Origin of the sequence: Lysobacter changpingensis, assembly GCF_017308985.1 — a bacterium.
Lineage (GTDB): Bacteria > Pseudomonadota > Gammaproteobacteria > Xanthomonadales > Xanthomonadaceae > Lysobacter_J > Lysobacter_J changpingensis.
Genome location: NZ_JADWPE010000001.1, coordinates 1 through 56038, shown reverse-complemented (window position 1 = coordinate 56038; position 56038 = coordinate 1). Strand labels below are relative to the sequence as shown.

Sequence of the window (56038 nt, the reverse complement as noted above, 5' to 3'; positions counted from 1 at the left end):
AAGTGGCTGATCGCGACCGCGAAGGCGGTGGCGCGCAGCGGCGACCAGGTGCTCGCGCAACAGCTGCGGCGCGTCGCCGACTTCCTCGTGTCGCGGCAGGACGAAAGCGGCTATCTGGGCAATTACGCCCCGGACCGTCGCTTCATGCACAAGCAGCCGCCCAAGCCGGTGAGCTGGGACGGCGCGCCGACGCTGCGCACGTGGGACATCTGGACGCACAGCTACCTCGTGCTGGGATTGCTGGAGACCTGGCGCTGCTTCGGCGATGCGCGGTATCTCGACGCCGCCCGGCGCATCGGCGACCTGTGCCTGCACGTGCTGCGCGACACCGACGTCGACATCACCGATCTGGGAAACCACTTCGGCATGTCGGCGACGGTGCTGATGGATCCGGCGGTCGAGCTGTACGTCGCCACCGGCGAAGCGCGTTACCTGGAACTCGCGGAACTCATCGCCGCGCAGGCCGATGGCCATCCGCAGCTGGCGCTGCTGCGTCGTGCGCTGGAAGGCGTCGATGCATCGGAGATCGCGACCGGCAAGGCGTACCAGCTGTGCTGGAACCTGGTCGGCCTCGCGAAGTTGTATCGCGCCACGGGCGATTCGCGCTTCCTCGCCGCCGTGGAGTCGCTGTGGCGCAGCATCCGCGAGCATCACCTGACCCTCGGCGGCGGCCCGTGGGGCGGCGTCGCGCACCGTTCGCGCGAGGTGTTCAATCCGCCGCACGTGTTCAGCCCGCACGGTTACGTGGAAACCTGTTCGGTGCTGTCGTGGCTGCAACTCAATGGCGAGTTGCTGCGCATCACCGGGCAGGCGCGGTTCGCCGAGGAAATCGAGCGCACCGCGTACAACGACCTGCTCGGCGCGGCCGATCCCAATGGCGAGGACTGGTGCTACTACTCCTTCCCGAACGGGCAGCGCGTGCACACCACGTACTGGCGCTGCTGCAAGTCCAGCGGCGCGATGGCATGGGAGGAACTGCCGGGCCTTGCCTATGGGGCGGACGGGCAGGGCGTGTTCGTGAACCTGCTCGGCCCGGGCGCCGCACGCGTGCGGCTGGACGGCGCGGGCGAGGTGGCGCTGACGCAGTCCACGCGGTATCCGTTCGGCGATCGCGTGGAGATCCGCGTCGATCCGCCGCAGGCATCGCGTTTCGAACTGCGCGTGCGCATTCCGCAATGGGCGAAGGACGTTCGCGTCGAAGTGAACGGTGCGGGCGTCGAGGCTGCGGTCGAAGCCGGCGAATGGCTGCGCATCGACCGCCAATGGACCGCCGGCGACACCGTCGCGCTGCACCTGCCGATGGCGCCGCAGCTGCATCGCCGGAGCATGCGCAACGTGCAGGAATTCCGCGCGCCGGACGGAAGCCCCGTCGCCCAGCAGGTGCTGCGCTTCGACTACGCGGCGCTGACGCGCGGGCCGCTGGTCTACGCGACGGGGCTGATCGACGGCTTCAAGATCGAGGAGAGCATGCGGCTTCCCGGGACGCCCGCATCCGAATGGATAACGGAAATCGCCGCGGAAGACGCCGACGGCATGGAGCTGGACGTGCGCCTGGGCTATCGCGCGCCGCTGCGGTTCGTTCCGTATTACCGTGCCGGTGGCCGCGTCGATGGCGCATGGCGACTGGCGTGGATGTCGCTCGCTCCGCAGACGGATGCGGGCGCAACAAATTCTGGTAATTGAACATACGGTTCGCGGCTGTTCGGCGTCCCGGCGTTTGCACAGACTGGGCGCGTTGCAGGCCCACGTAATGCAGGAGTCACCCGTTCCATGGAATCTTCCTCGCCTTTCGATCTGATCCGGCGTGAGGGCGGCGGCCCGCTCAGCGGGGTCAAGGTGCTGGACCTGAGCGCCTACATCGCCGGCCCCTACGGTTGCACGCTGCTGGCGGACCAGGGCGCGCGGGTGATCAAGGTCGAGCCGCCCGATGGCGACAACCTGCGCCAGTATCCCTCGACCTTGCAGGACGAAAGCCGCGCGTTCATGGGCGTCAACCGCAGCAAGCTCGGCATCGCGCTGAACCTGAAAAGCGCCGAGGGACTGAACGCGCTGCTGCGCATGGTGCGCGAGGCGGACGTGCTGGTGCACAACTTCAGGCCCTCCGTTCCCAAACGGCTGGGCATCGATTTCGATCGCCTCAGCGTGATCAATCCGCGCCTGATCTACTGCGCCGTGAGCGGTTACGGCGACTCCGGCCCGATGAAGGACATGGCCGGCTACGACCAGGTGCTGCAGACGATGACCGGCATCTGCTCGCTGCAGGGCAAGCGCGGCGGGCCGCCGGAAATCGTGTACGGCTCGGTCGTGGACTACTACGCGGCGGCGCTGCTCGCGGCGGGCGTGTCGTCGGCGCTGTACGAGCGCGAACGAAGCGGACTCGGCCAGTACGTCGGCATCTCGCTGCTGCGCAGCGCGCTGACGATGCAGTCGGCCCGGTTGATCTACGTCGAAGGCGAATCGCTCGACATCGGGCGCGACATGCGTTCGGGCGGCGTGACCGGCATCCATCCGGCGCGCGAGGGGCACCTGTACATCTCGGCGAACACGCCGCGGTTCTGGCGCGCCCTGTGCGAGAAAACCGGCCTGCACGCGCTGGCCGACGATCCGCGCTACGACTCCGTGCGCAAGCGGGCCGAGCACGCGGCCGAAATCGTGCCGCTGCTGCACGACGCGCTGGCCTCGCGCACCGCGGCCGAGTGGGAGGCGTTGCTCGCCGACCACGTGCCGTGCGCGGCGGCGCGCAAGGTCGAGGACATGTTCGACCATCCGCAGGTGCTGGCCGAGAGCATCATGACCAGCATCGAGCATCCCGTGGTCGGTCGCTATCGCGGCGTCGCCGAGCCGATCTGCTTCGGCCGCACGCCTGGCCCGGCGCCATTCGCCGCGCCGGTGCTCGGACAGGACACGGATGCGGTGCTGGCGTCGGCTACCCGCGACACCGCGCCCTTGTAGCCTTCGTAGCCCGGGTAAGCGAAGCGCATCCGGGATCGGGTGACCATGCGCACGATCCACCCGGGCGCGGTCACCGCATCGATCACCAGATCAGATCGTCCGGCACCTTGAACTGCGCGTAGTACGCATCGTCCTCGGACGTGGGGACGTCGGCGTCGGTGCCGGCGTCCGCGCCGTGATCGAGCACGATCATGGTCGCGTCGCGCTCACGCACCTTGTCGGCAGCCGCGCGCGGGATCAGCTCATGGCGATCGTCGATGCGGGCGATCGCCAGGGCACCGGACGCCAGTTTCCCGCGCAGGTCCTCGTTGAGCAGCAGCGTGCGGATCGCGCCGTTTTCGGTGAAGCGGTATTCGCTCTCGCCGGTGCGCGGGACCTTGCGGTCCTCGACGATCTGCCGCGCCTGCGCACGAAGCTCCGCCGCGTGCGCCTGCGCCTTGCGCTGCGCCTGCAACGCGCGATCGCGCTCGGCCTTCTCCGCGCGTGCGCGCTGGGCGTCGAGCTGGATGTCGGACGGCGACTTGGCGTGCCGGGCCTTGTTCTGCTCGCGCGCGACCTCGGCCACCTTGGATTTCTTGACCAGGCCCGCCTTGAGCAACTGTTCCTGGAGGGGATTCGCCTTCGCCATGTCGCGGTTTCGTGCCGTTGGATTCGGGGCCATGATACTGCCGTTGCCGCCACTTGCCCGCCGATGGACACGCTGAAATACCTTTCCGGCTACCCCGAACACCTGCTGGCGCGGGTGCGCCGGCTGATCGACGAGGACCGGCTGGGCGCGATGCTCGCGAACAGGTACGACCAGCCCAATACCGTCCGCAACGACGCGCAGCTGTACGACTACGTGCAGGCGCTGAAGGACCGTCACCTTCGCAAATCCGTACCGCTGGGGAAGGTGGTCTACGACAGCAGGCTGCAGGTGATGAAGCATGCGCTCGGCACGCATACGGCCATCTCGCGCGTGCATGGCGGACGACTCAGGGCCAGCCGCGAGATCCGCATCGCCACGGTGTTCCGCGATGCGCCTGCGGACTTTCTGAAGATGATCGTCGTGCACGAGCTTGCGCACATGCGCGAACCCGAGCACAACAAGGCCTTCTACCAGCTGTGCACGCACATGGAGGCGGACTACCACCAGCTCGAGTTCGATCTGCGTCTGTACCTGACGCATCTGGACCTGGTGCGACGCTGATCCGTTCGCCGCATGCGGTGCATCCAACGAAAACGCCCGCGGGGATGAACCGCGGGCGTTGCGTTTCGATCGGTGCAGCGGGGCGAACAGCCGCCGCGCCTCAGCTCTTGTAGTTCATCGCCCGGTTGATGCCCAGCGCGGCCAGCGTGCCGATGGCGCCGGAGAGCAGGTACGCGCCCAGCCAGGCCAGGCCGAACTGCGAGCACAGGCCCAGCGCGACGAGCGGGGCGAAGGCGGCGCCGATCAGCCAGGCGAGGTCGGAGGTGAGCGCCGCGCCGGTGTAGCGGTAGCGACGGCCGAAGTTCGCCGTCACCGCGCCGGCTGCCTGGCCGTACGAGAGGCCGAGCAGCGCGAAGCCGATCAGCACGAACGCCGCCTGGCCGACGTCGCCGCCGCCCATCAGCGTGGGCGCGAAGCCGCTGAACATCGCGATGCCCATGGCGAGGCCGCCCAGCGTGCGCGCACGGCCCACGCGGTCGGCGATCAGGCCCGAGGCCACGACGCCACCGCAGGCGATGAACGCGCCGAGGATCTGGACCAGCAGGAAGTCCACGATCGACTTCTGCGAATACAGCAGGATCCACGACAGCGGGAAGATCGTGACGATGTGGAACAGCGCGTAGCTGGCGAGCGCGGCGAAAGCGCCGATCACCACGTGGCGGCCCTTGGCGCGGAAGAGTTCGCGGATCGGCGTCGGTTCGAGCTCGAGTTCGCTCATCTTCTTCTGGTATTCGTCGGCCACCACGATGCGCAGTCGCGCGAACAGCGCAACGACGTTGATCGCAAAGGCGACGAAGAACGGATAGCGCCAGCCCCACGACAGCAGGTCGGCCTCGCCCAGGCTGGCGTACAGGAACGCGAACACGCTGGCGGCGACGATGAAGCCCACCGGCGCGGCGAGCTGGCCGAGCATCGAGTACCAGCCGCGGCGTTCCTTCGGCGCGTTCATCGCCAGCAGCGAGGGCAGGCCGTCCCACGAGCCGCCGAGCGCCACGCCCTGCAGCATGCGGAAGCCGGCCAGCAGCGCGATCGAGGCGCCGCCGAGCGTGGCGTAGCTGGGCAGGAAGGCGATGCCGGCGGTGGCGGTGCCCAGCATGAACAGGGACAGCGTCAGCTTGATGCCGCGGCCCCAGCGTTCCTGCACCGACATGAACAGGATCGTGCCCAGCGGGCGCGCGATGAAGGCCAGCGCGAACACCGCGAAGGACCACAGCGCGCCTTCCAGCCGGCCCGTGAACGGGAAGAACACCGACGGGAAGATCAGCGCGGCGGCGATGCCGAAGACGAAGAAGTCGAAGTATTCGGACGCGCGCCCGATGACCACGCCGACGGCGATTTCGCCCGGCGCGACGTCGGTGTGCGCCTTGGTGCCGTGGTCGTGGGTCGAAACGGTGGAGTTTGCGGCGGTGGGGCTGGCGGATGACATCGCGCGGGACACTCGGAATACCGGCCCGGAACGTCCGAAGCCGGTTGGACAAAGGAGGATGCGACGATAGCCTGACAGAGACAACCGGCCTGGACGATAGGACAAAACGTCCAATTCTCCCCGCGCGACGGCCGGAATACATTGATCCTGCTCAATCCGTAAGCCCCCATCCCACATGTCCATCGCGCGCAGATTCCTGCAGGCCGCCGTGTTGCTTCTCGCCACGGTCGCGCTGTCGGGATGCAACCTGCTGGTTCTCAATCCCGCCGGCGACATCGCCGCCCGCCAGGGGCAGCTGATCGTCGTGGCGACCGTGCTCATGCTGATCGTGATCGTCCCGGTGATCGCGCTCACGCTGCTGTTCGCCTGGCGTTACCGCGCCTCCAACCGCAGCGCCACCTACAAGCCGGACTGGGATCATTCGACCCAGCTCGAGCTCGTCATCTGGGGCGTTCCGCTGCTGATCATCATCGCGCTCGGCGCGATCACCTGGATCAGCACGCACCTGCTCGATCCGTTCCGTCCGCTCGACCGCCTCTCCGAGGGGCGCCCGGTGCCGGCGGACGTGAAGCCGGTGGAAATCCAGGTCGTCGCGCTCGACTGGAAGTGGCTGTTCGTCTATCCCGAAGAGGGCGTGGCGACGGTGAACGAAGTCGTCGTGCCGGTCGATCGCCCGGTGCATTTCCGCATCACGGCCTCCTCGGTGATGAACACCTTCTACGTGCCCGCGCTGGCCGGAATGATCTACGGCATGCCGGGCATGGAGAGCGAGTTGAACGCGGTGATCAATGCGCCCGGCGTGTACGACGGCTTCTCGGCCAACTACAGCGGCGCGGGTTTCTCGCACATGCGCTTCAAGTTCCATGGCCGGTCCGAAGCCGAGTACCAGCGCTGGCTCAACGACGTGCGCGGCAGCGAACTGTCGCTTACGCGCGCGGCGTATCTGGAGCTGGAGAAGCCGTCCGAGCGCGAGCCCGTGCGCCACTTCGCCAGCGTGGACAGCGGCCTGTTCGATGCGGTGCTCAACCGCTGCGTCGACCTGGACCGGTTGTGCATGAACCAGATGATGGCGATCGACGCCGCCGGCGGCCTGGGCCTGGACGGCCTGAAGCCGCTCGCCACGCCGCGCCGCGGCGACCCGCGCCTGGGCGCGTACGTGTCGGCCGAAGTCTGTTCGATCGACGATGCCGCGCCCCGCTCGCTGACCGGTGCGGTGGGTGGCATGAAGGCGCCCTGATCGCGCCCGACCGCCTCCCGACCGGCCAGACCTCATTCCGGAATTCCCTGCGATGTCCCTCGAAAGCAGCACCCTCCCGACCTCACCGATCTTCGGACGCATGTCATGGGATGCCATTCCCATGTTCCATGAGCCGATCCTGCTGGTGACCTTCATCGGCACCGTGATCGCCGGCCTCGCGCTGATGGCGGTGATCACGAAGCAGAAGCTGTGGGGCTACCTCTGGAACGAGTGGTTCACCAGCATCGACCACAAGAAGATCGGCATCATGTACATCGTGCTCGGTCTGGTGATGCTGCTTCGCGGCTTCGCCGACGCGCTGATGATGCGTCTGCAGCAGGCGATCGCGTTCGGCGACAGCGTCGGTTACCTGCCGCCGCACCACTACGACCAGATCTTCACCGCGCACGGCGTGATCATGATCTTCTTCGTGGCGATGCCGCTGGTCACGGGCCTGATGAACTACCTCGTCCCGCTGCAGATCGGCGCGCGCGACGTCGCGTTCCCGTTCCTCAACAACTTCAGCTTCTGGATGACCGTCTCCGGCGCCGTGCTGGTGATGATGTCGCTGTTCTTCGGTGAATTCGCCGCGACCGGCTGGCTGGCGTATCCGCCGCTGTCGGGCCTGGCGTTCAGTCCGGGCGTGGGCGTCGACTATTACCTGTGGGCGCTGCAGATAGCCGGCGTGGGCACATTGCTATCGGGCGTGAACCTGCTGGTGACCATCATCAAGATGCGCGCGCCCGGCATGACCATGATGAAGATGCCGGTCTTCACCTGGACCTCGCTGTGCACCAACGTGCTGATCGTGGTGTCGTTCCCGGTGCTGACCGCCGTGCTGGCGCTGCTGGCGCTGGACCGCTACGTCGGCACGAACTTCTTCACCAGCGACCTTGGCGGCAACGCCATGATGTACGTGAACCTGATCTGGATCTGGGGCCATCCGGAGGTCTACATCCTGATCCTGCCGCTGTTCGGCGTGTACTCGGAAATTGTGTCCACGTACTCGGGCAAGCGCCTGTTCGGCTACTCGTCGATGGTCTACGCGACGGTGTGCATCACGGTGCTGTCGTACCTGGTGTGGCTGCACCACTTCTTCACGATGGGGTCGGGCGCGAGCGTCAACTCGTTCTTCGGCATCACCACGATGATCATCTCGATCCCGACGGGCGCGAAGATCTTCAACTGGCTGTTCACCATGTACCGCGGCCGGATCCGGTTCGAGGTGCCGATGCTGTGGACGATCGGCTTCATGATCACCTTCGTCGTGGGCGGCATGACCGGCGTGCTGCTGGCCGTTCCGCCGGCGGACTTCGTGCTGCACAACAGCCTGTTCCTGATCGCGCACTTCCATAACGTGATCATCGGCGGCGTGGTGTTCGGCCTGTTCGCGGCGATGACGCACTGGTTCCCGAAGGCCTTCGGCTTCAAGCTCGACGACTTCTGGGGCAAGGTCTCGTTCTGGTTCTGGCTCGCCGGCTACTGGTTCGCCTTCACCCCGCTGTACGTGCTGGGCCTGATGGGCGTGACCCGCCGCATGAGCCACTTCGAGGATCCGTCGCTGCAGATCTGGTTCCAGATCGCCGCGTTCGGCGCAGTGCTCATCGCCATCGGCATCGCCGCGTTCCTGATCTGCATCTACGTCAGCTTCCGCAAGCGCGAGCAGCTGCGCGACGTCACCGGCGATCCTTGGGACGGCCGCACGCTGGAGTGGTCCACGTCCTCGCCGCCGCCGGCGTACAACTTCGCCTTCACGCCGGTCGTGCACGACACCGACGCGTGGTGGGACATGAAGCAGCGCGGGTTCACGCGCATGCGGTCGGGCTTCCTGCCCGTGCACATGCCGAAGAACACGCCGGCCGGCCTGGTGCTGGCGGTGCTGAGCACCATCGGCGGTTTCGCGATGATCTGGCACGTGTGGTGGCTGGCGATCGCCTCGCTGGTCGGCGTGGTGGGTTACGCGATCTGGCACACGTTCAACTACGACCGCGACTATCACATCCCCGCCAATGAGGTGGCTGCGACCGAACACGCGCGCACCCTGCAGCTGGAGACCTTCCGTGGCTGATTCCATCGCTATGACCCGTGAGGACGGCGCGCCGGTGTTCCTCGACACGCAGGGCCATCATCATCCGCAGAACGGCACGCTGCTGGGCTTCTGGATCTACCTGCTCAGCGACCTGATGATCTTCGCGTGCCTGTTCGCCACCTTCGGCGTGCTGGGCCGCAGCTACGCGGCCGGCCCGTCGGGCGCGGACCTGTTCGACCTGAAACTGGTCGCGGTGAACACCGCGGTGCTGCTGCTGTCGTCGATCACCTACGGCTTCGCGATGCTGTCGATGCAGGCCCGCCGCAAGGCCGGCGTGATCGGCTGGCTGGTGGTGACGGGCCTGCTGGGTGCGGCGTTCCTCGGCATCGAGCTGTACGAGTTCCACCACATGATCCACCTGGGCGCGGGCCCGCAGCGCAGCGCGTTCCTGTCCGCGTTCTTCGCGCTGGTGGGTACACACGGCCTGCACGTGTTCTTCGGTGTGATCTGGCTGGTGGTGCTGTGCCTGCAGGTGCGCAAGCACGGCCTGACGCGCGCCAACACGCGCCGGGTGGCCTGCCTTTCGATGTTCTGGCATTTCCTCGACGTCGTCTGGATCGGCGTCTTCACCTTCGTCTACCTGATGGGCTCGCTGCGATGAGTGACCACGCACACCACGACCACGACGACGACTTCCTCGAGGACGGCATCCCGCACGTCTCGAAGAAGGAGTACCTGACCGGCTTCGTGCTGTCGGTCATCCTGACGGCCATTCCGTTCGCGCTGGTGATGGGCAAGTCCAATGCCGTCGCCACGCCTTTGCTGGTGATCATCCTGATGGCGTTCGCCGCCGTGCAGGTGGTCGTCCACATGGTGTACTTCCTGCACATGAACGCGAAGTCCGAAGGCGGCTGGAACGCGCTCGCGCTGATCTTCACGCTGGTGCTGGTGGTGATCGTGCTGACCGGCTCGCTGTGGGTCATGCACCACCTCAACACCAACATGATGCCGGGCGCGCACGAGATGCTGGAGATGCTGAAGACCGCGCCATGACCGGTCCCGTCGCCGACGCGCGCTCCGTTCCCCGGCCGCGACGTGCCGGCGTGCTGGTGACGTTCGTGGCGCTGCTGGCGGTCGCGTTCCTCGGATTCCTCGCGCTGGGTGTGTGGCAGGTCCAGCGCATGGCGTGGAAGCACGACCTCATCGCACGCGTGGATGCGCGCGTGCACGCCGAACCGGTTCCCGCGCCGTCTCGCGCGCAGTGGCCACGGGTCACCGACGCGTCCGACGGTTATCGGCGCGTGTCGGTCGCCGGTGAATTCGTACCCGGCAAGGAAACGCGCACACAGGCCGTCACCGCATACGGTGCGGGCAGCTGGGTGCTGGCGCCATTGAAGACCGATGCAGGCGATTACGTGCTGGTCAACCGTGGCTTCGTGCCGATGGGCCAGACCGCCGGCGAGCCGCCGCAGGGCAGGGTGGTCGTGACCGGATTGCTGCGCATCAGCGAACCGGGCGGCGGTTTCCTTCGACGCAACGATCCGGCGCAGGGGCGCTGGTATTCGCGCGACGTCGCGGCGATCGCGCAGGCACATGGACTTCCGGCCGATCGCGTGGCGCCGTTCTTCATGGACGAAGGTCTGGCGGATGAAGCCGGCGCCGCTTCCGACGCGTGGCCGCGCGGCGGCCTTACCGTGGTGAAGTTCCGCGATTCGCACCTGTCCTACGCCGTGACCTGGTTCGGCATGGCCCTGCTGGCGCTGGCGGCCGGGGTGTTCCTGATCGCGTCCGAACGCAGGTTGCGCCATGATCGACGCCGGTAACCACCGCGCCCCGATCATGCCCGCACCGTCGCTGCAAGCCGATCTGTCCACCGACCCGTCCGTCGACGCGGAACGCAGGATCTCCGCCGCGACCGGCCCGCGCGGCACTGCCGGCCTCCGCAACATGCAGCAGCTGATCCAGCTGCGCTGGATCGCGGTGATCGGGCAGGTCGCCACGATCCTCGTCGTGCATTACGGGCTCGGCATCGCCCTGCCGCTGACCTCGATGTTCGCGGTGATCGCCGCGCTGGCGCTGTTCAATATCGCCAGCCATTTCTGGTGGCGCCGGCGCGAGCATGCATCGAGCAACGCGCTGCTCGTCGCGCTGCTGGTGGACGTCGCCTCGCTGACGATCCAGCTCTATCTTTCCGGCGGCATCACCAATCCGTTCGTGTTCCTGTACCTGTTGCAGGTGGTGCTCAGCACCGTCGTGCTGCGCTCGCCGTGGAGCTGGGTGATCGCCGTCGCCGCAGCCCTGTGCGTGACCGGCCTGGCGCTGGCGCGCACGCCCATCGTGCTGACGATGGAGCCCTCGCACGGACTGGCCGATTACTACGTCCAGGGCCTGCTGATCTGTTTCCTGCTGATCGCCGGGCTGCTGGTGGTGTTCCTCACCCGCATCAGCCGCATCCTGCGCGAACGCGACGCACGCCTGGCCGAGCTGCGCCAGCGTGCGGCGGAAGAGGAACACATCGTGCGCATGGGCCTGCTCGCGTCCGGCGCCGCGCACGAACTGGGCACGCCGCTGTCGACGCTGTCGGTGATCCTCGGCGACTGGCAGCACCTGCCGACCATCGCCTCCGATGGCGAGCTGCACCACGACGTGGTCGAGATGCAGGCGCAGGTGGCGCGCTGCAAATCGATCGTCACCAACATCCTGCTCGCCGCCGGCGGCCCGCGCGCGGAAGCGCCCACCGAAATGGGCCTGCACGCGATGCTCGACGGCCTGGCGCGCGAGTGGCGCGAAGCGCGCAATCCGGCGTCGTTCAGCTATGCCAATCGTTGCAGCGTGGACCCGCGCATCGTCTCCGACACGAGCCTGCGGCAGATGGTCTTCAACGTGCTCGACAACGCGCTGGAAGCCTCGCCGCAATGGGTCGCGCTGGACGCCGACTGCGACGACGATCAGCTCGTCATCGAAGTCAGCGATGCCGGAGGCGGCTTCGCGGGCGGCATCCTGCAGCGGCTGGGCTCGCCGTACAACACCAGCAAGGGGCGCCCGGGCGGCGGCCTGGGGCTGTTCCTCTCGGTGAACGTTGCGCGTACGCTGGGTGGCAGCCTCACGGCGAAGAACCGGCCGCAGGGCGGGGCGGTGGTCACGATGACGCTCCCGCTGTCGGCCCTTGCCATCGAGGACGAACACGATGACGACGAAGACTGACCGACGCCTGCTGATCGTCGAGGACGACGAGGCTTTCGCGCGCACCTTGGTGCGTTCGTTCGAACGCCGCGGCTACCAGGTGCGCCACCTCGCGGGCGAGGAGGGCATGCCCGCGCTGCTGGAGGACTTCGTGCCGACGCACGCGGTGGTCGACCTGAAACTCGCCGGCGGCGCGTCCGGACTGTCGAGCGTGAAGCGCCTGCACGCGTTCGATCCCGATCTCGTCATCGTCGTGCTGACCGGCTACGCGAGCATCGCCACCGCGGTGGAAGCGATCAAGCTCGGCGCGCGTCACTACCTCGCCAAGCCTTCGAACACCGACGACATCGAGGCGGCGTTCGATCGCGCCGCGGGCGACACCGAAGTGGAGCTCACGCAACGCACCACCTCGATCAAGACGCTGGAGTGGGAACACATCCACGAAGCGCTCGCCGCGAGCGATTTCAACATTTCCGAAGCCGCGCGCCGCCTCGGCCTGCATCGCCGCACGCTGGCGCGGAAGCTGGAGAAGCGGCGGATCAAGTAGGCGCGGTGCGGGGCACGGCTGGAACCAAGCCGCACCCTCGCGGGTTGACGCATCTTCACAATCCATCTACATATTCCGAAGCAAGCTGAAGCCGCTCTTGGCACCAACAAAAAGGCCGCGATTTCCGATATCCAAGACGAAGGAGGATTGGGATGTTTCTGACCAAGCAAAACCTGACGATGGCGCGTACGCTCGGCGTGGCGATCGTCGCCGCCCTGGGTCTCGGTGGTTGCGCCACCTATACCGACGAGTTTGCAACGATCAACTCACGCCTCGATCAGCTCGACACGAGGGTGCAGAGCGCAGCCCAGAGCGCCGAATCCGCCAACCAGTCGGCGCAGCAGGCCAACCAGCGACTGGATCAGATCGAAGGCCGCGTCCAGCAGCTCGAAGCGGCGCCGCGCCGCGTTCCGCGCGGTTGATCGCGCCGCAATTTGTGACGAACGTTGTAAAACCCGGGATCCGGTGGCCTTGCTGGCCACCGGTCTCTTATCTTTGCTGTTTCTAGTCGTCGTTCCAAGGAATTTCCCATCATTACGCGCCTACACCCTGCGATCCGCGCCGCTTCCGGCGTGCTAGCGCTGGCGCTGGCGTGCGCCAGTTTCGGCGTGGCCAGCGCCGAGGAAGCCGCCACCGAGCAACCGGTGGCCCCCATCGACCTGCTACCGCCAGGCCAGGAAGTGTCCGACACGGTGACCGAGCTCGCGGGCTGGGTTGTCGCATCCAGGGACAGCGAAGGCTATCCGTTCGCGATCATCGACAAGGCCGCCGCACAGATCCTGGTGTTCGGCGGCGACGGCCGGCTTCGCGGCGCGGCGCCCGGGCTGTTCGGCTCGGCGGTCGGCGATCATGCCGCCCCCGGCGTTGCCGGTCTCGCGCTTCGCGAAATTCCGGGCCGTGATCGCACCACGCCCGCCGGTCGCTTCGTCGGCGGTTTCGGCCCCTCCATCGACGCCGGGCGCGTCCTGTGGGTGGACTACGATTCCGCGGTCTCCATGCATCCCACGGCGACTGGCGTGCCGGCCGAGAAGCGCCCCGAACGCCTTGCATCGCCCTCGCCGGACGACAACCGCGTCACCCACGGCTGCATCAACGTCGCGCCGGAGTTTTACACGCAGATCATCGCGCCGACATTCGAACGGGGCGGGCTGTTCTACATCCTGCCGGACACGGCGTCGCTGGCGGAGACCTTTCCGGAGTTCGTGCAAAGTCGCGCCACCGCGCAGCACGACGACAGGAAACGAGGACGGTCCGCCCAGCAGTGATGGGCGCTGTGTCGTGTTGGCTCTGGTGTGGTCGAGCGCTTACGAATCCCGTTGCTGCAGGGTTTTTCCGGCCCCCACAAGCTCCGTTGTATCACCGGGCTTCCTCCTCATTGTCGAGCCATTGCGTCAGCGGACGATCCATGGAGTTCGCAAAGCGCTGTCACCTCATGGGTGACCGCTTCTGGCCGATAGCGGACATTCCGAAACGTCACCCACCCGATCACGAAGCCGGTCTGACCGCCGGCGGCGACCAAGTTCCGTCGAGGATCGCCTGCTCGGGCCAATAGGTGCGTACGTACAGCGAGAACTCCGCGCCATCAGGCGAAGGCAGCCAGTTGGCGCGCTGCACGGGGTCGGTCGGCTCGTCGGCCTGCACGTAGATCGTCAGCGAACCATCGGGATTGGGTTTCAGATCCTTGTTCTTCGTCCCGACCGAATATCGATTGATCGCATTGGGCGCGAAGAAGTGGTCCGCGTCGTACAGCGTCAGCGACCAGAATCCCCTGACCGGCGGGCCGCCTTTGTCGAAGGTGACGGTGTAGCGCTTGCTGCCGTCCAGGCGCGCGCCGGTGTCGTCGAGGTCCTGGTAGAAGTAGGTGGCTTCGTTGGGCTTGTTCACGTAGATGTTCGAACGCGCCACTGCCGTCCGGGTGAAGTAGTCGCTGCCGAATCCGGCGCCGTTGCGCACGGTCGTCCAGTGGTGCGGCAGCGGCACGCCGAAGTTGCGGAACTGCAGGAGCGGGGCGATCACGTCCTGTTCCGTCTTGCGGGCTTCGTCTATCGCGGCGGCCTTCAGCTTCGGGTCCTTCTGCAGCGCGGCCACCAGTGCGAGCGCATTCGCGTAGCGCGCTTCCTCGCCGGGTAGGGGCTTGGCGTCCTTGAGCACGACCGGCAGTTCGTCGAAGAATTTCTCCGGAACCACCTTTGGCGCTTCACCGCCGCCCGCCGGCCGTGGCGGTTCGGGGAAGGACGGCGATGCCGCCCAGTCGTGCCGCTTCATCTTCCCGTCGAATTCGGACAGGGGGTACATGTCGATCTGCGCGACCAGCGGCTGCACGGCGGCGCGATCCTCCGGCGTGTCGAGCAGGGCCACGCGTGGAATGGCGTAGCCGGTGTTGGTGCCCGCGCGGAACACCTGCGCGATTCCCTGCGGCGTGGTGCCGCTCCAGTCCGGACCCACCAGCAGGTAGAAGCCCGGTTTCGTGTCGTACATCTTGCCCAGGCTGACGAAACTGTCCGTGCGCGAGTCGACGATCTGGTAGACCCAGAAGCGATCGCCGAAATCCGGCACCTGCACCACCACCGGTTCGATGTCCAACGCGAGCGGCCCGCCGCCATACACGACGTCCTGGTTGGGACAGGCCACCTCGCGTTCCGATGGAGCGACGTAGTCGGTGAGCATGCTCATGCGGTTCGGGGGCGCGGCCGGCAGTACGCCGCCGAGTTTCCCGGGACCGGGCAGGTCCTTGAAGCCGAGGCGGCGGTTGTAGATATTCACCATCGGCCACGCCCAGAAATACACGTCGCGCGCGGCCATGCGCACGTACGGCTCGGTGAGGCGGGTGTTCTCCACCGGACCGGGCACCTTGCTGGCATCGGCGACGTCCGTGGAATCGGAAGGTGCTGGTGCGGGCCGGGATGGCTCAGGCGCGCTGGCTGTCGTCGTCGTGGCTTGCTCGCGTTGGCAGGCGGCGCTGGCGATGACCAGGAGCGAGGCGATCATCGCGACGGCACCGCGACGGAGTTCGGCTTTCATGCGCGATCCTTTTGCCCGACGGCAAGCCATGGCCGTCTCTCCTGAGGTGGCATACGTGATGCCCTCACTCGCGTTATGCGGGCGTGAATGGTTGAGCCTCGTTCGCCGCTGCGTCGTGGAAAGCCAGCGGGCATGTCCAGCGGTATCCTGTGGTGGCGTTCGCGAGGGGAACACTGCGCGGCGTATGCAATCCGGGATCGCGCTTCACGATGTCTTCGAGAGACACGCAAATGGAATTTGTAGTCGGCCTCTCTTGTTTCCTCGCCTTGATCGGCCTGGTCATGCTGCTCCTGTGGAGCATCGAGCGCATCGAAGCGCGGCTCAGGCGCACGGCGCCACGACTGTTCAACAGCTGGTTGCAGCTTCATGCCATCGCAGCGCTCATGCTCGTGGTGGCCTGCATCATCGTCTGGCCGGCGCCCGGCCAGGCGCTGACGTTCAACGTGCTTGTCGTCCCGATCATGGCGGCGAGCCTTGCGTATCTGGCGCCCCTTGCCTTCGGATTGGTTGTTGCCATCCACACTCCGGACGTGCTCGTGGGACTGATGGTGTCGGCCTGCCGGCACGTCCGCGAACGCGCGGCGGGCTGGCGCCGGCATGCTCGGGTGATCGTTAGCCGGCATTTGTAGCCCGGGTAAGCGAAGCGCACCCGGGGCTTTTCGCGAGAGGTGCCATCCTGCGTTCCCCCGGGTGCGGCGTTCGGCCTTACCCGGACTACAAGGGCGAACGCTTCATCGCGAAGCCCGCCTCACCCACACCCCGCAGGCGGCAACGCCCGCGTCGCGCCATCGTTCTGCGCCACGACCGTGAAGTCGATGATCACCACGCCGTGTTCGCGCTGCAGGTATTCGACGCGCACCGCCTCACCGTAGCGCTGCTCCATCTGGCGCAGCAGCGGAACGGGGTCGTGATCGTTGAAGAAGCGCATGGTTTCGCCGGGGGTCAGCGCGTCGAGTGCGCCGAAGATCGCCGCATGGCGGAAGCGCTTGCCGATGCCGCGCGCGTCGAAGGGATACATGTTCATCGATCGGATCCGCTTGGGATGGAGAGGTAATTCGCGCACCGCGCGGAGCGCCGGACCTTGACGCAGGTCAAGCGCTTGCGATTGGCCGAGGTCAATGGCTGTACTGCAGCTGCAACCACGCCTTGTCGGTATCGACGGTGAAGGCAACATCGTCCGAGCGGTAACGCGCGAGCTTCCCCAGCACCGTCAGGCGCGGCGACCACGGCAGGCGATGCTGGTACGAGAGATCGAGTTCGCTCCCGTAGTCCGCACCGCCACGATCGGCGATGAAGTCGTGGAGGCACGCCTGCACGCTGCCGCCCCACAGCGGTGCGGTGACGCCGATGTAGCGGTCTTCGATGCCGCCGGCCGGCGTCGTGAGGAACTGGTCCGCCCAGCCCTGGAATGCATGCCGCGTGCCCAGCGGCGTCTGGAACGCGCGGTTCCCGCTGCCCGTTCCGCGCCCCGCGCCGAGCTTTTCGTAACCCGCGCGGAGTTGGACCTTGTCGATTGCATGGCCCAGTTCGGCAAGCACGTAACGACTGTCGAGTTGCCACGGATTACCGTCGTTGTCCTTCTGCCGGGCGAACTCGACCGCATAACTCCACGCGCCCGCGCGGCCGCTGGCGCGCAGGCCGGTGGTGATGCTGGACAGCGTGCCGAGCGGCGCGTTCGCGGTGACGGCGACGTTGTCCAGTTCGAGCCGGTACTGATACGCGGTGAAGGCGAGCGCAGGGAACAGCTTCGCCTGCACGTTCAACAGATGGCTGCGGCCTTCGTAATCGGCCGGGTTGGTCGCGTTGGCGTGGCGGTCGTCGGGGCCGAACACGCTGTCCACGTCGTCGACGTAGCTGTACCAGAACGCGAGTTTGTCCGCCGGCTTGAACTGCAGCGATGCCGCATCGAAGGTCTGTTCGTTCTGCCGCCAGCCGACGCCGCCGATGAAGCGCTGGTTGTCGAGGTTGATGCGCTGCCGGCCGAGGATCACCGCGGCGGTGTCGCTGTCGAAACGCAGCAGCGCCTGGTTGAAGCCGGTGCCGTCGGGGTCGGGCACAGCCGCGTACGCGGTGCGCCCGTTGCGCGTGCTGTTGAAGCGTTCCGCGCCGAGGTGGCTGACGTTGTCCACTTCCACCAGGCCCGACCAGCCCGCGACGCGTGCGCTGCGGTAACCGATGCGGGTGCGCAGCGTCTGCGCGTCGGCATTGCGCAGCGCGTTGTCGGGATCGACGTGCTCGAAGCGGTAACGCATGTCGAAGATCGGCTGGTCGCGGTCGGATTCCGCGTGCACGGGCAGCGCAAGGAATACCGCGAGCGCAAGCGGCGCGGCGGCGAAGCGGGACGCGTGGAGCATGGCGAAGTCTCGTGAGGTGGAATCGTGGCCACGGCGCCGCATCGACGCGGCGCGCGGGCGGAAACGGGAATGGATCACCAGCCGACGTGGAAGAGCGCCTTCGCCAGCAGTACGATCACGACCACGTGCGCGAACACGCTCAGGTGCAGGCAGCGCGACGTGCGTCCGCGCAATCGTCCCCGGCGACGCAGCCGCATCGCGCACAGGAAGTGGCCGAACACGCTGATCGCCAGCGCGATCTTGATGCACAGCAACGTGCCGGGCGCGGAGTCCAGCGGGTGCGCGAGCAGCGCGCGGTACTGCCACGCCAGCGCGATGCCGGCGGCGTACAGCAGCGCGAGCACCCAGGGCATCAGCCGGCGCGTGCGGTCGCCGATGGCGCGTTCGATCGCGGCGAACACATCCGGCGGCACCTTCCGGCGCACCGCGTGCATGACCAGCACTTCGAAAAACACCGTGCCGACGAACACGAACGCGCACAGCAGGTGGATCGTCAGGATCACGTAGTACGGCATGGCATCGCGTTTCCCCGTGGCGGCCCGCGATGCGCCGATGGGCGCCGGTCCGCGACGGCGACAGCATCCGCGCGCCCTGTTCAGGCGGACATGATCCAGGTCAAGCCGGATGCGATCTCCGCATCGGATGCTGCCCCGGGGGCCATGAGCGGCCTTCCGCGAGGGGCGACACGTTCTCCTTGACCGAAATCAAGGCACGGTTTTATGGCGCCGCTAGGCTGCGTCCATGGCCACTTCGTCCATCCTTTTCGATTCCGAGCTGCTGGGCCGCTACGACCGGCCGGGGCCGCGCTACACCTCGTATCCGACCGCGCCGCAGTTCCGCGCGGATTTCGGCGCGACCCAGCTGCGCGAGGCTGCCGCGCTCACCAACGGCGATCCGATCCCGCGCCCGCTGTCGCTGTACGTGCACGTGCCGTTCTGCACCAGTCCGTGCTTCTACTGCGGCTGCAATCGCATCATCACGCGCGACAAGGCGCGCGGCGAGGCGTACCTGACGCGCCTGTACCGCGAGGTCGGCATGATGTCGACGCTGTTCGACCGCGACCGCCAAGTGGTGCAGCTGCACTTCGGCGGCGGCACGCCGAACTTCCTCGCGGCGGGGCAGATCGCCGAGGTGGTGGACGTGATCGGCAACCACTTCGCCTTCGCCGATGCGCAACGGCGCGAATGCTCGATCGAGCTCGATCCGCGTTTCGTCAGCCCCGACGACATCCACACGCTGGCGCAGGCCGGGTTCAATCGCGCCAGCCTGGGCGTGCAGGACTTCGATCCGGTGGTGCAGAAGGCGGTGAACCGCATCCAGGGCGTGGAGGAGACGCTTGCGATCATCGACGCCTGCCGCACGCACGGCTTCCGTTCGGTGAACGTGGACCTGATCTACGGCCTGCCGTTGCAGACACTGGGCGGCTTCGACCGCACGCTCGAAATCGCGCTGCAGGCGCGGCCGGACCGCTTCGCGATCTACAGCTACGCGCACCTGCCGAAGCTCTTCCGGCCGCAGCAGCAGATCAACGCCGAAGACCTGCCGTCGCCGCACGAGAAGCTGCGCCTGTTGCAGCGGGCGATCGAGCGGCTCGGCGCGGCCGGGTACGTCTACATCGGCATGGACCATTTCGCGCTGCCGGACGACGACCTTGCGCAGGCACAGTCGCGCGGCGATCTGCATCGCAATTTCATGGGCTACACGACCTGCGCCGACACCGACCTGGTCGGCCTGGGCGTGAGCGCGATCAGCCACGTCGGCGCGAGTTTCAGCCAGAACCCGCGCGACCTGCCGAGCTGGGAGCGCGCCATCGACGAAGGACGCCTGCCGGTGTGGCGCGGCATGCACCTGGACGAGGACGACCTGGTGCGGGCCGACGTCATCCAGCAGTTGATGTGCCTTGGCGAGATCGACATCCGGCAGACCGAGCGTCGGCACCTGATGGACTTCCGAGACTATTTCGCACACTCTTGGCCGCAACTGGAGACGCTGGAAAGGGACGGGCTGGTGGAACTGTCTTCACGCGCCGTACGGGCCACGCCCCGGGGCCGGCTGCTGTTGCGGGTGCTGGCGGCGTGTTTCGACCGCTACCTCGTCCCGCAGGACGGGGCGGTGACCCAGTTCTCCAGGACCGTCTGACGTCGCGATCGGGCAGGGCATGAGTTCCGGGATCGTTTTTCCGCGCACCGATTCATCGATCATCGCCGACGACGGCGACTCGCTGACCTTCTGTTCCACCTGCGCGTTCTCGCAGGCGTGCCTGTCCGAAGGCATGGACAAGAGCGCGCTGATGGACCTGCACGTGCTGGTCGAACACGTCGGCCCGCTGCACGCGGGCGAGCACGTGTTCCGCGAAGGCGATGCGTTCGGCGCGATCGCGGCCGTGCGCGCGGGCACCGTCAAGACCTACATGCTCGATTCGGACGGACGCGAGCAGGTGCTCGGTTTCCACCTGCCGGGCGAGGTGATCGGGTTGAACGCCGTGCATGAAGATCGCTACCCGTGCAACGCGGTGGCGCTGGACACGGTGATGCTGTGCCGGTTCTCGTTCCCGCGCATCGCGATGCTGGCCACGCGCCTGCCGTACCTGCAGCGGCACCTGTTCCGCCTGATGAGCCGCGACATCGGTGTGGCGTCGCTGTTCGCCGGCGATCATTCCGCCGATGAGCGCATGGCGGCGTTCCTGATCGGTTTCTCGCGCCGCCTCGCGCAGCGCGGGTTTTCGCCCAGGCGCTTCCAGCTGACGATGTCGCGCACCGACATCGCCAACTACCTGCGCCAGGCGCCGGAGACCGTGAGCCGCGTGCTGCGCCGGTTCGAACGCGACGGGCTGGTATCGATCAAGCAGCGGGACGTCGAAATCCTCGACATGGCGCGGCTGGAAGCCATGGCGCTGACCGTCCTGCGCCACTGACCGCCGGTCGCCGTTGTAGCCCGGGTAAGCGAAGCGCACCCGGGGGCCGTCAAGGTTTGCCTCGCGGTGACGTGGCAATCCCGGGTGCGGCCTTCGGCCTTACCCGGGCTACAAAAGCGACGCACTGCGGGGCCGTTGTAGCCCGGGTAAGCGAAGCGCACCCGGGGGCCGTCAAGGTTTGCCTCGCGGTGACGTGGCGACCCGGGTGCGGCCTCCGGCCTTACCCGGGCTACACGAGCGGCGCACTGACAGGGCACTTGTAGCCCGGGTAAGCGAAGCGCACCCGGGGGCCGTCAAGGTTTGCCTTGCGGTGACGTGGGGACCCGGGTGCGGCCTCCGGCCTTACCCGGGCTACAAAAGCGGCGCACTGCGGGGCCGTTGTAGCCCGGGTAAGCGAAGCGCACCCGGGGGCCGTCAAGGTGTGCGTCGCGGTGACGTGGCAATCCCGGCTGCGGCCTTCGGCCTTACCCGGGCTACAAACGCGGCCGTCCCGCGTCGATCTCCGCCGACTGCGAAACATTCGCATTGCACTTGATCTGCGTCATGTCGTAGGCGGGTGCCGCCGGCCGAACATGCCTCCGTTTTCCACGGAGTGCTGACATGAATTCGACCCGAAAGTTGTGGGTGGGGCTGGCGACCCTGCTCATCGCTTCGTTCGCCGTCCTGCTATGGGTCGGCAGCGAAATCCACCGCCAGTCGCCACCGATGCCCGAACAGGTGGTCGGTCCGGAGGGCGAAGTGGTCTTCACGCGCAAGGACATCGAGACCGGCCGCCAGGTGTGGCAGTCGATCGGCGGGCAGCAGCTGGGCTCGATCTGGGGCCACGGCGGCTACGTCGCGCCGGACTGGAGTGCCGACTGGCTGCACCGCGAAGCCGAGGCGGTGATGGACGTCTGGGCGAAGCGCGAAGGCGGCGTCGACAGCTACAGAAAGCTCGAGCCCGGCATCCGCGCGACCTACGAGGCGCGCGTGCAGGCGCTGCTGCGGCCCAATACCTACGACGAGGCGACGAAGACGATCCAGCTGGATGCCGATCGCATCGAGGCGATCCAGGCCGTCGCGTCGCACTACACCAGCCTGTTCGGCAACGATCCGGCCACGGCGGAACTGCGCGAAGCGTATGCGATGCGCAACGACACGATTCCCGACGCCGAACATCGCCGCAAGCTGACCGCGTTCTACTGGTGGACGTCGTGGGCGGCGGTGACGGAGCGCCCGGGTTCGGACATCACCTACACGGCGAACTGGCCGGCCGACGACCTCGTCGGCAACAAGCCGACCACCGGCGCGTTCGTGTGGACGGTGTTCAGCGTGTTGTTCCTGATCGCCGGCATCGCGCTGCTGGGCTGGCATTACGCGGTCAACCATGGCGAGGAACTGGCGCCGACGTTGCCCAAGACCGATCCGCTGGCGTCGATCAAGGTGACGCCGTCGATGAAGGCCACCGCCAAGTACTTCTGGGTGGTGATCGCGCTGTTCCTCACGCAGATCCTGCTCGGCGCGATCACCGCGCACTACCAGGTCGAAGGCCAGCAGGCGTACGGCTTCGCGCTGGCCGACGTGCTGCCGTACTCGCTCACGCGCACCTGGCACACGCAGCTGGCGGTGCTGTGGATCGCCACCGCGTGGCTCGGCATGGGGTTGTACATCGGGCCGGCGATTTCCGGGCATGAGCCCAGATTCCAGCGATTGGGCGTCAACCTGCTGTGGGTGTGCCTGCTGATCATCGTGGTCGGCGCGTTCGCCGGGCAGTGGTTCGCGGTGATGCAGAAGCTCGGCCTGGAACGCAATTTCTGGTTCGGTCACCAGGGCTGGGAATACGTGGACCTGGGCCGCTTCTGGCAGTGGTTCCTGTTCATCGGCCTCGGCCTGTGGCTGACGCTGGTGGGCCGCTCGCTGTGGCCGGCGATCAGGGGCGGCGGCGAGTCGCGTTCGATCGTGGTGCTGCTGTTCCTGTCCACCGTCGCGATCGGCCTGTTCTACGCGGCCGGCCTGATGTGGGGCGAGCACACCTCGCTGTCGATGGTCGAATACTGGCGCTGGTGGGTCGTGCACTTGTGGGTGGAAGGGTTCTTCGAGGTCTTCGCGGTCGCGGTGATGTCGTTCCTGTTCACGCGCCTGGGCCTGCTGCAGGTGAGGACGGCGACCATCGCGGTGCTGTTCGCGACCATCGTGTTCATGGCCGGTGGCGTGCTCGGCACGCTGCACCACCTGTACTTCACCGGCACGCCGACGGCGGTCATCGCGCTGGGCGCGAGCTTCTCCGCGCTGGAAGTGGTGCCGCTGGCGTACGTCGGTTTCGAGGCCTACCAGAGCTACAAGATGGGCAAGGCCACGCCGTGGATGCAGCGCTACCGCTGGCCGATCATGTTCTTCATCGCGGTGGCGTTCTGGAACCTCGTCGGTGCGGGGCTGTTCGGCTTCCTGATCAACCCGCCGCTGTCGCTGTACTACATGCAGGGCCTGAACCTGACGCCGACCCACGGCCACACCGCGCTGTTCGGCGTGTACGGCATGCTCGGCATCGGCTTGATGCTGTTCTGCCTGCGCGGCCTGAAGCCGGACGTGGAGTGGAACGAGAAGGTCCTGCGCACCAGCTTCTGGGCATTCAACATCGGCCTGGCCGGAATGGCGGCGTTCACGCTGCTGCCGCTGGGCATCCTGCAGCTCAATGCGGCGCTCGACCACGGTTACTGGTACGCGCGTTCGGCCGAGTTCATGCAGCAGCCGATCGTCGACCTGCTGGTGTGGATGCGCGTTCCGGCCGACACGATCTTCAGCGTGGGTGCGCTCGCGCTGGCGTGGTTCGTCTTCCGCCTCTGGGTGGCGCCGCGGCGAGTCGCGGCACCCGCGGTGGAGCCGGCCCGGGCTTGATCCGGAGTGGGTTCATCGGTTCGCCCGGTCGGCTTCGGCCGGGCTTTTTTCAGGTTTTTTTGAGCCCCTCTCCGAGCGAAAGCGGGTTGGGGCGATGGGCAACGGAGGGATACCGCCGATCTGCCGTTGCATATCCAAACTGCGCCGTTGCTTTTCGCGCGACCAAGAGCAAGTGGTTTCTGCAGCTGGAAGGACGAACAAGGCGCGAAACACGTGACAGCGTGGATCCCGGCCTTCGCCGGGACGACGGCCTCGGATTGCGCATCCGCCTGACCTGCGTCAAGGCGAAAACAGATCGCCACGCCGACACTCCCCCCATGCTCCAGAAAACCGCCGAAACCGCCCTCTCTCCCCGCCGCCTGGCGCAGGCGCCGCATCGGCTGATGTTCTTCATCGGGGCGGGGAATGTCCTGCTGGCGATGCTGTGGTGGGCGCTGTGGCTGGCGTCCACGCGCTGGCCCGACACCTTCGCCATGACGCCACCACCGGTGCCCGCCGGCTGGCTGCATGCATTCGTGATGCAGTACCTGGTGCTGCCGAGCTTCATCTTCGGCTTCCTCCTCACCGTCTTCCCGCGCTGGATGGGCCTGCCGGACCTGTCGCGCTGGCATTACCTGCCGGTTGGGGCCGGATTGATGGGCGGGCAGCTCGCCATTCTCGTCGGCGCGTGCGGCTGGGACGTCGGTTTCCTTGTCGGCCTGCTGATGGCGACGGCGGGCTGGACCGCCGGCGTCGTCATCCTCTGCACGCAACTGGTGCGGGAGAAGGGCGCGACGTGGCACGCGCGCTCCTGCTTCGCCGCGCTCGTGCTGGGATGGCTGGGCCTGGTGGCGTTCGCCGGCTTCGTGCTCGGCGCCTCGCCGATGTGGGCGATGGCGAGCATCAAGCTCGGCACGGTCGGCCTGCTGTTGCCGGTGTACGTGACCGTCGCGCACCGGATGTTCCCGTTCTTCGCCGGCAACGCGGTGCCCGGTTACAAGCCGTGGCGTCCGATGGGATGGCTGGCGATCGTGTGGGCGCTGCTGATGGCGCATCTGGTGCTGGAACTCACCCACGCCTACGCGTGGCTGTGGCTCGCCGATCTGCCGCTGCTCGGCGCGAGCGCCTACGCACTATGGCGCTGGTGGCCGCGTGGTCGCATGCCGGGGCTGCTCGCCGTGCTGTTCATCGGCACCGCGTGGCTGCCTGTCACCTTCGCGCTGTATTCGGTGCAGAGCCTGCTCTACGCGACGACCGGCGCTTTCGAACTGGGCCGCGCACCGGCGCACGCGTTGTTCATCGGCTTCTTCGGCAGCCTGCTGGTGGCGATGGTCACGCGCGTGACGCAGGGACATTCGGGCCGGCCGCTGGTGATGCCTCCGGTGGCGTGGTTCGCGTTCGTCGCGGTGCAGGTTGTCGCGGCGATGCGCGTGGCAGCTGAACTCGCGCCCGATGCGTACGCGTGGCATGTGGCGGCGGCGATCGGCTGGCTGGTGGCGTTCGTGCCGTGGGTGACGCGCCTGGGGCGCATCTACCTGTCGCCGCGCGTGGACGGCAAGCCGGGATGAGGACGCTTCGATGATCGAGTTCTATCCGCAGATCAAGCTGGCGCACATCGCGGCGATCGCGTGCAGCGGCGCGCTGTTCCTTCTGCGCGGCTCCTCCGCGCTGGCCGGCCTGCGCTGGCCGATGACGGCGCCGGTGCGTTACCTCAGTTACACCATCGACACCGTGCTGCTCACCGCCGCGATGATGCTGCTGACGATCCTGCCCGGCGCGCTGTTCGCGAACGGCTGGCTGCTGGTGAAGGTCGCGCTGGTCATCGCGTATGTCGTGCTGGGCATCCTCGCGATGCGATCGCGGCGCACACGCACGCGCGTGGCGATGTTCGTGCTGGCGCTGCTGACGTACGCGCAGGTGTACGCCATCGCGCGTGCGCATCACCCGCTGGGCGTTCTCTATTTCTGGACCTGAGGTGAGCCATGGATCAATCGCTCGAACATTTCGATCCGGCATCGGAGGGCTTCGCGATGATCGTGGAATCGCTGGAAGCGGCGGGCGTGTCGCTGGAGGCGGATCCGCGCGATGGGATCGATGAGGACTGAGTCGGGAAAGGACGGCACACGCGATGCTTCTTCAAATCCCGAATTCCGAATCTCCGACATGCCCACCCTCGACCTGCGCCACCTCGCACCGCCGGAACCGATGGAGCGCATCCTCGCGGCCGTCGGATCGCTGGGCATCGGCGAGTCGATCGAAGCGTTGACGCCGCTGTATCCGACGCCGCTCCTGGCGATCCTTCAGGCAGACGGTTTCCACACCGATGTCGCACCGGATGAAGGCGGTTTCCGCGTGCGCATCACCCGCGCGCAAGCGCACGATCCCGGCGAACGGGGCAGGGGACGCGACCACGCGTGAGCGGACTGGCCATCACGCAGGCGCCGACGGCGAGCACGCCGCTGCGCTTCCTGGTTGCGTCCGTGCTGTGGGGCATCGTCGCGGGCGCGTGGATCGCATGGCACGGCGGCGACGGATTCGCGTCGCGCTGGACGCCGGCGACGGTCGTGCTGGTGCATCTGCTCACGCTGGGCGTGATCGGCAACGCGATGCTCGGGGCGCTGACGCAGTTCCTGCCGGTGGCGGCGACGAGCCGCTTCGTCGGCGCGCGGTTCGTGCCCGCGTTGCACGTCTGTTTCAACGCGGGGCTGGCGGCATTCGCGTTCGCGATGACGCGCATGTCGACGTCGATGATGCACGTCGCGGCGGCCTTGCTGGGCGGATCGCTGATCGCGTTCGCCGCCCTCGCGTGCGTCTCGTTGTGGCGCGGAACAGGGGCGCGTTGGCTGCGTGCCGGCATCGGCGGGTCGATGTGCGCGCTTGCGATCACCGCCACGCTCGGCGTCGTGGCGCTGCTGACGCTGGCGGGGCGGTTCGCGTTCGACCTGGGCGGGCTCGTGGACGTGCACGCGTCGCTCGGTGCGATCGGCGCGGTGCTTGCGTTGATCGCCGCGATCGGTGCCGTCACGCTGCCGATGCTGCAGGGAACGCGCAACCCGCCGCCGTGGATGCTGCCCGCGTGGATGTGCTCCGTCGCGCTCGGCCTGGCTTTCGGCGCGTGGCGGCGCGTAGAAGGTAACGGTGTGGTGCTGGCATTCACCGCGACGGCGGCAACGTGCACGCTCGTCGCGACGTCGCTGTGGCTGCAGGCGCAGGCGCGGCTCCGGCGCAATCCGACGCTCGTGGTGTTCTGGGCGCTCGGAACGATCGCGCTGTTCGCCGCGGCCGTGTGCATGGCCGCGCCGCTGCCGGCGGGCATCGATGGCGCGATGCTGGTCGGCACGCTTGCACTGGCGATCGGATTCCCGTTCCTCGTCGTCGGGATGATGCTGGAGATCGCCGGCTTCCTCGCCTGGATCCACCTGCGCCGCGTCGTGCCACGCGGCCGCCGCGTTCCCGGCGTCGGCACGCTGATGCCAGAGCGCGACAAGCGCCGCGTGCTGCTCGCCCACGTGCTTTCGGGGGCGTCGTTGATCGCTGCGATGTCGTCGCATCGGTGGCACGCGGCGGCTGGACTCGCCTTCGCATCTGCGTGGCTGGTCACGCTCGCCGCGTGGATGCGTTGCGGCCAGCGCGTGCGAGTGGCGCATCGGGATTGCGAGGACACAATCGCCAGTTGTGACTGAGGCTTAATCCCATTGCTTGACCACCGTGTGTGGGCCGAGTCTTGCCGCGGCCCACTCATGGAAGACGTACCGATGGCAAATCGCTCGGACCTGCGGTTCAGGATTCACTTCGACGCAGATGTCGCGCTCGATGTGGTCCGTTTCGATCTCGAAGAAGGCCTCTCCAGGCCGTTTCGGCTCAGCCTCGAACTGTCGAGCGAATCCGATGACATCGACCTCGATGCGGTGCTCGACACCGAGGCCACCTTCGCCATCGAGTGCGACAGTCATCCGGTCCGCAATCTCCTCGGTGTCTGCACGATGTTCGAGCGTTGCGAGACCGGCTTCAGGCGCACCCGTTATCGTGCGGTGATCGAACCCGCGCTTGCGCGGCTCGGGCTATGGCATGGCAGCCAGATCCATCAGCAACAGACCGTCCCGGACATCCTGCGTGAACGGCTGGCTCAACGTGGTGTGCAAGCCCGCATCACTGCGTTGCGATCCCACGAAACCCGCGAGTACTGCGTCCAGCATCGCGAAACCGAACTCGGATTCGTGTCGCGGCTGGCCGCTGAAGAGGGCTTCGTCTACTACTTCGATCCGCGCCAGCATTCGCAGCTGGTACTGACCGATCAGCTGATCTCGGGGCCGCGTCTGCCCGGAGCGGATGATATCGGCACCGTGGCATACCAGCCGAACCCCGGCGGCGATGCCGGTGAGCCCCGACTCTGGCACTTCGGCCTGCGCCGCCAGCTCGCGCCGACGCGGACCGTGCAGCGCGACACGACGTTTCGCAATCCCCAGTATTCGCTCGAACATCGCAGCGATGCGCGGGATGGAGTCGGTGAGTTCGAGCACTACGACGCACTGGGGAGGTACAAAAGGGACGAAGTTGGTAAACCCTTCACCGCTACCAGGCTTCAACAACTGCGTACCGGGTCCACGATAGCAACGCTGGAGGGCGACGACGCGCGCCTCTGGCCCGGACTGAGCTTCCTGCTAGAGGACCACACCAGTGACGCGATCAACCGCGATTGGCGCGTGATCGCGATGCACCACAGTGGCGAACAGGCGGTCTCGCAGGAAGAGGAAAGCGCTGCCGCGAGCACCGGCACTCACTATTCCTACACCGCGCAAGCGGTTCCCGGCGACATGGAGTGGCGACCGGCGCCGCTGCCGCGCCCTGTCATGGACGGGCCCCAGGTCGCGCTGGTCGTAGGTCCGGCGAATGAGGAGGTGCACGTCGACCCGCAAGGCAGAATCATGGTGTGGTTCCCTTGGGACCGGGCGGGTGAACGCGACGGGGCGAGCTGCTGGATTCGCGTAAGCCAGGATTGGGCCGGTGCCGGATACGGAGGCATGCTTCCGCCGCGAGTCGGACATCAGGTCATCGTCAGCTTCATGGACGGAGACCCCGATCAGCCGGTCGTTACCGGGAGAGCCTACACGGAGCGCAACCTGCCCCCGTACAGACTTCCTGCGCTGAAGACGCTCAGCACGCTGAAAAGCAAGGAACACAAGGGCGGCGGCTACAACGAGTTGCTGATCGACGACACCACTGGCGAGTTGAAGACGCAACTCCGCAGCACGCATGCGTCGACGCAACTCACGATGGGATACATCACGCATCCGCGCGAGCCGGATGGGCGCGGCAAGCCACGCGGTGAGGGGTTCGAACTGCGCACCGACGCGGCCGGCGCGGTGCGTGCCGCGCGAGGCCTGCTGTTCACCGCGTTCGAGCGCGCCAACGCGGGCAGCGGCCAGCTCGATCAGCGCGAACTGCTGGAGTGCGCTACGGCGTTGGTCGACCTCATCAGAACGCTGACCGGAACCGCAGGTCAACATCAGGGCTTGTCGCCCGAGAGCGGCCCCAGCGAAGGGCTTCTGGATGCGGTGGACAAGCTCGGCGCTGGCGCGAACGATCGCAAGGGCGAAACAGGCGCAAAGTCTATCCTCGCCGCGACCGCGCCCGCCGGACTCGTGCTGGCGACTCCAGCAAGCATGCTGCTCGGTGCCGGGCAGGCGGTGGACTGCGTTGCGGAGCGCGACCACTCCACCACTGCGGGAGAGCACGTACGCATCACCGCAGGCAAGGGCATCGCGCAGTTCGCCGTCGAGGGCGGCATTCGCCATATTGCCCACCAGGGCGAGTTCGTCGTGCAGGCGCAGAGCGACAGCATCCGTGTCCAGGCCGATCAGAGCATCGAGATCAGCGCCAGCGAGAAACACATCCAGATAGCCGCCAAGGAAGAACTGCGCCTGCTGTGCGGCGGCGCCTGCATGACCATGCGCGACGGCGACGTCGAATTCGTGTTGCCCGGAACGTTCACGGTCAAGGCGACCGAATTCCACAAGATCGGCCCGGACAGCAGGACCGTTCCGTTCCCGGATTTCCCCATCACCAGCCGCCTGCCCATGCGCCGCACCATGCGCCTCACGCTCGGTGCGCTGCCGGGCTTCATCCAGGGATACGAAGGCGAGCCCTACCGCTTGTTCGCCGACGGTGCGCTGCTGGATCAGGGGCTCGCGGACGACCGCGGGACCATCAAGTGGGAGCACAAGGACGGCACGCAGACCTACGCCGTGGAGCTCACGACCGGGCAGCGCTTTGAGATCGATGCGCTCGAGTCCTTCTCCGACGACAAAGAGGAGCGGGCGCAGCAGCTCCATGCCAACGAAGGGCGGCATCCGTATGAACACGAGGGCGAGGAGCCCATGGGCGAGGAGTTCCAGGGGAAGAACTTTGGCGCTATCTGGACGAAAGGGAGTGGAGAGTGATGGCAGACGGAAGTGAGAAGAACCTCCAGAAAGTGGCAGTGTCACTGAAGGACAAGCGTGACGCGAACGCAACTATGGGTTGGTTCGTCAAGACTGCGACCTTTCCACCAAGACAAGGCATCGCAGTCAAGCCTCTCATTAATGGCCAGCGTACCTTCGCGAAGATCCAGGAGACCATTGCGAAGGCGAAGCACAGCGTCGATATCGTCAGTTGGGGGTTCGATCCGAGCATGCGACTCGTCCCACCGGACGGTGTGCGGCTTGGCGATCTGCTGACCACCAAGGCGAGAGAGGGCGTGGAAGTTCGGGTTCTGATCTGGGAACTAATGTACGCCGGCTTCGTGGAGAACAATTTGCCTGGAAATGGCATCAATGGCATGGGAGGAACCGTTCTGGGTTCCGGCATCGGCAGCACGTCGGCAGGCGGAGCCAGTCGCAGCAAGCCGGACAATGGCTACGGTCACGGAATCGGGAACAGCGCGGCTGTTGCACGCGGAGACGATGACGCGCGCTCATATAATCGCAATTGGTTTAAGCGATGGTCCGAATACCCGATGCTGGAATTCCACACGCGTGGCTACACCGGCAAAGAGCATCTTGCGATAGGTTTGGATGCGTTCTCAAGAAATAGGTCTGAGCACGTGGCCCGTAGCGCGGTGCTGGGGGCGACCGTCACCCATCATCAGAAAGCGATCCTTGTGGATTACCAGGACCCTCTCCTCGCGACCGGTTTTGTGATGGGGCATAACCTCATGCGCAACTACTGGGATACGGACCAGCACACCTGGGCCGATCCTCGCCGGAATGGATTTGTCGGATGGCAGGACATATCGAGTCAGGTTTGGGGTCCGGTGCTGTACGACTTGCACGAGAACTTCAAACGGGCGTGGGAGCGGAGTGTGCTTTCTAGACGGCCTTGGGGACATGCGCGCATGGCTCGTCGCAGCGAGGATTTTCGTCTCCCAGCGCAGCGACAAGCTGGGGGTTCCCTAGCCCAGATTTGCCGCACCCAGGTGCAGGAGGAGGATTTTTCGATTCTTTCTGCATACGAGAAGGCGATCGATAACGCGCGAAATTACCTGTACTTCGAAAACCAGTATTTTCGTTACAAACCGCTCGCGACAAAGTTGCGAGATAACCGTCGCAAGCTAAAGAGCGATCGATGGCGGGGGGAGTTCTACGTTTTTGTCGTGACGAATCTGCCTGAGAAAGACAAGGCCGCGGCGACGTACGACATGCTGGCTGAGATGGGGCAGGGGGGGCGAATGCCTGAGTATCACAAGAAGGCGAACGCGAAAACGAGGGACGAGGAACTTCGGAAATCCGACCTTCAGGGCGTGAAGATCCACATCGCGACACTGCTCAATAGCGGAATGGCATACGACGGAGTGCCAATGGTGTCGGGAACGGCTTCGGGCGGGATGTCTCAGGTTTCCCTACCCGTACAGAAAGTGATCTACGAGCCGATCTATGTTCATTCAAAGCTGCTGCTGACAGACGATACGCACTTCATCCTGGGATCGGCCAATGTAAACGACCGCAGCATGCATGGAGACAGCGAGCTGTGTTTGAGTTGCCCATCGCCTTCACTCACGCGGCAGTGGAGGCTCGATCTCTGGAAGATGCATACGCTGGAGCCGGTCGGTGACAACATAAAGGTGGAGTTTGAGCGATGGAAGCGAATCATGGAGGTCAATAGGGAAAGAATGAGGGACAATCGTCCCTTGGTTGCATCGATGATTGACTTTCAATCGAATGTGGAAGTGGGACTGGCGCTCGACTGATGGTTAAAGTTCTGATGGCGCTTGTTGCTGTATTGGTAACCAGTTGCACTGCGCGCGACGGAGTGGACATGCAAGTCAGAAAGATCGAATGGAAATCTCTGCAGTTCACCTGCATTGAGGAACAGAATCCGCCGCTTGAGTCCGATGTGGACGACCTGTTCAAGCGTGCTCGCGAGTTGGAGAAACTCAACAACGAGCGAAATGATGCGGAGATGGTTCGGCTGTATCAGGAAGCTTCGCAGCGCGGTCATTACAAAGCCATCCACAATCTGTCGCTGCTGTACAGCACGGGCACGGGCGTTCCAGCTGATGATGGCAAGGCCGTAGAGCTGGCTGAGCAACTGATGCGTATGAATGTTCCGCAGGGGTTCTACCTGATGGGAACCTATTTGCAGCAGGGTATTGGGGTCCAGACGGACCGGGCTGCGTCGATGGCATACTTCCGCAAGGCCGCGGACATGGGGAATCGGTATGGCATGGCAGCTGTTGGTGATGAGATCCTCACCGCATTCGCGCTAGAGCCGGAGCCTGACAAGTCGCGCGGGCAAGCCATCGGGATACAGATGCTCGAATGTGCACTCGGGCAAGGATTGGCCAATGCAGGTCATAAGCTTGGCATGTTCTTTGTGGAGCCTGATGTGGGCCGTGCGCTTGCCTATTTTCAGAAGGCGGCGGCGCTGGGGCACAGCCAAAGCCTCTACATGCTGTACTCGCTTTTCGATGCGGGTGATTATGGCCTAGATAAAGATCCAGTACGCGCGACGTGCTACGACCGTATGCGCAGCGAACAGGACGAAGAGCCCGGCAAGGCCTTTCCCGACATCGACCAGCGCTGTCCCTTGCCGCCGCCTCCGCCCACCGAACTGCAAAGCGGCCAACCGGCCCCTCGCATCGGTCTCTGGCGCGGACGCGATGACGACAGCTTGTTCTTCCGCGTGAGCGAACGCGGCCAGGTGCTGCCGATGTTCAACGACCAGGCGGTGCATTGGAAGTGGCTCTCAACCGAACTGCCAGGTGCCAGATGCAAGTCCGGCGAGCCATGCCCATGGCCCGGCGCCTGGGCCAGCGAAGACGTTCCCACCGGCGCACGGTTGATGATCCATGGCCAGTTCTTCCCGCAAGTCGACGGCCGTGACGTGACATGGCGCCTCGTGCGGGCGAGTTGATCGTGATGCTGTCATCGCGCAGCTCTTCATGGCGCTTGCTGCTCGCGCTCGGCCTCTCGCTGATGGGCTCCGGTTGCCATGCCGATACGGACAACAGTATCGCGGCAAAGGTCGACTGGAAGGCCCTGCAGTTCACGTGCACCGAAGAGCGGAATCCAGCTATGGATCCGGAGGCGGACGTGTGGTTCAAGCGCGCTCGTGCGCTACATAAGTTGGATGATGAACGCAACGACGCGGAGATGGTCCGGCTGTACCAGCAGGCGGCGGAGCGTGGTCACTACAAGGCGATCAATAACCTGGCGATACTGTACGCCGAGGGCACGGGCGTCCCACAGGATGATGAGAAGGCGCTTGAACTCACGGAGCGTCTGGTGCAGATGAATGTGCCGATGGGCTATTACGGAATGGGCATACATTTGCAGCAAGGCATCGGCGTAAAGCCGGACAAGGCGGCCGCGCTGGCCTATTTCCGCCGTTCGGCAGATCTTGGGTATCGCTATGGAATGTGGGCTACTGGCGATGAAATTCTTACGGCCTTCGCGCTGGAGCCCGAGCCCGACAAGTCACGTGGCGAAGCCATCGGCATTCAGATGCTGGAATGTGCGCTCGGACAAGGGTTGTCAGAAGCGGGGCATACGCTCGGAATGCACTTCGCAGAGGCTGACGTCGGTCGGGCGTTACCGTACTTCCAGAAGGCGGCAGCACTCGGCCATAGTCAAAGCCTTTATATGCTCTATGCGTTGTTCGATGAGGGTGACTACGGCCTCGCTAAGGATCCTGTGCGCGCGGCGTGCTACAACCAGATGCGCAGCGAACAGGACGAAGAGCCCGGCAAGGCCTTCCCCGACATCGACCAACGCTGTCCCTTGCCGCCGCCTCCGGCCACCGAACTGCAAAGCGGTCAACCGGCACCTCGCATCGGCCTTTGGCGCGGACGCGATGACGACAGCTTGTTCTTCCGCGTGAGCGAACGCGGCCAGGTGCTGCCGATGTTCAACGAGCAGGCGGTGCATTGGAAGTGGCTCCCAACCGAACTGCCAGGTGCCAGATGCAAGTCCGGCGAGCCATGCCCATGGCCCGGCGCCTGGGCCAACGAAGACGTGCCCACCGGCGCACGGTTGATGAGCCACGGCCATTTCTTCCCACAGATCGACGACCGTGACGTGACATGGCGCCTCGTGCGGGCGAGTTGACCGCGATGCTGGCATCGCGCAGCTCTTCCTGAGCTGCGCATTGGATTCCGGACGCACTCCGTTAGGCGCTTGGCGTCCTGACGCGCGGCACCAGTTCCTTCGAACTCATCCGGCCTTGTGAGGCAGGATGACCGTGGCAGCGCATGACCCCGGTCGCAGAATGCGCTTCCCTGGCTGAGCGGGCATCGCTCGCCCCGCGCCACCACCCGACTTGACCTGCGTCAATGGCGCGCCCATCCCGCGCGCCTAGCATCTGCGCTCGATTCCACGGGGAGGGGCCACATGATCCGGATCGGCTCGACGCAACACGTCGCGCGATTGGCGCTGCATGGCGCGCGGCTCGGCATCGACCGCGTCGACGACGCGATGATCGTGCTGCTGGCCGCGCGCAGGCGGCTGGTCTCGGCGGTCGCGCCGGCGAAGCGGGCGCTGGAGGTTCCGATGCGCGACCTCCTGCGCGAGGAACAGGTGCACGAACGCGCGCGCCGGCTCGCGGGGCGCCTGCGCGTGCCGGCAGCGTCCGCCGATCACCTGATGGAAGCGCTCGTGACGGACGCCTGCCAGCAGCAGGCGAACGTTGCCGGAACGCGCGCACGGAAGTCGGCCCGCAGACCGACGCGCCGTTCGGCGCTGCGGCTGCTTCCACCGCCGCGTTACTGGCGCCTGCCGCTGTCGCTGGTGCCGCGGAACCTGCGCGACCTGCTCGCCGAACACGTGCTCTCGAACGCGCTGGCCGGGTCGCTCGATGGCGACGATCTCTCCGTCGTCGCCCATCGGCGACTCGGCATCGAGGTGACCGACCTCGACCTGCGCTGGGTGCTCGAACTGCGCGACGGCGGCCTGCATCGCACCAACGAGCCCGCCGAAGCCGTGGTGCACGGCAGCGCCACCGACCTGCTGCTGCTCAGCAGCCGCCAGGAGGACGCGGACACGCTGTTCTTCCAGCGAAGATTGAAGCTGACCGGCGACGTCGAACTCGGCCTCACCGTGCGCAACCTGCTCGATCGCCTGCCGTGGGACACGCTTCCGCTCGGCGTACGCATCGCGCTGCATCGCACCGCCCGGACCTTGCGCGCCGCGCGCGCGGCGCATCGCGCGACGCATGAGGCCATCGCATGAGCGCGGACGACGCGATGCCGTACTGGCATCCCGAACTCGAAACGCGGCATGCCGACCTGATTGAGCGCCTGGCGCCGCTGGTGCCGTGCCTGGAACTCACGCTGCACCTGCCGTGGATCGACGCGATCGAACGCCTCAAGCGCGAGCGTGGCGCGGTGATCATGGCGCACAGCTACCAGTCGCCGGAGATCTTCCACGGCGTCGCCGACGTCACCGGCGATTCGCTCGCGCTGGCGCAGGCCGCGGCCACGTGCGACGCCGAACTGATCGTGCTGTGCGGCGTGCACTTCATGGCCGAGACGGCGAAGATCCTCGCGCCCGGACGCACGGTGCTGATTCCCGACCTGGAAGCCGGCTGCTCGCTGGCCTCGTCGATCACCGCCGACGACGTGCGTGCGCTGCGCGAACGCCATCCCGGCGCGCCGGTGGTCACCTACGTCAACACGTCGGCGGCGGTGAAGGCCGAATCCGACGCCTGCTGCACGTCGGCCAACGCCGTCCAGGTGGTGCGCGCGATGGGCGCGGAGAAGGTGATCTTCCTTCCCGACAACTTCCTCGGCGCGCACGTCGCCGCGCAGGTCGACGTCGAACTGGTGCTGTGGAACGGCCGGTGCGAGGTGCACGAGCAGTTCACCGTGCAGCAGGCGCGGCATGCGCGCGAGCGCTTCGACGCGGCCCTGGTGGCGCACCCGGAATGCCCGCCCGACGTGCAGGCCGAAGCCGACTTCGTCGGCTCCACCACCGCGATGGGACGCTGGCTGGAGAAGGCACGGCCCAGGCGCGTCGCGCTCATCACCGAATGTTCGATGGCCGACAACCTGCGCGCGCGGTTCCCGGACGTCGAGTTCATCAAGCCCTGCAACCTGTGTCCGCACATGAAGCGCATCACGCTGCCGAACATCCACGCCTGCCTGAAGGAGTTGCGGCATGAAGTGACGGTGCCGGCGGACGTGTCCGCACGCGCGCGCCGGGCGCTGGAACGGATGCTCGACGCCGGCCGGCTGGAGCACGTGTGAGACGGCCCGCGACGCCGCCCGTCGTCGTGGTCGGCGCTGGCGTCGCGGGCCTGAGCGTGGCGTTGTCGGCCGCGCCGCGCGAGGTGATCCTGCTCGACCCCGGCGGCATCGGCAGCAGCCGCCTCGCGCAGGGCGGCATCGCGGCGGCGCTGGCCGCCGGCGACAGCGTCCGCGCGCACGTGGCCGACACCTTGCAGGCGGGCGCGTTCCACAACGATGCGGCGATCGCCTGGTCGGTGATCGGCGCGGCGCCCGATGCGGTCGCGTGGCTGCAGGTGATGGGCGTGGGTTTCGATCGCGATGGCCAGGGCCTGCAGCTCGGGCGCGAAGGCGGGCACGGCGTGCATCGCATCGTGCACGCGGGTGGTGACCGCACCGGGGAATGCGTCGTCGCCGCGCTGCAGGCCCGCCTTGCGCGCGCGGCCCACGTGCATCGGCGCACGGGCGCGAGCGTGCAGTCGTTGCTGATGCGGGGCCGCAACGTGGCGGGCGTGGAGGTGCGCGGCGACGACGGGCGCATCGAAGTCATCGAGGCCGGCGCCGTCGTGCTCGCCACCGGCGGACTCGGCGCGCTGTTCGAACGCAGCACCAATGCCGAGACGACCAGCGGTTCGGGGCTCGCGCTCGCGATGGCCGCCGGCGCGCATACGCGCGACCTGGAGTTCGTGCAGTTCCATCCGACCGCACTCGATGCGGACGGCCCGCGACTGCCGCTGATCACCGAAGCGTTGCGCGGCGCCGGTGCGCGGTTGCGCGATCATCGCGGCCGGCGGCTGATGCGCGGCCGTCATCCGCTGGGCGATCTGGCGCCGCGCGACGTGGTGTCGCGCCGCGTCTGGGAAGCCGGGCGCGATGGCCCGGTATGGATCGACGCGACCGGTCTGACCCCTGGCTGGGAGCGTGCGTTCCCGACCGTCGCCGGCACCTGCCGCGCGCACGGCGTGGACCCGCGCACGCAGCCGATTCCGGTCACCGCCGCCGCGCATTTCCACATGGGCGGGATCGCCACCGACGCGCTCGGCCGCACGTCGGTGCCGAATCTCTTCGCCGTGGGCGAGGTGGCCTGCAACGGCCTGCACGGCGCGAACCGGCTCGCGAGCAATTCGCTGCTCGAAGGCGTGGTCTGCGGTCGCTGGCTCGGCGCGCACCTGCGCCTGGCGCCGGCGCGGGTTTCGCACGAGGACGCGTTCCGCACCGTGGCACTGGGCGAGGGCCTGGGCGCGTCCGCGCTCGCCACGGTGCGACGCACGCTGTGGCACGCGGCGGGACCGGTGCGGACGAAGCTCGCCCTCGCCAGTGCGATCCGCGAGATCAGGGCGATGGCAGCGTCGGGATGGCAGGCGCGAGTGGCGCAGGCCGTGCTGGAAGCGGCGCTGCAGCGACCGGCCAGCCTCGGCGCGCACTGGCGCGTGGATGCGTGAAGCGCATCAGGCGTCCGCCGCCATGCCGCTCATGCCGGGCTCGCCGTGCCAGTACCCGTTGCGGTGGCCCAGCGGTGCGACCGCGTCACGCGTTGCAAGCGCCCCGACGAAATGCTCGACCACCGCCTGCATGCCTTCGGCCTGCGGATACAGCCGCAGCAGGTCCACGCCCATCGCGCGCAGCGCGGGCAGTTCCGGACTGAGGTCGGTGAGTTCCTCGCCCTGCACCTGGATGCCGTTGATGCGCAGGAACGGCCGGCCTTCACGCGTGGACAGCGGCAGGCCGTCGGGATGTTCGATGCAGCGGAAACCGCACTGGTCCTTGCCGACGTCCAGTGCCCGCGCGGTGAAGCATCGCGCGGAATACGACAGCGGCAGCCGGCCCCAGGCGATCACCTCCACCTCGGGCCGCGTCGAACCCTGCGCGTCGAGCGCGCGAAGCAACTCGTCGACCAGCGTCTGGCCCTGTTCGACCCCGGGCACCCAGCGACGCAGTCCATCCTGCATGAGCATCGCCAGCGCCACGTGGTTGTAGACGCTCAGGCTGGGGCCCGCGATGAAGGGCACGCCGCGTTCGCGGCACAGCTGCACGGCGGACAGATCGTTCGCCTCGATCCAGAAGCCGCCGTGATCGACCAGGCGTTGCAGCACGCCGAGTTCGGATTCGGCTTCGATCAACGCCAGCGACGACAGCACGACCTGGCGATCGTTCGATGCGAGTTCCTCCGCCAGCGCGATCCAGTCGCGCGTGCGCAGCTCGCGTCGCTTGCTGCACACGGTTTCGCCGAGATGGATCGTGTGCAGCGGCCACTTCGCGGCTTCGCGATAGAAGGCCAGCGTGCGTTCGCGCGGCCAGAAATACTGGAGTGGACCGAGGGTCAGTCGCATGTCAGTGCCAGGCGCGGTGGTAGGGGCCGAGCGTGGTCTGGCGACCTTCGGCGTGGGCGGAGAGGGTGGATTGCCATTGCGGTTGCGGCGTCCATCCGGCGGGTGCGTCGCGATAACGCGACAGCGCGGCCCGCCAGGTGCGCGTGACCGCTTCGACGTACGCGGCGCCGCGCTGGCGGCCTTCGATCTTCAGCGCGGCCACGCCCGCCTGCGCGAGACGCGGCAGCAGTTCCAGCGTGTTGAGGCTGGTCGGTTCCTCCAGCGCGTGGAAGATCTCGCCGCCGACGCCGTACCGGCCCTTGCAGACGGTCGGATACGCCGCCGGTTCGTCGGGTTCGAAACGGTCGATCAGCACGTCGTTCAGCCGCACGCTGCGCTCGCCGCCGGCGTGCTCCTCCCAGCGCACGAACTTCGCGGGCGAACACACGCCGTGCCGGTTCGGCGATGCGCCGGTGACGTAGCTCGACAGCTGGCAGCGTCCTTCGACCATGATGCACAGGCTGCCGAACGCGAACACCTCCAGCGGCACCGGCGCGGTCCGGCACAGGCGTTCCACCTGCTGCACCGATAGCACCCGCGGCAACACCGCGCGCGCGATGCCGAAGCGCTCGTGCGCGTAACGCAGCGCCGGCGCGGTCGTCGCCGAGCCCTGCACGGACAGGTGCCGGGGCAGGGCGGGATGGTGTTTGCAGGCGTAATCGAGCACCGCCATTTCCGCCGCGATGATCGCGTCCACGCCGAGCCCGGCGGCTGTGTCCACGGCGCGATGCCAGTGCGCGAGGCGCGCACTGTCGGGATAGGTGTTCAGCGCGACGTAGACGCTGGCGCCACGCGCGTGGGCGTAGGCGATGCCCTGGCGGATCTCATCGTCGCTGAAGTTCAGTCCGGGAAACGCGCGCGCATTGGTCTGGTCGCGAAAGCCGAGGTACACCGCATCGGCGCCGGCGTCGATGGCCGCGCGCAGCGCCGGCAGGTTGCCGGCGGGGCAGACGAGTTGCATGGGAACTCCAGTCGCGTGGGGAAGGACGGCGTGACGCCTCAACGCGCGTCGTCGCCTCCGTAGTCGCCTTCGCCGCTGCGCGAGCGGCTCAGCTGCTCCCAGATCGCATCGATGCGGCGTTCCACGCGCGGATCGAGCGTGATCGGCCGGCCCCATTCGCGGTCGCTTTCGCCGGCCCATTTGCGCGTGGCATCCAGGCCGAGCTTGGAACCCAGGCCGGAACCTGGACTCGCGAAATCCAGGTAATCGATCGGCGTGTTCTCGATCAGCACGCTGTCGCGCGCCGGGTCCACGCGCGTGGAGATCGCCCAGATCACCGCGCCCCAGTCGCGCACGTCGATGTCCTCGTCGGTCACGATCACGAACTTGGTATAGGTGAACTGGCGCAGGTACGACCACACGCCGAGCATCACGCGCCGCGCGTGGCCCGCGTACTGCTTGCGGATGCTGACCACCGCCACGCGGTACGAACAGGCTTCCGGCGGCAGGTAGAAGTCGACGATCTCCGGGAACACGCGCCGCAGGATCGGCACGAAGATGTCGTTGAGCGCCATCGACAGCACCGAAGGCTCGTCGAACGGCGCGCGGCCCATGTAGCTGCCGTGGTAGATCGCGTTGCGCCGCAGGCGCATGCGTTCCACGGTCAGCACGGGGAACGGCGCCTGCACGTTGTAGTAGCCGGTGTGATCGCCGAACGGGCCTTCCAGCGCGGTGTCGTCGGGATGGATGAAGCCTTCCAGCAGGATTTCCGCACCGGCGGGCGCATCGAGTCCGGTCAGTTCGCTGTGCCACACGCGCGTGCGCGCGCCGCGCAGGAGGCCGGCGAATTCGTATTCGGACAGCGTGTCGGGCACCGGCGCCACGGCGGCGAGCATTGTCGCGGGGTCCGCACCGATCGCCACCAGCACCGGGAACGGCCGCTGTGGATGCGCCGCCTGCCAGCTCGCGTAATCCTGCGCGCCGCCGCGATGGGCGAGCCAACGCATGATCACGCGGTTGCGGCCGATCGGCTGCTGCCGGTAGATCGCGACGTTCTGCCGCTCCTGCCGCGTGCCGCGCGTGATCACCAGACCGAAGGTGATCAGGCGGTCCACGTCCTCGGGCCAGCAGCGCTGGATCGGAAGGCGGCGCAGATCGATGTCCGCCCCTTCGAGCACTTCCTCATCGAACGCCGCATCGGGCTCGCGCTTCGGCGCGACATGCGCCAGCTGCGCGAGTTCCGGCCACGTCGCGAGCGCGCCGCGCAGGCTCGACGGCCAGCGCGGTTCCTTGATCGCCGCGAGCAGCTCGCCGAGTTCGCGCAGCGATGCGATCGGCCGGTCGCCCATCGCCAGTTCGATGCGCGAACGATGGCCGAACAGATTGCCCAGTAAGGAATGCGCCGATCCGGTGGGGTTGTGCATCAGCAGCGCCGGCCCGCGGGCGCGAAGCGCGCGCAGGCTCAGCGCGGTGCTTTCCAGTTCCGGATCGATCGGTGCGTCGATCTCGAGCAGCTGGCCGCGTGCGGACAGCAGATCGAGGAACTGGCGCAGATCGTGGAAACTCATCGTGATGCAGGGGCGTGGCGATCAGCCGCAGCCACAGCCGCCGCAGCATCCGCCCTCGCGATGGGCGTCCTCGTCCTCGCCACGGACGCGCTTGGGCGCCGCGTCCACGCCGAGGCCGCCGAGGATGGCGATGACCTCCAGTTCGTCGAGCACGGTCGAGATGCTCAGCTGTCCGTTTTCGGATTCGAAATCGACGACGGCGTCCGGATCGAATTCGCGCAGTGCGCGGGTGATGCGCGCTTCGCGCTCGTCGAGCGGTTGCGGGTTGTGCACGGCGATCATCGAGGTGTTCTCTGCAGGTCGGGTGCTCAGGCTAGGTCCGCACCCGGGTGCCTGCCCTTGACCGAAGTCAAGGGCGCGGCACTTTGCCCGCGCGACGCACGCGGCGTTCAGAACCTGTAGTTGAGCTTCAGCCACGCGCTGCGACCCGGTTCGTGGATACGCACCGGTTCGCCGGGATAACCGAACGCGCTGTTGCCGGCCAGGTTCAGGTGTTCGGCGTAGGTGCGGTCGAAGAGGTTGTCGATGCCGGCGGCGAGCTGGAGCCGCTTGGTGAAGCGGTAACCGCCGTTGATCGAGAACACCGCGAAGCCGGGCGTCGTGCCGAGATCCTGTCCCACCACGTTGCCGTAGCCCGGATTCACGCGATCCTGCGCGGCGGCCACGCGCAGCAGCGCACCAAGCGACCAGCGCTTGTTGTCGTAGGCGGCGTTGAGGCGCGCTTCCAGCGGCGGCGTCTGCGGCATCGCGCCGATGCCGTCGATGTCGCCCCACGCATAGGCGAGGCTGCCGCCGAGTTTCCATTCGCCGTTCGGACGGAACTCGACGCCGAGTTCGCCGCCGCGCGTGTCGGCATCGGCGTTGGTCGCGCGCGTGATCGAGCCCATCGTGCCTTCGGCGTATTCGAACAGGATGTAGTCCTGGATGCGCCCCGCGTACAGCGACGCCCACGCGTCCCAGCGGCCTTCGCGGTAGTGCATGCCGATGTCGAGCTGGGTGGTGCGTTCGGGTTCGATACCCGCGAACGCGTTGATCGAACCGGCCGGGCCCAGCGTCGGGGAAAACAGTTCCCAGTAGTCCGGCATGCGCTGCACGTGGCCCAGGCCGAGATGCCACATCGTCGCCGAGCCTTGCGGCTGGACTTCCCAGCGGATGAGCCCGGACGGGAGCGTTTCGCGGCGCGTCACGCCGTGCGTCGGATTCGGCTGCGGCATCATGCCGCCGGTACTCGCGCGTTCGTCCTGCACCGATGCGCGATCGACGCGAAGGCCGCCGACGAGCCGCTGTCGCGGGGCGAAGTTCCAGCCCAGTTCCGCGAACACGCCGATGTTGTCGGAACGCGCGTCGGTGGTCCACGGCTGGCTGCGGTACGCATCGCGTCCCATCGCGCTGCGCTTGCGATGCAGGCTGTCGCGCACGTCGAGGCCGGCGTTGAGATCCCACGCGTCCGTATTCCACGCCAGCGCGAGGCGTCCGCCCTGCGTTCGTTGCGCGACGTTGCTCGCCATCGGCATCGGCATGCTGCTGTCGGGGTCGGGATCGCGCAGCGTGTAGTTGTCCATGACGTGGTCGACGTCGTTGTAGTAAAGCCGCGCCTCGATCTTGTCGAACGCGCCCTCCAGATTGCGGCGTTCCGCGCGCAGGCCGTACGTGGTCCGGGCGAACTGCGATCCGTCCATTCCACGGCCGGCGTATCGCGCTTCGCCGTCGCCCCTGCCGGCGCTCACTTCCACCAGCGAATCCGCGTCGGGCGTCCAGCCGAACGCGACGTCGGCATTCCATTTCTTCCAGGCCGACGGCACGGTGCGTCCGTCGCCGTCCTCGTAGTCGTCCGCTTCGGAACGGTTCGCCGTGACGCGCGCGTAGCCATCGGCGTTGCCGAAAGCCGTGTCGATCACCTGGTCGTTGCGGTCGAAGCTGCCGAACGTGAGACTGCCGTTGAACTGCGCACCGGGCGCGTCGAAGAACGGGATGTCGCGTTCGAAACGCACCGTGCCCGCCGAAGCGCCGGGCCCCCACAGCACCGTCTGCGGGCCCTTGATGACTTCGAGACGGTCGTAGGTTTCCGGCGACACGTACGAGAGCGAGTTGTCCATGCGCGCCGGGCACGCGCCCTGCATGTGGCCGCCATCGGTCAGCAGGTTCAGGCGCGAACCGAACATGCCGCGAAGCACCGGATCGCCGTTCGTGCCGCCGCTGCGGATCAGCGAAAAGCCCGGCACCGTCCTGAGGTAATCGGCACCGTCGCTGGCCGGAACCGGTTGGCGCGGCAGTTTGGTGTCGGTGACGAAGGTCATCGCCAGCGTGGGTGTCACGTCGGTCACCACGAGCGTGTCGAGCGTGACCATGCCGTCGCCCGCGTGATGTGGAGCGGTGCCGTCGGCCGCCGCGCACGTGCCGGCGATCAGCAGCGAAAGGGCGACGCAGAGCGGATGCGCGACGGGGATGCGGTCGCGACGGCGGAACGCAGTGGAGCAGGGCATGGAAGTCACCGGTCGTGTCGAGGAATTCGCTGGCGACCTGCGCGCAGGTCGCGTGTCGGAGCGAAGTCTCCGCGTGCCGGATCACCGCAAAAATGATCCTGATCAAATCGTGCCGAATCGGCTGAACAGGCCAACGAAAGGCTTGACCTATATCAAGGCGTGCATGCGGTGGCGTACCTAATGTGCGCCCAACGGCTGGAAAGCCATTCGCAAGGCAAGCAACCCATGATTCGTGCAACACAGGGAAAGGGGAATGTGCTGCTGCATTACGCACTGGCATGCGCGCTCGGCTTCGGCGTGCCGGTGGCGGTCGCCGCGGACCACAACGAAGCCCCGGCGCCGAAAGACACCATCCAGGCCGTGCTCACCGCACCGCCGCTGGTGCCGCCGCCGACCAACCGCAACAAACCGGCGAAGGTCGTCGTCGATCTGGAAGTGATCGAGAAGGACATGCGCCTGGCCGACGGCGTCACCTACAACTTCTGGACGTTCGGTGGAACCGTGCCGGGCAGCTTCATCCGCGTGCGCCAGGGCGACACGGTGGAGTTCACGCTGAAGAACGCGCACGACTCGCACATGCCGCACAACATCGACCTGCATGCCGTGACAGGCACGGGCGGCGGCGCCGAAGCGACGTTCACGCTGCCGGGCCACAAGAGCAAGTTCACCTTCAAGGCGATGAATCCCGGCCTGTACGTCTACCACTGCGCGATGCCGCCGGTAGGCATGCACATCGCCAACGGCATGTACGGCCTGATCCTGGTCGAGCCGCCGGAAGGCCTGCCGAAGGTGGACAAGGAGTTCTACGTCATGCAGGGCGACTTCTACACCGAAGGCAAGCACGGCGATCCGGGACTGCAGCCTTTCAGCCTGGAAAAGGCCATCGACGAGCATCCGACCTACGTGGTGTTCAACGGTTCGGAAGGCGCGCTGACGGGCGACAACGCGTTGACGGCGAAGGCGGGCGAGACGATCCGCATGTACGTCGGCAACGGCGGTCCGAACCTGGTGTCGAGCTTCCACGTGATCGGCGAGATCTTCGACAAGGTCTACACCGAAGGCGGTTCGAAGTACCAGGAGAACGTGCAGACCACGCTGGTGCCCGCCGGTGGTTCGGCGATTGTCGAGTTCAAGGCGGACGTGCCGGGCAATTTCGTGCTGGTCGACCACAGCATCTTCCGCACCTTCCACAAGGGCACGCTCGGCATCCTCAAGGTGGACGGCGAGAAGGACGCGTCGATCTACACCGGCCAGCAGGCCAGCGGGGAATACACGGCGCCGGCGCAGGCCGGTCACTGAAGCACGAAACGAGAGGAGGGCAATCGCATGCTTGCCGCTTCCATCCTCGCAACCGCATTGCTGGCGGCCACGGCGCCGGCAGTGCAAGCGGAGCCCGCCGGGCGGTTCGTCGAGATTCCGGCGGGCGAAATCCGATCCACCGTTCGTTACGAAGGCGACAACGGCACGCGTGATGTCGCCGCCTTCGAACTGTCCGTCCGCGCGGTGACCGTTGCCGAGTTCGAGACGTTCGTGCGCACGCATCCCCAATGGAAGCGCGGGCAGGTGCCTTCGCTGCTCGCCGATGCGGGCTATCTGTCGAACTGGCGCGATGCCGACGACGCCGGCGATGCCGTTCGCGAGGATGCGCCGGTGACGCACGTGAGCTGGTTCGCCGCCGATGCGTACTGCAAGTCGATCGGCGCGCGCCTGCCCGACTGGCCCGAATGGGAGTACGTCGCCGCAGCGGACGCCGCCCGCCACGACGCCCGCGGCGACGCCGCATGGCGCGCACGCACCTTCGACGACGGCACGCCGCGCGCGATGGACGCGCGTCCGGGCGCGCTGCCCAATGCGTACGGCGTGTCCGGCATGCACGGCGCGGCGTGGGAGTGGGTCGGCGATTACGCCACGTTGCTGGGCGACGCCGACAAGCGCGGGTCCGACGACGGCGACCGCCTGCAGTTCTGCGGCGCCACCGGGCTGTCGTTCGCCAATCGCGACGACTACGCCATCCTCAAACGGGTCGCCCTGCTGTCGGCGATGGAGCCGCGCAACACGCTGGGCAACCTGGGTTTCCGTTGCGCGCGGAGTTCGCCATGAAACGACTGCTTCGAGGATTTCACGTCATCGCGCTGCTGTTCGCGGGGGCAATGCCCGCGATCGCCGACGACACGCCGCTTCCCGGCGATTCGGTCTACCAGGTGGACGCGCACGTCGTCGACCAGGACGGTCGCCCGCTCGCGTGGCGGCAGTTGCGCGGCCGGCCGACGATGGTCTCGATGTTCTACGCCAACTGCCACCTGATGTGTCCGCTGATCGTCGCCAGCGGAAAGGCACTGCAGACGCGCCTTGAACCGCGGCAGCGCGACGCGCTCGACTTCGCGGTGATCAGCATCGACCCGGCGCGCGATACGCCCGCCGCGCTGCGGGAAGTGGCGCAGGCGCATCGCCTCGACGACGCGCACTGGCGGCTGCTCCGCCCGGACGACGCCGACGTGCGCACGCTCGCGGCGGCCCTGGGCATCCGCTATCGCGCGCAGCCCGACGGCACGTTCAATCACACCAGCGTCCTGATCCTCCTGGACCGCGACGGACGCATCGTCGCGCGCAGCGAGGTGACGGGCCTGCAACCCGATCCGCGCTTCGTCGAGACGGTGCGCGATCACCTGTCCGTTCCGATGGCCGCGCATTGACTTTCGCTTCGCTTTTCACCCACACGTTTCCATCCAAAGGAGTCGCCATGAAGTTCGTCACCCGTTCCCTCCTGTTCGCCGGCCTGCTCGGCGCTGCCGGATTCGCCCAGGCCGCCGGCAACTGCACCGTCGCGCTCAAGGGCGACGATGCGATGAAGTTCGATCTGAAGGAGGCCACCGTCTCCGCATCGTGCCCGACCATCACCGTCGAACTCACGCACACCGGCAAGCTGCCGGCCGCGGCGATGGGGCACAACGTCGTCGTCACCGCGACGAAGGACCTGGACGCCGTCGCACGCGACGGCATCAAGGCGGGCGTCGCCGGCCACTACGTCAACAAGGCCGACGCGCGCGTGATCGCCGCGACCACGCTGGTCGGCGGCGGGCAGAAGACGAAGGTCTCCTTCCCCGGCAAGAAGCTCACCGCCGGCGGCGACTACAGCTTCTTCTGCAGCTTCCCGGGCCATTCGATGCTGATGAAGGGCAAGCTGGTCGTCACCCGGTAAGGCCACCGGGCCGCCTTAGCGGGCGGCCCTTTCCTTGCGGAGCCGTTGCGCTGCGATCGATCGGCAGCGGCTCGCGCGCAGGCTCCACACCACAAAGGAACACCGCATGGAATTCGCCGTCGCCCTCGATCTGGGTTCCGTCGATCTCGCGCGGATCGACGAAGCCCTCCGCGAAGTGGACCCCGCCGCGCTGGTCGATGCGGACGGCGGTTCGCTCCGCATCGCTGGCGTGTTCGACATACCGACGCTCGTGTCCGTCCTGCGCGATGCGGGGTGCGACGTGTCCGCGTCGGACGTGCAGCGGCTGCCTTCGGTGTGTTGTGGCGGGTGCAGCGGGTAGGGCGTTCTCAAGCGGCTTATCCAGGTGCGCATCGAACCCCGCGTGATGGGAGCTTTCGCGATCGGCGGCCCTTGTCGATCCGTACCGGATCTTGAACGGAATCCGGCGCACCCGCGCTGCGCGGCGGGTGCGCCCCTGGCGCGCTATGGCAGGCGCGTGAAGGTGTTGGTCTGCAGGATCGGCGTTCCGTCGTCGCCGAAGATGGCTTTGGTTTCGGTCATCGTCGCGCGATCCCCGCCGACCGAATAGATGCGCGTCGACGCCGGCTTGCCGTCGTCGGCCAACTGCATCACCAGCACGTTCGACGCGGGCATCTTCACCGCGGATACGTCGGCCCAGTAGTTGCCGCCGATGCGTCCGGGGCTGCCGTCCAGCGACAGCGACGTTTCGGCATGCATCTGCTCGCCGCTGGGATGCACGATGACCACCTGCGTCGTCCATTTCCCGTCGCCGGCATCGCGGAATTCCATGGTCACGCTTCTCGGACGCGCATCCGGCGGCATCGCCAGCTTCGACACGTCGAGCGCCCAACGGCCCACCAGCGGCGAGGTATCCGTCGATCCCGCCGCTGCCGACGTCGCGCAGCAGAACATCGCGGTGGAAAGAAGCCAGTGCATCTTCGTCTTCATGAGGTTCCGCTCCCTGGTCGGCTTGTGCCTGGTCGCGATAGTACGCTTCCGGTGGGAATGACGGGTTTGTAGCTCCGTGAAGACGCAGCCTCGAAGGATGCCGGGGTCGAACAGGACCTCAGCGCTTGCTGGTTCTTGACGGCCAACGGCGTTCGGACCCCATCGCCTTCCATCTGTTCAAGTCGCATCGTGCGGGCGGGGGCCTGCAGATGCGACACCAGCAATGGCATGCGTGCAGGTTCGATTGGATTGCCCGGCGCTCGCCAGTACCGTCGCGGGAGGAACGGCGCCATCCCGCCCGGGGAACGTCGCACGCACATAGGCGGTGGCCTGCGTGCGTCCGCCGCGTTCGAACACCTGGCGGATATGGAAAGGTGCTCTCTTCGGGTTCGCCCGATGATGGCTGACAATTCATTCAAGCCGAGCCCGCTTCGCTGGCCAGCTCGATCAGGCGTTGGCCCATGTCTGCTATTGGCCGACAGCGGAGATCGAGCTGGATCACCCCGTGGGTCTCAAGCCTCGAAGGCTCCGCGTTCCGCATCGTCCACGCCGACAATCCGATCCAACCGCACGACGCCGCCATCGTCCAGGCGCATGTACTCCACCGAATCGGCCGCATGGAGATCGAGAATCCGCGCCTGAACGACGCGCAGGTGTCCCTCTTCATCGAGATAACGGATGGTCGCCGGCTGCCTGCGCACGGCAGTCGCTTCCAGCACGTCGTGGAATTCGCAATTGATGGGAACGTAGGCCTGTGACATCGGAGTCGTCCTCGAATGGCTGGCCGGGCGCATTCCCGGCCAGCGCTGGAGCGATGTGGCATCAACGCAGTTTGACGCCGGGGAAATCGACCGGAACCGCGAACGCCACGTTGACGTAGTTGGTGAACAGGTTCAGCGCGACGTGCGCGAGGATCTCGACGATTTCCTCGTCGTCGAAGCCGGCCGCGCGCAGGTCCGCGACGTCGGCGTCCGCGATTCCGCCGCGACCTTCGACCACGCGCAGCGCGAAGCGGAGCGCGGCGGCGGTCTTCGGATCCTGCGATTCGCCGCCTTGCGCGGCGGTCATCTCCTCGCTGCTGGCGCCGGCCTTGCGGCCCAGCGCAGTGTGCGCGGCGAGGCAGTATCCGCACGCGTTGCGATTGGCGATCGCCACGGCGATCTGCTCGCCGAGCTTCGCCGGGATGACGCCGCCGCCGAGCGCGCCGAACGCGCCCCACATGCTCTTCAATGCGGCGGTGGAGTTGGCGACCGCGCGGAACATGTTGGGCGTGGCGCCGAACGCCGAGTGGATCTGGCCGAGGAGGGCCTGGCGTTCGCCGTGGGTCTCTTGCGGGTTGATGAGGGGAATGCGGGACATGAGATCGGGCTCCTGTTGGACCGTCCGGGATGGCCGGTTGAGGGGCATACTAGGGACCCGCCCGGGACGATTGGTGGTGATATGTCGCTGAAAGATGGCATTCCGTCCAAGGAATCCGCGACCACTGCGGAAACGGCCCGCGCTCCGATCGACCGGCTCACGCCGGTGCTCGAACGCTTCCGCGTCCAGGCCTCGTTGTTCCATTCCGGCCCGTTGTGCGGGCATCAGGTGTTCGACGCGACACCCGGTCGCGGTTTCCTGCACGTGCTGCGCCGGGGCGAGATGGACATGCTGCACGGGCAGGGACCGCGAAAGTCGCGCACGCATCTCTCCGAGCCGACGTTGCTGCTGTTTGCGCGCGCGGTGCATCACGAGTTCATCAACCCGCCGGTCGACGGCTCGGACTTCACCTGCGCGACGCTCGATTTCGACGGCGGCGCGCGCAACCCGATCGTCCAGTCGCTGCCCGATCTCGTCGCGCTGCCGCTGGAACGGATCGCGGGACTGGGCGCCGCGCTGGACCTGCTGTTCGCCGAATCCGATCAGGTGCGATGCGGTTCCAGGCTGCTGGTCAACCGCCTGTTCGAAGTGGTGCTGATCCAGGTGCTGCGATGGATCCTCGACCATCCGGAGGAAGCGCGGGTGTCGCAGGGAATGATGATGGGCCTGTCCGATCCGAGGCTCGCCAAGGTGCTGATCGCGCTGCATGAAGCCCCGGATGCGGACTGGTCGCTCGAACGCATGGCCGCCACCGCGGGCATGTCGCGAAGCGCGTTCGCCGCCGCGTTCAAGGCGGCCACCGGCACGACGCCGGCCGCGTATTCGCTGGACTGGAAACTCAACGTGGCGACCTCGCTGCTGCGCGCCGGGCGATCGGTGAAGCAGGTCGCGCTGGACCTGGGATTCGTCGATGCGCCGTCGTTATCGCGCGCATTCCGCAGGAGGACGGGCTCGTCGCCGCGCGAGTGGCTGACGCTGCATCAGGGAACGACGGGGTAGGCGGGCTGCCGCACGCTATCCGCCGATCACATGCACCTTGGGCTTGCCGTCGGCCTGTTCGAAGCGGAATCGATACACCAGCGTGACGGCCTGCGGAACCGACTTGCCGCCGTCGCAACTGGCCACGGCGCGCTCCTTGTCCGCCACATTGCGGAAAACGCACCGCAGCGCGGGGTCGAACTTCCACGTCCGGGCGGCCTGTTCCGATGCGGCGAGGAACTCGGGCTCGGCACCCGCGGGGCAGAACTCCGTGACCGGCGCCTTGTAGACGACGGTGACGGTGCCCTTCTCGTCGATGCCCACCTTCAGGCACACCGTGCGCGGCGGCAGGTTGCGGCCAAGCAGGTCCTGCGGATAGCTCGGGTGGACGTTCTTCATGTCGTCCAGCGGGAGCAGGAACGACTCGTTGTCGGCCAGCACCAGGCGATCGCCCTGCGTGGCCGTGCCGGTTGCGGGTGTAGGCGCCGACGTCGCGGCGGCGACCGTCTGCGCATCCGACCACCCCGCGTAGCCGCAGGCCAGCGCCGCGATGCTTCCCAACGTCGTCCACCTGGTCATCGGTTCTCTCCTGCTTGATCGCGTGGGGTGAGGTGCGGTTGCGGAGTGCACTGCCCGAAGGCGGGCAGGGTTCGGCCTTGTATTACAGCCGAACGTAATGGCGTTGCCTTGAGCGGCCAAGGAGGCGAGCGCGTGCGTATCGATGGGCCGGATAGGGCTGCAGCGGTGTCGGCCCCGGGTGCGCTTCGCTTACCCGGGCTACCGGAGCGGGCGCGCGCCTGGATAGCAGAGTAGTCTTCGCCCGACAGCGGATACACCGGAGGCGGTCGATGATCACCGGTCGATGCTTGTGCGGCGCGGCGCAGTACCGGTCGCCGGGGCCGGCGCTGTTTTCCTGCGTATGTCACTGCCGCGACTGCCAGCGCGCATCGGGCACCGGCGGCGTGCCGGTGCTCGGCGTGGACAAGACGTCGTTCGCGTCATCGGGGCCGATCAGGCAGTCGATCACGCAGGGCGGCAGCGGCCAGCCCGCGATCCGGAATTTCTGCACGCAATGCGGCAGCCTGCTGTTCGGCACGCCGCAGTCGGCGCCAGGGTTCGTGACGATCTACGCGGGCAGCCTGGACGATCCGACGCTGTTCGAGCCGCGCGAGGCGCTCTTCGTCGGGCAGCGTCCGCCGTGGGCCAGGCTCGCCATGCAACTGGTCGAACATGCGGCGCATCCAGACAGTGGATGACCGCCTCGCGTGCGGTGCGGAGATGCGGATCGATTTCCTGACTTCTGGCGGTTCACCGCTCAGGCCGCGTGTCGCACGATGCGGCTTTCCACATGAGGAGCGCCCAATGGCGAACGTCGTTCAAGGAATTCACGCACTCGCTGGCGCCGTGCTCCTCGCGCTGGCGAGTCCCGCGCTGGCGCAGGATCTGGCGGTGGTCGGGGCACGGGTGTATCCCGCTCCCGATGTCGCACCGATCAACGATGCGACGGTGTGGATCCGCGACGGTCGCATCGCGGCGGTCGGTCCGCGCGGGAGCATCAAGGTGCCCGACGGCGTGCGCGTGATCGACGGCCGCGGCACCAGCGTCACCGCGGGTTTCTGGAACAGCCACGTGCACCTGACCTCGCCGCCGTTCCTCGATCCCGACGAACGACCCGCCCAGGCGCTGAACGACGCATTGCGCGAGCGCTTCACGCGCTGGGGCTTCACGACGCTGTTCGACATCTCCTCGCTTCCGGGCGACGTGCGCGCCCTGCGCGCGCGCATCGAGCGGGACGAAGTCGTCGGGCCGCAGTTGCTGACCGTCGACATGCCGTTCTTCCCGGAGCACGGCACGCCGATCTACGTGCGCGAGTTGTGGCAGCGCACGAAAACGCCCAGCGGCGAGGTTGCCACCGCCGAACAGGCGCGGGCGCGCGCGGCGGCGCAGCTCGAAGCGGGCGCGGACGGCGTGAAGTTGTTCACCGGCGCGATCGTCGGGCCACCGCAAGGCGTGTTGCCGATGTCGCGCGAGATCGCCCGCGCCGCGGTGGACGAAGCGCACGCGCACGGCAAGCCGGCGTTCGCGCATCCAACCGATCAGGCGGGCCTGGAGGTTGCGCTCGACAGCGGCGTCGATGTGCTGGTGCATGCGGCGCCGGATGCGGGCGAGTGGTCGCCGGCGTTCGTGGAGCGCCTCAAGTCCGAAGACGTGGCCTTCGTGCCCACGCTGACGCTGTTCGAATCCGAGCTGCGTCGCGAGAACGCGCCCGAATCGGTGGTGAAGCGTTTCGTCGGCAGCGCGCAGCAGCAGCTCGGGGCGATGGCGCGCGGCGGCGGGCAGATCCTGTTCGGCACCGACGCGGGTTACATCGAGATCTACGACACGCGTGCGGAGTACCGCCTGATGGCCGGCGCCGGCCTGGACTGGCGGCAGATTCTCGCCAGCCTGACCACCGCGCCGGCGCAGCGCTTCGGTCAATCGAAGGTGCGCGGCCGGCTGGAGGAGGGATACGCGGGCGATCTGGTCGTGCTCGGCACCGATCCGCAACGTGCGTCGGACGCGTACGCCGACGTGCGGATGACCGTGCGGGGCGGGGAGGTGATCCATGACGCCAGAGCGCCTGTCGCGCCTCCTGCATCGGCAGACGATTGAGGGCGCCGCGCGCAGCGGCGTCCGTCAGGAGTCAGGGCGCAGGTCCGGTTGCAGCCGGCGGACTCGTCGCAGCTGACGCTGCCGTCGTGGCATCGGGAGCAGGGGCCTTCAACAGCCGGTTGAGATCGGCGGCGATCTCGTCCAGGTCGTCTTCGGTGTAGCCACGACGGACGCTGTCCACGCGTCCATCCTTCCCGATCATCAGCATGTGCGGGATCGACTGGACGCCGTAGGCCTCGCCTATGCGGCCGGTGGCGTCGCTGGTGAGGGTCAGCGTCAGGTCCTTGAGCCTGCGCTTGATGGCGCGGTACGTGTTGCGGTCTTCCTTCCAGTTGACCGCGATGACTTCGATGCGGTCCTTTCCGGCGAGATTCTGGATGTTCTCCAGGACAGGAAGTTCCTTGAGGCAGTAGGGGCACCATGTCGCCCAGAAGGTGACGATCACCACCTTGCCGCGCTGGCTTTCCAGCGAGATCGGCTGGCCCGATTCGTCCCTGCCGAACAGGTCCGGCGGCACGTCGCCGCTGCCGACCTTCGGCGCCGCGGCGTGCGCACCGAACGCCATCGCGCACGCCAGCAGCACGCCGGCCGTCCATCGCTTGATCATGCCCCTGTCCCCCTGGTCGCTCCTGCGACTTTGATTGCGAACTTAGCATGTGGGATGAGGGGCGCGGGCCAGTGCCAGGTTCGTGGCCATGCGCACGCACTGATGCAGGCAGGCTGGTCCTCTTGAGGGATTGCCAGCCTCAGCGGTGCGAACCCGGGAACCTCACGCCCGCTGCCGCATCCGATGAGTAGAAGGAGGGAAAACACCATGGCCAGGCCAGGCAACATGCTTTCCGTCGACTACGCCTCGATGGACGACGCCGCGCTGGTGGGAGCGGTGCGTAATGGCGACCGCGAGGCGTTCCGCCACATCATGCGGCGCAGCAACCAGCGGCTGTTCCGCGTGGCGCGCGGCGTGGTCAACGACGACGCCGAAGCCGAGGACGTGGTCCAGGAGGCGTATGCGCATGCGTTCGAGAAGCTCCCGACCTTCCGGGGCGACGCCGCGCTGCTGACCTGGCTGACGCGCATCGTGCTCAACGAAGCCTATGGGCGACTGCGCGGGCTTCGCCTTGTCGTGGGTGTTGAACAAATCGAGGCATCGCAGATGGACAGCGCAAGCATCCTTCCGTTTCCCGCGAAGTTCGGCGACGAGGACCCCGCCGCCGCGACGGCGCGCGACCAGGCGCGCAGGTTGATCGAACAGGCCATCGATCATCTGCCCGAGCCGTTCCGGATCGTGTTCGTCATGCGCGAAATCGAGAACTGCACGGTCGAGGAAACCGCGGCCAGCCTCGACCTGCGTCCCGAAACGGTGAAAACGCGCCTGCACCGCGCGCGTCGCCTGTTGCGTGCGGCGCTGCACGACACCTTGTCGGAGACATTGCACGACGCGTTCCCGTTCCTCGGGGCGCGCTGCGATCGCATGACCGACGCGGTGATGCAACGGCTTCGCATGCAGGACACCGATTCGCGTGGCGACTGACATCACCGCGCCGTTGCTTTCAGAACCCGACGGAGGACCGACATGTTGATCTATGCACTGTGCATTTTCGCCATCGCCGCGCTGGGCGGGCTGGTGCTGGCCGCCAGCGTGCTGAGGGGTCGACTGGCGCCCTGGGCCATCTCGCTGCTGCACGCCTTGCTGGGGGCCAGCGGCCTGGTGCTGCTGGTCGTCGTGGTGCTGCAGGGTTCGGCGGCCGGACGCGTCACCGCGGCGTTGGGTCTGCTGGTCCTGGCGGCGCTGGGCGGCTTCTATCTCGCGTCGATCCATCTGCGCAAGAAGGTCGCGCCGAAGGGCGTGGTTTTCCTGCACGCGGGCGTCGCCATGGTCGGGTTCCTCACGCTGCTCAGCGCGGTGCTGGGAATATGAGGCATCCGCTGCACCCCGCGCTCGTCCACTTCCCGATTGCGACGTGGTCGCTGGGCACCGCGGGCGACCTCGCGAGCCTGCTGTGGGGAGAGCCCGCGTGGCGGTTCGCGGGCGTGTCGATCGTGGTCGGCGTCGTCACCGCCCTCGCGGCCATGGCGACCGGCTTCGTCGAACTGCTGAAACTGGACGCCGACAGCGCGGCGAACCGGGACGCCACGCGCCACATGCTGCTCATGATGACCACCTGGTGCTGCTACGCCGCGAGCCTGTTCTTCCGCCTGGACGGAACCACGCTGGCCCGGCCCGACGCGCTCGGCATCGGACTGAGCACGCTGGGCTTCGTCGTCATGGGTCTAGCGGGGTGGATGGGCGGGAAGCTCGTGTACGAGCATGGGGTTGGTGTGCGGAAGCGTCGGGTTTCGTGATTGCGGGCGGTGGGGGGTCATGGAGCATGGCGCGGTGTTGATGTCCGCTTTCGGCCCTAACCGGACATTATTCGAGGTCTTTCGGCAATGCATTCGTCGATCTGGAGTTCACATGAAACACCTCGTTGTCTTTGCTGCTGCGATGGCCTTCTCCGCGTCGGCAGCGGCGCGATCCATTGAAGTGTGTCCCGAGTTGCCTGGCTACTCCAATTTGGCTTGGTCCTACCAAGAAGGACCGGACTTCGATGTTTACTACGCCCGTGAACCTGGTTCGGAAGCCACCGCCTTCGGCGTCTATCTCGGCAACCATCCCAGCTTTCATTCGGACGGAGCTGTCCGTAGCGGCAAGGGCCGGGTCGCGGGTAGGCGCGTCGCGTGGTATCACCTGGACGCGACAGAGGGCGAGCAGCCGTGGGGCCGGCAGACCTTATCGATGCTGGATAGAAAGAACGGGTATGTCGCGCATATTTGGGTGATGGCCGACACCGAACAGCAACTGCAAGATAGGCTTTCGGTATTGGAACGAATGGTGATCCGATGACGGCTGCTGGCCGGAAGCGGACATTGCTGCCCCAGGCCGCGCTGCGATGCCGGCTGCGGGCTGAGAGCCTGATCTGAAGGGGCATCCGGTGGGCAAGGGCGAGTCGGGGTTAAGCTTGGATCCCCGTGGACATGCGCTGCCCCGAGTCGACTTCATACGTCCGCTTTCGACCCATAGCGGACATCGGGAAGCGCGATTGCTTCGCGACGGCCACGGGCGAAACGGCGCTGATGCC

The 56038-nt window shown here is 66.9% G+C and carries 56 protein-coding genes (1 of these 56 cut by a window edge); 40 read left to right on the top strand and 16 right to left on the bottom strand.

All coding sequences use genetic code 11. The annotated features are described in order from the left end of the window. Positions 1 to 1683, top strand: partial view of a glycoside hydrolase family 127 protein gene (locus tag I4U41_RS00275; RefSeq protein WP_320415120.1) — the 3' portion only. The gene continues 216 nt to the left of window position 1, outside the view; the window shows 1683 of its 1899 coding nt (coding positions 217–1899); the start codon falls outside the window, past its left edge; it ends in the stop codon at positions 1681 to 1683. A gap of 87 nt (positions 1684 to 1770) precedes the next feature. Then, the gene (locus I4U41_RS00270; protein ID WP_206858367.1) at positions 1771 to 2952 is read left to right on the top strand and encodes a CaiB/BaiF CoA transferase family protein; all 1182 of its coding nucleotides are present in this window, start codon (positions 1771 to 1773) and stop codon (positions 2950 to 2952) included. An 82-nt stretch (positions 2953 to 3034) separates the two neighbouring features. Here the strand turns inward: I4U41_RS00270 and I4U41_RS00265 are convergent, their stop codons facing one another. Continuing rightward, a complete protein-coding gene (locus tag I4U41_RS00265; protein ID WP_206858364.1) occupies positions 3035 to 3580 on the bottom strand; it encodes a DUF2058 domain-containing protein in 546 nt (181 codons plus the stop codon). A gap of 63 nt (positions 3581 to 3643) precedes the next feature. Here I4U41_RS00265 and I4U41_RS00260 point away from each other — a divergent pair, with 63 nt between their 5' ends. Continuing rightward, a complete protein-coding gene (locus I4U41_RS00260; RefSeq protein WP_206858362.1) occupies positions 3644 to 4141 on the top strand; it encodes a YgjP-like metallopeptidase domain-containing protein in 498 nt (165 codons plus the stop codon). A 100-nt stretch (positions 4142 to 4241) separates the two neighbouring features. Here I4U41_RS00260 and I4U41_RS00255 read toward each other — a convergent pair whose 3' ends face one another. Then, positions 4242 to 5567, bottom strand: a complete 1326-nt coding sequence (locus tag I4U41_RS00255; RefSeq protein WP_206858360.1) for an MFS transporter — start codon at positions 5565 to 5567, stop codon at positions 4242 to 4244. Positions 5568 to 5742: 175 nt separating this feature from the next. Here I4U41_RS00255 and cyoA point away from each other — a divergent pair, with 175 nt between their 5' ends. The 9 genes from cyoA (at position 5743) to I4U41_RS00210 (ending at position 13828) form a co-directional block, all read left to right on the top strand. Continuing rightward, on the top strand, positions 5743 to 6804 hold the full coding sequence (cyoA, locus tag I4U41_RS00250) for a ubiquinol oxidase subunit II (protein ID WP_206858358.1): 1062 nt from the start codon (positions 5743 to 5745) through the stop codon (positions 6802 to 6804). Positions 6805 to 6892: 88 nt separating this feature from the next. Beyond that, the gene (gene cyoB, locus I4U41_RS00245; RefSeq protein WP_206859157.1) at positions 6893 to 8872 is read left to right on the top strand and encodes a cytochrome o ubiquinol oxidase subunit I; all 1980 of its coding nucleotides are present in this window, start codon (positions 6893 to 6895) and stop codon (positions 8870 to 8872) included. 10 nt (positions 8873 to 8882) lie between these two features. Next, on the top strand, positions 8883 to 9494 hold the full coding sequence (gene cyoC / locus I4U41_RS00240; RefSeq protein WP_206859155.1) for a cytochrome o ubiquinol oxidase subunit III: 612 nt from the start codon (positions 8883 to 8885) through the stop codon (positions 9492 to 9494). Beyond that, entirely contained in the window at positions 9491 to 9886 is a 396-nt protein-coding gene (gene cyoD / locus I4U41_RS00235; RefSeq protein ID WP_206858356.1) for a cytochrome o ubiquinol oxidase subunit IV, read from the top strand. The genes cyoC and cyoD overlap by 4 nt, the downstream gene beginning before the upstream one ends. After that, the gene (locus tag I4U41_RS00230) at positions 9883 to 10656 is read left to right on the top strand and encodes an SURF1 family protein (protein ID WP_206858353.1); all 774 of its coding nucleotides are present in this window, start codon (positions 9883 to 9885) and stop codon (positions 10654 to 10656) included. The genes cyoD and I4U41_RS00230 overlap by 4 nt, the downstream gene beginning before the upstream one ends. Further along, positions 10640 to 12037, top strand: coding sequence for an ATP-binding protein (locus tag I4U41_RS00225; RefSeq protein ID WP_206858351.1), 1398 nt, complete (start codon positions 10640 to 10642; stop codon positions 12035 to 12037). The genes I4U41_RS00230 and I4U41_RS00225 overlap by 17 nt, the downstream gene beginning before the upstream one ends. Continuing rightward, the gene (locus tag I4U41_RS00220) at positions 12021 to 12563 is read left to right on the top strand and encodes a response regulator transcription factor (protein ID WP_206858349.1); all 543 of its coding nucleotides are present in this window, start codon (positions 12021 to 12023) and stop codon (positions 12561 to 12563) included. The genes I4U41_RS00225 and I4U41_RS00220 overlap by 17 nt, the downstream gene beginning before the upstream one ends. A 152-nt stretch (positions 12564 to 12715) precedes the next feature. Then, a complete protein-coding gene (locus I4U41_RS00215) occupies positions 12716 to 12985 on the top strand; it encodes a hypothetical protein (RefSeq protein ID WP_206858347.1) in 270 nt (89 codons plus the stop codon). A 150-nt stretch (positions 12986 to 13135) separates the two neighbouring features. Then, positions 13136 to 13828, top strand: coding sequence for a hypothetical protein (locus I4U41_RS00210; RefSeq protein ID WP_343225228.1), 693 nt, complete (start codon positions 13136 to 13138; stop codon positions 13826 to 13828). A 220-nt stretch (positions 13829 to 14048) separates the two neighbouring features. On the opposite strand, the gene I4U41_RS00205 is transcribed toward I4U41_RS00210, so the two are convergent. Further along, on the bottom strand, positions 14049 to 15584 hold the full coding sequence (locus I4U41_RS00205; protein WP_206858345.1) for a DUF1254 domain-containing protein: 1536 nt from the start codon (positions 15582 to 15584) through the stop codon (positions 14049 to 14051). 230 nt (positions 15585 to 15814) lie between these two features. On the opposite strand from I4U41_RS00205, the gene I4U41_RS00200 reads away from it, so the two are divergent. After that, entirely contained in the window at positions 15815 to 16213 is a 399-nt protein-coding gene (locus tag I4U41_RS00200) for a hypothetical protein (RefSeq protein WP_206858343.1), read from the top strand. A 119-nt stretch (positions 16214 to 16332) separates the two neighbouring features. Here I4U41_RS00200 and I4U41_RS00195 read toward each other — a convergent pair whose 3' ends face one another. The 3 genes from I4U41_RS00195 to I4U41_RS00185 all read right to left on the bottom strand — a co-directional run bounded on the left by I4U41_RS00195 (position 16333) and on the right by I4U41_RS00185 (position 18453). Then, positions 16333 to 16608, bottom strand: a complete 276-nt coding sequence (locus I4U41_RS00195) for a DUF2249 domain-containing protein (protein WP_206858341.1) — start codon at positions 16606 to 16608, stop codon at positions 16333 to 16335. Between the two features lie 91 nt (positions 16609 to 16699). Further along, a complete protein-coding gene (locus I4U41_RS00190; RefSeq protein WP_242524929.1) occupies positions 16700 to 17938 on the bottom strand; it encodes an alginate export family protein in 1239 nt (412 codons plus the stop codon). A 74-nt stretch (positions 17939 to 18012) separates the two neighbouring features. After that, positions 18013 to 18453 carry a CopD family copper resistance protein gene (locus tag I4U41_RS00185; protein WP_206858339.1) on the bottom strand — a complete coding sequence of 147 codons (441 nt, stop codon included), beginning with the start codon at positions 18451 to 18453 and terminating at the stop codon, positions 18013 to 18015. Positions 18454 to 18679: 226 nt separating this feature from the next. On the opposite strand from I4U41_RS00185, the gene hemN reads away from it, so the two are divergent. The 15 genes from hemN to I4U41_RS00115 all read left to right on the top strand — a co-directional run bounded on the left by hemN (position 18680) and on the right by I4U41_RS00115 (position 37844). Next, positions 18680 to 20077, top strand: coding sequence for an oxygen-independent coproporphyrinogen III oxidase (gene hemN, locus I4U41_RS00180; RefSeq protein WP_206858337.1), 1398 nt, complete (start codon positions 18680 to 18682; stop codon positions 20075 to 20077). A gap of 19 nt (positions 20078 to 20096) precedes the next feature. Further along, entirely contained in the window at positions 20097 to 20852 is a 756-nt protein-coding gene (locus I4U41_RS00175) for a helix-turn-helix domain-containing protein (RefSeq protein ID WP_206858324.1), read from the top strand. A gap of 600 nt (positions 20853 to 21452) precedes the next feature. Further along, positions 21453 to 23726, top strand: a complete 2274-nt coding sequence (locus I4U41_RS00170; protein WP_206858321.1) for a nitric-oxide reductase large subunit — start codon at positions 21453 to 21455, stop codon at positions 23724 to 23726. A 317-nt stretch (positions 23727 to 24043) separates the two neighbouring features. Then, positions 24044 to 25273: an NnrS family protein gene (locus I4U41_RS00165; RefSeq protein ID WP_206858318.1), complete on the top strand. Its 1230-nt coding sequence runs from the start codon at positions 24044 to 24046 to the stop codon at positions 25271 to 25273. A 10-nt stretch (positions 25274 to 25283) separates the two neighbouring features. Beyond that, a complete protein-coding gene (locus tag I4U41_RS00160) occupies positions 25284 to 25679 on the top strand; it encodes a SirB2 family protein (RefSeq protein WP_206858316.1) in 396 nt (131 codons plus the stop codon). A gap of 8 nt (positions 25680 to 25687) precedes the next feature. Next, positions 25688 to 25810 (top strand): hypothetical protein, encoded by a 123-nt coding sequence (locus tag I4U41_RS18475; protein WP_255541955.1) that lies wholly within the window; start codon positions 25688 to 25690, stop codon positions 25808 to 25810. A gap of 58 nt (positions 25811 to 25868) precedes the next feature. Continuing rightward, entirely contained in the window at positions 25869 to 26123 is a 255-nt protein-coding gene (locus tag I4U41_RS00155; RefSeq protein ID WP_206858314.1) for a DUF2249 domain-containing protein, read from the top strand. After that, positions 26120 to 27388: a hypothetical protein gene (locus I4U41_RS00150; protein WP_206858313.1), complete on the top strand. Its 1269-nt coding sequence runs from the start codon at positions 26120 to 26122 to the stop codon at positions 27386 to 27388. The genes I4U41_RS00155 and I4U41_RS00150 overlap by 4 nt, the downstream gene beginning before the upstream one ends. A 72-nt stretch (positions 27389 to 27460) precedes the next feature. Continuing rightward, on the top strand, positions 27461 to 30145 hold the full coding sequence (locus I4U41_RS00145) for a type VI secretion system Vgr family protein (RefSeq protein ID WP_206858311.1): 2685 nt from the start codon (positions 27461 to 27463) through the stop codon (positions 30143 to 30145). A 38-nt stretch (positions 30146 to 30183) separates the two neighbouring features. Beyond that, positions 30184 to 31929, top strand: coding sequence for a phospholipase D-like domain-containing protein (locus I4U41_RS00140; protein ID WP_206858299.1), 1746 nt, complete (start codon positions 30184 to 30186; stop codon positions 31927 to 31929). Next, complete coding sequence (locus tag I4U41_RS00135) at positions 31929 to 33095, top strand: tetratricopeptide repeat protein (protein WP_206858292.1); 1167 nt, start codon at positions 31929 to 31931, stop codon at positions 33093 to 33095. Before I4U41_RS00140 ends, I4U41_RS00135 begins: the two co-directional genes overlap by 1 nt. Beyond that, positions 33071 to 34288, top strand: a complete 1218-nt coding sequence (locus I4U41_RS00130) for a tetratricopeptide repeat protein (protein ID WP_206858289.1) — start codon at positions 33071 to 33073, stop codon at positions 34286 to 34288. Before I4U41_RS00135 ends, I4U41_RS00130 begins: the two co-directional genes overlap by 25 nt. Positions 34289 to 34570: 282 nt before the next feature. Continuing rightward, positions 34571 to 35407: a ubiquinone anaerobic biosynthesis accessory factor UbiT gene (gene ubiT / locus I4U41_RS00125; protein ID WP_206858287.1), complete on the top strand. Its 837-nt coding sequence runs from the start codon at positions 34571 to 34573 to the stop codon at positions 35405 to 35407. Next, positions 35404 to 36423 carry a quinolinate synthase NadA gene (gene nadA, locus I4U41_RS00120; protein ID WP_206858285.1) on the top strand — a complete coding sequence of 340 codons (1020 nt, stop codon included), beginning with the start codon at positions 35404 to 35406 and terminating at the stop codon, positions 36421 to 36423. Before ubiT ends, nadA begins: the two co-directional genes overlap by 4 nt. Further along, positions 36420 to 37844: an FAD-binding protein gene (locus I4U41_RS00115; RefSeq protein ID WP_206858283.1), complete on the top strand. Its 1425-nt coding sequence runs from the start codon at positions 36420 to 36422 to the stop codon at positions 37842 to 37844. Before nadA ends, I4U41_RS00115 begins: the two co-directional genes overlap by 4 nt. A gap of 6 nt (positions 37845 to 37850) precedes the next feature. Here the strand turns inward: I4U41_RS00115 and I4U41_RS00110 are convergent, their stop codons facing one another. The 5 genes from I4U41_RS00110 to I4U41_RS00090 all read right to left on the bottom strand — a co-directional run bounded on the left by I4U41_RS00110 (position 37851) and on the right by I4U41_RS00090 (position 43762). Next, a complete protein-coding gene (locus tag I4U41_RS00110; RefSeq protein WP_206858281.1) occupies positions 37851 to 38732 on the bottom strand; it encodes a U32 family peptidase in 882 nt (293 codons plus the stop codon). A gap of 1 nt (position 38733) precedes the next feature. Continuing rightward, positions 38734 to 39732 carry a ubiquinone anaerobic biosynthesis protein UbiU gene (ubiU, locus tag I4U41_RS00105; protein ID WP_206858279.1) on the bottom strand — a complete coding sequence of 333 codons (999 nt, stop codon included), beginning with the start codon at positions 39730 to 39732 and terminating at the stop codon, positions 38734 to 38736. A gap of 38 nt (positions 39733 to 39770) precedes the next feature. Beyond that, a complete protein-coding gene (locus I4U41_RS00100; protein ID WP_206858277.1) occupies positions 39771 to 41279 on the bottom strand; it encodes a UbiD family decarboxylase in 1509 nt (502 codons plus the stop codon). A 21-nt stretch (positions 41280 to 41300) separates the two neighbouring features. Beyond that, the gene (locus I4U41_RS00095; protein WP_206858274.1) at positions 41301 to 41561 is read right to left on the bottom strand and encodes a hypothetical protein; all 261 of its coding nucleotides are present in this window, start codon (positions 41559 to 41561) and stop codon (positions 41301 to 41303) included. Between the two features lie 107 nt (positions 41562 to 41668). Continuing rightward, positions 41669 to 43762, bottom strand: coding sequence for a TonB-dependent copper receptor (locus I4U41_RS00090; RefSeq protein ID WP_206858272.1), 2094 nt, complete (start codon positions 43760 to 43762; stop codon positions 41669 to 41671). Between the two features lie 225 nt (positions 43763 to 43987). Here I4U41_RS00090 and nirK point away from each other — a divergent pair, with 225 nt between their 5' ends. From nirK to I4U41_RS00065, 5 genes are all read left to right on the top strand, one after another. Next, positions 43988 to 45061, top strand: a complete 1074-nt coding sequence (nirK, locus tag I4U41_RS00085) for a copper-containing nitrite reductase (protein WP_206858269.1) — start codon at positions 43988 to 43990, stop codon at positions 45059 to 45061. 27 nt (positions 45062 to 45088) lie between these two features. After that, positions 45089 to 45862 (top strand): formylglycine-generating enzyme family protein, encoded by a 774-nt coding sequence (locus I4U41_RS00080; protein WP_206858267.1) that lies wholly within the window; start codon positions 45089 to 45091, stop codon positions 45860 to 45862. Next, positions 45859 to 46455 carry an SCO family protein gene (locus I4U41_RS00075; RefSeq protein WP_206858265.1) on the top strand — a complete coding sequence of 199 codons (597 nt, stop codon included), beginning with the start codon at positions 45859 to 45861 and terminating at the stop codon, positions 46453 to 46455. The genes I4U41_RS00080 and I4U41_RS00075 overlap by 4 nt, the downstream gene beginning before the upstream one ends. A gap of 47 nt (positions 46456 to 46502) precedes the next feature. Then, on the top strand, positions 46503 to 46961 hold the full coding sequence (gene azu, locus I4U41_RS00070) for an azurin (protein ID WP_206858263.1): 459 nt from the start codon (positions 46503 to 46505) through the stop codon (positions 46959 to 46961). 106 nt (positions 46962 to 47067) lie between these two features. Then, entirely contained in the window at positions 47068 to 47301 is a 234-nt protein-coding gene (locus I4U41_RS00065; protein WP_206858261.1) for a hypothetical protein, read from the top strand. 143 nt (positions 47302 to 47444) lie between these two features. Here the strand turns inward: I4U41_RS00065 and I4U41_RS00060 are convergent, their stop codons facing one another. The 3 genes from I4U41_RS00060 to I4U41_RS00050 form a co-directional block, all read right to left on the bottom strand. Beyond that, positions 47445 to 47930, bottom strand: coding sequence for a LuxR family transcriptional regulator (locus I4U41_RS00060; RefSeq protein ID WP_206858259.1), 486 nt, complete (start codon positions 47928 to 47930; stop codon positions 47445 to 47447). A gap of 512 nt (positions 47931 to 48442) precedes the next feature. After that, positions 48443 to 48691 carry a hypothetical protein gene (locus I4U41_RS00055; protein ID WP_206858256.1) on the bottom strand — a complete coding sequence of 83 codons (249 nt, stop codon included), beginning with the start codon at positions 48689 to 48691 and terminating at the stop codon, positions 48443 to 48445. A 61-nt stretch (positions 48692 to 48752) separates the two neighbouring features. Next, entirely contained in the window at positions 48753 to 49289 is a 537-nt protein-coding gene (locus tag I4U41_RS00050; RefSeq protein WP_206858253.1) for a carboxymuconolactone decarboxylase family protein, read from the bottom strand. Positions 49290 to 49370: 81 nt separating this feature from the next. Here I4U41_RS00050 and I4U41_RS00045 point away from each other — a divergent pair, with 81 nt between their 5' ends. Continuing rightward, positions 49371 to 50288: an AraC family transcriptional regulator gene (locus tag I4U41_RS00045; RefSeq protein WP_206858247.1), complete on the top strand. Its 918-nt coding sequence runs from the start codon at positions 49371 to 49373 to the stop codon at positions 50286 to 50288. Between the two features lie 15 nt (positions 50289 to 50303). Here the strand turns inward: I4U41_RS00045 and I4U41_RS00040 are convergent, their stop codons facing one another. Beyond that, positions 50304 to 50846: a hypothetical protein gene (locus I4U41_RS00040; protein ID WP_206858245.1), complete on the bottom strand. Its 543-nt coding sequence runs from the start codon at positions 50844 to 50846 to the stop codon at positions 50304 to 50306. 269 nt (positions 50847 to 51115) lie between these two features. Here I4U41_RS00040 and I4U41_RS00035 point away from each other — a divergent pair, with 269 nt between their 5' ends. Further along, positions 51116 to 51523 carry a GFA family protein gene (locus I4U41_RS00035; protein WP_206858243.1) on the top strand — a complete coding sequence of 136 codons (408 nt, stop codon included), beginning with the start codon at positions 51116 to 51118 and terminating at the stop codon, positions 51521 to 51523. Between the two features lie 106 nt (positions 51524 to 51629). Further along, positions 51630 to 52919, top strand: coding sequence for an amidohydrolase family protein (locus I4U41_RS00030; RefSeq protein WP_206858241.1), 1290 nt, complete (start codon positions 51630 to 51632; stop codon positions 52917 to 52919). Between the two features lie 31 nt (positions 52920 to 52950). Here I4U41_RS00030 and I4U41_RS00025 read toward each other — a convergent pair whose 3' ends face one another. Continuing rightward, positions 52951 to 53526, bottom strand: a complete 576-nt coding sequence (locus I4U41_RS00025) for a TlpA family protein disulfide reductase (RefSeq protein WP_206858239.1) — start codon at positions 53524 to 53526, stop codon at positions 52951 to 52953. A gap of 207 nt (positions 53527 to 53733) precedes the next feature. On the opposite strand from I4U41_RS00025, the gene I4U41_RS00020 reads away from it, so the two are divergent. The 4 genes from I4U41_RS00020 (at position 53734) to I4U41_RS00005 (ending at position 55803) form a co-directional block, all read left to right on the top strand. Continuing rightward, on the top strand, positions 53734 to 54450 hold the full coding sequence (locus I4U41_RS00020) for an RNA polymerase sigma factor (RefSeq protein WP_206858236.1): 717 nt from the start codon (positions 53734 to 53736) through the stop codon (positions 54448 to 54450). Positions 54451 to 54492: 42 nt separating this feature from the next. After that, entirely contained in the window at positions 54493 to 54837 is a 345-nt protein-coding gene (locus tag I4U41_RS00015) for a hypothetical protein (RefSeq protein WP_242524928.1), read from the top strand. Continuing rightward, complete coding sequence (locus I4U41_RS00010) at positions 54834 to 55262, top strand: DUF2231 domain-containing protein (protein ID WP_206858233.1); 429 nt, start codon at positions 54834 to 54836, stop codon at positions 55260 to 55262. Before I4U41_RS00015 ends, I4U41_RS00010 begins: the two co-directional genes overlap by 4 nt. 112 nt (positions 55263 to 55374) lie before the next feature. Further along, complete coding sequence (locus I4U41_RS00005) at positions 55375 to 55803, top strand: hypothetical protein (protein ID WP_206858231.1); 429 nt, start codon at positions 55375 to 55377, stop codon at positions 55801 to 55803. The last annotated feature ends 235 nt before the right edge of the window (positions 55804 to 56038 follow it).

Coding starts and splice junctions, on each gene's coding strand:
- I4U41_RS00230 (WP_206858353.1), top strand. CDS start 9,883: ATGACCGGTCCCGTCGCCGACGCGCGCTCCGTTCCCCGGCCGCGACGT.
- I4U41_RS00185 (WP_206858339.1), bottom strand. CDS start 18,453: ATGCCGTACTACGTGATCCTGACGATCCACCTGCTGTGCGCGTTCGTG.
- I4U41_RS00100 (WP_206858277.1), bottom strand. CDS start 41,279: ATGAGTTTCCACGATCTGCGCCAGTTCCTCGATCTGCTGTCCGCACGC.
- I4U41_RS00015 (WP_242524928.1), top strand. CDS start 54,493: ATGTTGATCTATGCACTGTGCATTTTCGCCATCGCCGCGCTGGGCGGG.
- I4U41_RS00260 (WP_206858362.1), top strand. CDS start 3,644: ATGGACACGCTGAAATACCTTTCCGGCTACCCCGAACACCTGCTGGCG.
- I4U41_RS00030 (WP_206858241.1), top strand. CDS start 51,630: ATGGCGAACGTCGTTCAAGGAATTCACGCACTCGCTGGCGCCGTGCTC.
- I4U41_RS00110 (WP_206858281.1), bottom strand. CDS start 38,732: ATGCGACTGACCCTCGGTCCACTCCAGTATTTCTGGCCGCGCGAACGC.
- I4U41_RS00205 (WP_206858345.1), bottom strand. CDS start 15,584: ATGAAAGCCGAACTCCGTCGCGGTGCCGTCGCGATGATCGCCTCGCTC.
- I4U41_RS00170 (WP_206858321.1), top strand. CDS start 21,453: ATGAATTCGACCCGAAAGTTGTGGGTGGGGCTGGCGACCCTGCTCATC.
- cyoC (WP_206859155.1), top strand. CDS start 8,883: ATGACCCGTGAGGACGGCGCGCCGGTGTTCCTCGACACGCAGGGCCAT.
- I4U41_RS00220 (WP_206858349.1), top strand. CDS start 12,021: ATGACGACGAAGACTGACCGACGCCTGCTGATCGTCGAGGACGACGAG.
- I4U41_RS00200 (WP_206858343.1), top strand. CDS start 15,815: ATGGAATTTGTAGTCGGCCTCTCTTGTTTCCTCGCCTTGATCGGCCTG.
- I4U41_RS00020 (WP_206858236.1), top strand. CDS start 53,734: ATGGCCAGGCCAGGCAACATGCTTTCCGTCGACTACGCCTCGATGGAC.
- I4U41_RS00060 (WP_206858259.1), bottom strand. CDS start 47,930: ATGAAGACGAAGATGCACTGGCTTCTTTCCACCGCGATGTTCTGCTGC.
- cyoD (WP_206858356.1), top strand. CDS start 9,491: ATGAGTGACCACGCACACCACGACCACGACGACGACTTCCTCGAGGAC.
- I4U41_RS00035 (WP_206858243.1), top strand. CDS start 51,116: ATGATCACCGGTCGATGCTTGTGCGGCGCGGCGCAGTACCGGTCGCCG.
- I4U41_RS00190 (WP_242524929.1), bottom strand. CDS start 17,938: ATGCTCCACGCGTCCCGCTTCGCCGCCGCGCCGCTTGCGCTCGCGGTA.
- hemN (WP_206858337.1), top strand. CDS start 18,680: ATGGCCACTTCGTCCATCCTTTTCGATTCCGAGCTGCTGGGCCGCTAC.
- I4U41_RS00165 (WP_206858318.1), top strand. CDS start 24,044: ATGCTCCAGAAAACCGCCGAAACCGCCCTCTCTCCCCGCCGCCTGGCG.
- I4U41_RS00255 (WP_206858360.1), bottom strand. CDS start 5,567: ATGTCATCCGCCAGCCCCACCGCCGCAAACTCCACCGTTTCGACCCAC.
- ubiU (WP_206858279.1), bottom strand. CDS start 39,732: ATGCAACTCGTCTGCCCCGCCGGCAACCTGCCGGCGCTGCGCGCGGCC.
- ubiT (WP_206858287.1), top strand. CDS start 34,571: ATGATCCGGATCGGCTCGACGCAACACGTCGCGCGATTGGCGCTGCAT.
- cyoA (WP_206858358.1), top strand. CDS start 5,743: ATGTCCATCGCGCGCAGATTCCTGCAGGCCGCCGTGTTGCTTCTCGCC.
- I4U41_RS00160 (WP_206858316.1), top strand. CDS start 25,284: ATGATCGAGTTCTATCCGCAGATCAAGCTGGCGCACATCGCGGCGATC.
- I4U41_RS00225 (WP_206858351.1), top strand. CDS start 10,640: ATGATCGACGCCGGTAACCACCGCGCCCCGATCATGCCCGCACCGTCG.
- I4U41_RS00055 (WP_206858256.1), bottom strand. CDS start 48,691: ATGTCACAGGCCTACGTTCCCATCAATTGCGAATTCCACGACGTGCTG.
- I4U41_RS00265 (WP_206858364.1), bottom strand. CDS start 3,580: ATGGCGAAGGCGAATCCCCTCCAGGAACAGTTGCTCAAGGCGGGCCTG.
- I4U41_RS00195 (WP_206858341.1), bottom strand. CDS start 16,608: ATGAACATGTATCCCTTCGACGCGCGCGGCATCGGCAAGCGCTTCCGC.
- I4U41_RS00095 (WP_206858274.1), bottom strand. CDS start 41,561: ATGATCGCCGTGCACAACCCGCAACCGCTCGACGAGCGCGAAGCGCGC.
- I4U41_RS00065 (WP_206858261.1), top strand. CDS start 47,068: ATGGAATTCGCCGTCGCCCTCGATCTGGGTTCCGTCGATCTCGCGCGG.
- I4U41_RS00155 (WP_206858314.1), top strand. CDS start 25,869: ATGCCCACCCTCGACCTGCGCCACCTCGCACCGCCGGAACCGATGGAG.
- I4U41_RS00145 (WP_206858311.1), top strand. CDS start 27,461: ATGGCAAATCGCTCGGACCTGCGGTTCAGGATTCACTTCGACGCAGAT.
- I4U41_RS00025 (WP_206858239.1), bottom strand. CDS start 53,526: ATGATCAAGCGATGGACGGCCGGCGTGCTGCTGGCGTGCGCGATGGCG.
- I4U41_RS00270 (WP_206858367.1), top strand. CDS start 1,771: ATGGAATCTTCCTCGCCTTTCGATCTGATCCGGCGTGAGGGCGGCGGC.
- I4U41_RS00175 (WP_206858324.1), top strand. CDS start 20,097: ATGAGTTCCGGGATCGTTTTTCCGCGCACCGATTCATCGATCATCGCC.
- I4U41_RS00215 (WP_206858347.1), top strand. CDS start 12,716: ATGTTTCTGACCAAGCAAAACCTGACGATGGCGCGTACGCTCGGCGTG.
- I4U41_RS00010 (WP_206858233.1), top strand. CDS start 54,834: ATGAGGCATCCGCTGCACCCCGCGCTCGTCCACTTCCCGATTGCGACG.
- I4U41_RS00135 (WP_206858292.1), top strand. CDS start 31,929: ATGGTTAAAGTTCTGATGGCGCTTGTTGCTGTATTGGTAACCAGTTGC.
- nadA (WP_206858285.1), top strand. CDS start 35,404: ATGAGCGCGGACGACGCGATGCCGTACTGGCATCCCGAACTCGAAACG.
- I4U41_RS00090 (WP_206858272.1), bottom strand. CDS start 43,762: ATGCCCTGCTCCACTGCGTTCCGCCGTCGCGACCGCATCCCCGTCGCG.
- I4U41_RS00040 (WP_206858245.1), bottom strand. CDS start 50,846: ATGACCAGGTGGACGACGTTGGGAAGCATCGCGGCGCTGGCCTGCGGC.
- I4U41_RS00050 (WP_206858253.1), bottom strand. CDS start 49,289: ATGTCCCGCATTCCCCTCATCAACCCGCAAGAGACCCACGGCGAACGC.
- I4U41_RS18475 (WP_255541955.1), top strand. CDS start 25,688: ATGGATCAATCGCTCGAACATTTCGATCCGGCATCGGAGGGCTTCGCG.
- azu (WP_206858263.1), top strand. CDS start 46,503: ATGAAGTTCGTCACCCGTTCCCTCCTGTTCGCCGGCCTGCTCGGCGCT.
- nirK (WP_206858269.1), top strand. CDS start 43,988: ATGATTCGTGCAACACAGGGAAAGGGGAATGTGCTGCTGCATTACGCA.
- I4U41_RS00130 (WP_206858289.1), top strand. CDS start 33,071: ATGGCGCCTCGTGCGGGCGAGTTGATCGTGATGCTGTCATCGCGCAGC.
- I4U41_RS00045 (WP_206858247.1), top strand. CDS start 49,371: ATGTCGCTGAAAGATGGCATTCCGTCCAAGGAATCCGCGACCACTGCG.
- I4U41_RS00005 (WP_206858231.1), top strand. CDS start 55,375: ATGAAACACCTCGTTGTCTTTGCTGCTGCGATGGCCTTCTCCGCGTCG.
- I4U41_RS00080 (WP_206858267.1), top strand. CDS start 45,089: ATGCTTGCCGCTTCCATCCTCGCAACCGCATTGCTGGCGGCCACGGCG.
- I4U41_RS00075 (WP_206858265.1), top strand. CDS start 45,859: ATGAAACGACTGCTTCGAGGATTTCACGTCATCGCGCTGCTGTTCGCG.